The 47,571-nt window shown below is 65.0% G+C and carries 52 protein-coding genes and 1 tRNA gene (1 of these 53 cut by a window edge); 36 read left to right on the plus strand and 17 right to left on the minus strand.

Annotation, left to right across the window (positions count from 1 at the left end; translation table 11 throughout):
• Positions 1-48: the 3' portion of a ligand-binding sensor domain-containing protein gene (locus tag ACXJKJ_RS10525; protein ID WP_457390066.1), read on the plus strand. Its footprint begins 3,183 nt before the window's first position; only the last 48 of its 3,231 coding nucleotides appear in the window; the start codon falls outside the window, past its left edge; its stop codon occupies positions 46-48.
• Here the strand turns inward: ACXJKJ_RS10525 and mog are convergent.
• Positions 45-611 carry a molybdopterin adenylyltransferase gene (gene mog / locus ACXJKJ_RS10530; protein ID WP_056196850.1) on the minus strand — a complete coding sequence of 189 codons (567 nt, stop codon included), beginning with the start codon at positions 609-611 and terminating at the stop codon, positions 45-47. The genes ACXJKJ_RS10525 and mog overlap by 4 nt on opposite strands.
• Positions 604-1,275 carry a ribosome biogenesis factor YjgA gene (gene yjgA, locus ACXJKJ_RS10535; protein ID WP_457390067.1) on the minus strand — a complete coding sequence of 224 codons (672 nt, stop codon included), beginning with the start codon at positions 1,273-1,275 and terminating at the stop codon, positions 604-606. Before yjgA ends, mog begins: the two co-directional genes overlap by 8 nt.
• Between yjgA and pmbA the strand changes: the two genes are divergently transcribed.
• Both pmbA and ACXJKJ_RS10545 read left to right on the plus strand, forming a co-directional pair.
• Positions 1,225-2,592 (plus strand): metalloprotease PmbA, encoded by a 1,368-nt coding sequence (pmbA, locus tag ACXJKJ_RS10540; RefSeq protein ID WP_056196855.1) that lies wholly within the window; start codon positions 1,225-1,227, stop codon positions 2,590-2,592. The genes yjgA and pmbA overlap by 51 nt on opposite strands.
• A gap of 120 nt (positions 2,593-2,712) precedes the next feature.
• Entirely contained in the window at positions 2,713-3,795 is a 1,083-nt protein-coding gene (locus ACXJKJ_RS10545; protein WP_457390092.1) for a TRAP transporter substrate-binding protein, read from the plus strand.
• 65 nt (positions 3,796-3,860) lie between these two features.
• Here ACXJKJ_RS10545 and ACXJKJ_RS10550 read toward each other — a convergent pair whose 3' ends face one another.
• The 6 genes from ACXJKJ_RS10550 to ACXJKJ_RS10575 form a co-directional block, all read right to left on the minus strand.
• Complete coding sequence (locus tag ACXJKJ_RS10550) at positions 3,861-5,420, minus strand: TRAP transporter large permease (protein ID WP_457354121.1); 1,560 nt, start codon at positions 5,418-5,420, stop codon at positions 3,861-3,863.
• The gene (locus tag ACXJKJ_RS10555) at positions 5,420-6,028 is read right to left on the minus strand and encodes a TRAP transporter small permease subunit (protein ID WP_457390068.1); all 609 of its coding nucleotides are present in this window, start codon (positions 6,026-6,028) and stop codon (positions 5,420-5,422) included. The genes ACXJKJ_RS10550 and ACXJKJ_RS10555 overlap by 1 nt, the downstream gene beginning before the upstream one ends.
• Before the next feature lie 99 nt (positions 6,029-6,127).
• Entirely contained in the window at positions 6,128-6,472 is a 345-nt protein-coding gene (locus ACXJKJ_RS10560) for a TIGR01244 family sulfur transferase (protein WP_457354115.1), read from the minus strand.
• A 9-nt stretch (positions 6,473-6,481) separates the two neighbouring features.
• Positions 6,482-6,928, minus strand: coding sequence for a GatB/YqeY domain-containing protein (locus tag ACXJKJ_RS10565; RefSeq protein ID WP_457325265.1), 447 nt, complete (start codon positions 6,926-6,928; stop codon positions 6,482-6,484).
• Between the two features lie 106 nt (positions 6,929-7,034).
• The gene (gene rpsU, locus ACXJKJ_RS10570) at positions 7,035-7,247 is read right to left on the minus strand and encodes a 30S ribosomal protein S21 (RefSeq protein ID WP_056196873.1); all 213 of its coding nucleotides are present in this window, start codon (positions 7,245-7,247) and stop codon (positions 7,035-7,037) included.
• Positions 7,248-7,412: 165 nt separating this feature from the next.
• Entirely contained in the window at positions 7,413-8,630 is a 1,218-nt protein-coding gene (locus ACXJKJ_RS10575; RefSeq protein WP_056196875.1) for a BaiN/RdsA family NAD(P)/FAD-dependent oxidoreductase, read from the minus strand.
• Between the two features lie 214 nt (positions 8,631-8,844).
• Between ACXJKJ_RS10575 and ACXJKJ_RS10580 the strand changes: the two genes are divergently transcribed.
• Complete coding sequence (locus tag ACXJKJ_RS10580; protein WP_157281491.1) at positions 8,845-9,858, plus strand: GGDEF domain-containing protein; 1,014 nt, start codon at positions 8,845-8,847, stop codon at positions 9,856-9,858.
• Here the strand turns inward: ACXJKJ_RS10580 and ACXJKJ_RS10585 are convergent.
• The 8 genes from ACXJKJ_RS10585 to ACXJKJ_RS10620 form a co-directional block, all read right to left on the minus strand.
• Complete coding sequence (locus ACXJKJ_RS10585; protein WP_457390069.1) at positions 9,855-10,667, minus strand: sulfite exporter TauE/SafE family protein; 813 nt, start codon at positions 10,665-10,667, stop codon at positions 9,855-9,857. The two genes, ACXJKJ_RS10580 and ACXJKJ_RS10585, sit on opposite strands and share 4 nt — an antisense overlap.
• Positions 10,664-11,122, minus strand: a complete 459-nt coding sequence (locus tag ACXJKJ_RS10590) for an EVE domain-containing protein (RefSeq protein ID WP_057299632.1) — start codon at positions 11,120-11,122, stop codon at positions 10,664-10,666. Before ACXJKJ_RS10590 ends, ACXJKJ_RS10585 begins: the two co-directional genes overlap by 4 nt.
• A 219-nt stretch (positions 11,123-11,341) precedes the next feature.
• Positions 11,342-11,629 carry a cell division protein ZapA gene (locus tag ACXJKJ_RS10595; RefSeq protein ID WP_457390070.1) on the minus strand — a complete coding sequence of 96 codons (288 nt, stop codon included), beginning with the start codon at positions 11,627-11,629 and terminating at the stop codon, positions 11,342-11,344.
• On the minus strand, positions 11,626-11,835 hold the full coding sequence (locus tag ACXJKJ_RS10600) for a hypothetical protein (protein ID WP_056196883.1): 210 nt from the start codon (positions 11,833-11,835) through the stop codon (positions 11,626-11,628). Before ACXJKJ_RS10600 ends, ACXJKJ_RS10595 begins: the two co-directional genes overlap by 4 nt.
• Before the next feature lie 13 nt (positions 11,836-11,848).
• The gene (gene nth, locus ACXJKJ_RS10605; protein ID WP_457390071.1) at positions 11,849-12,490 is read right to left on the minus strand and encodes an endonuclease III; all 642 of its coding nucleotides are present in this window, start codon (positions 12,488-12,490) and stop codon (positions 11,849-11,851) included.
• 10 nt (positions 12,491-12,500) lie between these two features.
• Positions 12,501-13,145 carry an electron transport complex subunit RsxB gene (gene rsxB, locus ACXJKJ_RS10610; RefSeq protein WP_457390072.1) on the minus strand — a complete coding sequence of 215 codons (645 nt, stop codon included), beginning with the start codon at positions 13,143-13,145 and terminating at the stop codon, positions 12,501-12,503.
• Positions 13,142-14,461: a polyhydroxyalkanoate depolymerase gene (locus ACXJKJ_RS10615; protein WP_457323805.1), complete on the minus strand. Its 1,320-nt coding sequence runs from the start codon at positions 14,459-14,461 to the stop codon at positions 13,142-13,144. Before ACXJKJ_RS10615 ends, rsxB begins: the two co-directional genes overlap by 4 nt.
• Before the next feature lie 131 nt (positions 14,462-14,592).
• Complete coding sequence (locus ACXJKJ_RS10620) at positions 14,593-15,780, minus strand: amino acid aminotransferase (protein WP_457390073.1); 1,188 nt, start codon at positions 15,778-15,780, stop codon at positions 14,593-14,595.
• Between the two features lie 127 nt (positions 15,781-15,907).
• On the opposite strand from ACXJKJ_RS10620, the gene uvrB reads away from it, so the two are divergent.
• The 9 genes from uvrB to tsaD all read left to right on the plus strand — a co-directional run bounded on the left by uvrB (position 15,908) and on the right by tsaD (position 24,630).
• The gene (gene uvrB, locus ACXJKJ_RS10625; protein WP_457390074.1) at positions 15,908-18,037 is read left to right on the plus strand and encodes an excinuclease ABC subunit UvrB; all 2,130 of its coding nucleotides are present in this window, start codon (positions 15,908-15,910) and stop codon (positions 18,035-18,037) included.
• 185 nt (positions 18,038-18,222) lie between these two features.
• On the plus strand, positions 18,223-18,768 hold the full coding sequence (iscR, locus tag ACXJKJ_RS10630) for a Fe-S cluster assembly transcriptional regulator IscR (RefSeq protein WP_056196893.1): 546 nt from the start codon (positions 18,223-18,225) through the stop codon (positions 18,766-18,768).
• A gap of 27 nt (positions 18,769-18,795) precedes the next feature.
• The gene (locus tag ACXJKJ_RS10635) at positions 18,796-20,016 is read left to right on the plus strand and encodes an IscS subfamily cysteine desulfurase (protein WP_457390075.1); all 1,221 of its coding nucleotides are present in this window, start codon (positions 18,796-18,798) and stop codon (positions 20,014-20,016) included.
• An 86-nt stretch (positions 20,017-20,102) separates the two neighbouring features.
• Complete coding sequence (iscU, locus tag ACXJKJ_RS10640; protein ID WP_056196896.1) at positions 20,103-20,489, plus strand: Fe-S cluster assembly scaffold IscU; 387 nt, start codon at positions 20,103-20,105, stop codon at positions 20,487-20,489.
• Between the two features lies 1 nt (position 20,490).
• The gene (gene iscA / locus ACXJKJ_RS10645; RefSeq protein ID WP_056196898.1) at positions 20,491-20,814 is read left to right on the plus strand and encodes an iron-sulfur cluster assembly protein IscA; all 324 of its coding nucleotides are present in this window, start codon (positions 20,491-20,493) and stop codon (positions 20,812-20,814) included.
• A gap of 60 nt (positions 20,815-20,874) precedes the next feature.
• Positions 20,875-21,393 (plus strand): Fe-S protein assembly co-chaperone HscB, encoded by a 519-nt coding sequence (hscB, locus tag ACXJKJ_RS10650; protein ID WP_056196900.1) that lies wholly within the window; start codon positions 20,875-20,877, stop codon positions 21,391-21,393.
• Positions 21,394-21,398: 5 nt separating this feature from the next.
• Positions 21,399-23,243 carry a Fe-S protein assembly chaperone HscA gene (gene hscA / locus ACXJKJ_RS10655; protein ID WP_457390076.1) on the plus strand — a complete coding sequence of 615 codons (1,845 nt, stop codon included), beginning with the start codon at positions 21,399-21,401 and terminating at the stop codon, positions 23,241-23,243.
• An 8-nt stretch (positions 23,244-23,251) separates the two neighbouring features.
• Positions 23,252-23,590, plus strand: coding sequence for an ISC system 2Fe-2S type ferredoxin (fdx, locus tag ACXJKJ_RS10660; protein WP_056196904.1), 339 nt, complete (start codon positions 23,252-23,254; stop codon positions 23,588-23,590).
• 5 nt (positions 23,591-23,595) lie between these two features.
• Positions 23,596-24,630, plus strand: a complete 1,035-nt coding sequence (tsaD, locus tag ACXJKJ_RS10665) for a tRNA (adenosine(37)-N6)-threonylcarbamoyltransferase complex transferase subunit TsaD (RefSeq protein WP_457390093.1) — start codon at positions 23,596-23,598, stop codon at positions 24,628-24,630.
• Here tsaD and ACXJKJ_RS10670 read toward each other — a convergent pair.
• Complete coding sequence (locus ACXJKJ_RS10670; RefSeq protein ID WP_056196906.1) at positions 24,627-25,022, minus strand: Hsp20/alpha crystallin family protein; 396 nt, start codon at positions 25,020-25,022, stop codon at positions 24,627-24,629. The two genes, tsaD and ACXJKJ_RS10670, sit on opposite strands and share 4 nt — an antisense overlap.
• A gap of 391 nt (positions 25,023-25,413) precedes the next feature.
• On the opposite strand from ACXJKJ_RS10670, the gene rpsO reads away from it, so the two are divergent.
• The 23 genes from rpsO to ACXJKJ_RS10785 all read left to right on the plus strand — a co-directional run.
• Positions 25,414-25,680 (plus strand): 30S ribosomal protein S15, encoded by a 267-nt coding sequence (gene rpsO / locus ACXJKJ_RS10675; RefSeq protein WP_057299620.1) that lies wholly within the window; start codon positions 25,414-25,416, stop codon positions 25,678-25,680.
• Between the two features lie 206 nt (positions 25,681-25,886).
• Complete coding sequence (gene pnp / locus ACXJKJ_RS10680) at positions 25,887-28,037, plus strand: polyribonucleotide nucleotidyltransferase (protein ID WP_457390077.1); 2,151 nt, start codon at positions 25,887-25,889, stop codon at positions 28,035-28,037.
• 11 nt (positions 28,038-28,048) lie between these two features.
• Positions 28,049-29,050 carry an NAD(P)H-quinone oxidoreductase gene (locus ACXJKJ_RS10685; protein ID WP_457390078.1) on the plus strand — a complete coding sequence of 334 codons (1,002 nt, stop codon included), beginning with the start codon at positions 28,049-28,051 and terminating at the stop codon, positions 29,048-29,050.
• On the plus strand, positions 29,047-29,790 hold the full coding sequence (gene tpiA / locus ACXJKJ_RS10690; RefSeq protein ID WP_056196912.1) for a triose-phosphate isomerase: 744 nt from the start codon (positions 29,047-29,049) through the stop codon (positions 29,788-29,790). Before ACXJKJ_RS10685 ends, tpiA begins: the two co-directional genes overlap by 4 nt.
• 59 nt (positions 29,791-29,849) lie before the next feature.
• Positions 29,850-30,230: a preprotein translocase subunit SecG gene (gene secG / locus ACXJKJ_RS10695; protein ID WP_056196914.1), complete on the plus strand. Its 381-nt coding sequence runs from the start codon at positions 29,850-29,852 to the stop codon at positions 30,228-30,230.
• 112 nt (positions 30,231-30,342) lie between these two features.
• Positions 30,343-30,427 (plus strand) — tRNA-Leu (locus ACXJKJ_RS10700).
• A gap of 222 nt (positions 30,428-30,649) precedes the next feature.
• Complete coding sequence (locus ACXJKJ_RS10705; protein ID WP_056196915.1) at positions 30,650-31,009, plus strand: NADH-quinone oxidoreductase subunit A; 360 nt, start codon at positions 30,650-30,652, stop codon at positions 31,007-31,009.
• A gap of 30 nt (positions 31,010-31,039) precedes the next feature.
• A complete protein-coding gene (locus ACXJKJ_RS10710; RefSeq protein ID WP_046113908.1) occupies positions 31,040-31,516 on the plus strand; it encodes a NuoB/complex I 20 kDa subunit family protein in 477 nt (158 codons plus the stop codon).
• A gap of 10 nt (positions 31,517-31,526) precedes the next feature.
• Entirely contained in the window at positions 31,527-32,123 is a 597-nt protein-coding gene (locus tag ACXJKJ_RS10715) for an NADH-quinone oxidoreductase subunit C (RefSeq protein WP_457390079.1), read from the plus strand.
• A gap of 5 nt (positions 32,124-32,128) precedes the next feature.
• Positions 32,129-33,382 carry an NADH-quinone oxidoreductase subunit D gene (locus ACXJKJ_RS10720; protein ID WP_457390080.1) on the plus strand — a complete coding sequence of 418 codons (1,254 nt, stop codon included), beginning with the start codon at positions 32,129-32,131 and terminating at the stop codon, positions 33,380-33,382.
• A complete protein-coding gene (locus tag ACXJKJ_RS10725) occupies positions 33,379-33,879 on the plus strand; it encodes an NADH-quinone oxidoreductase subunit NuoE family protein (RefSeq protein ID WP_457390081.1) in 501 nt (166 codons plus the stop codon). The genes ACXJKJ_RS10720 and ACXJKJ_RS10725 overlap by 4 nt, the downstream gene beginning before the upstream one ends.
• Positions 33,880-33,887: 8 nt before the next feature.
• On the plus strand, positions 33,888-35,228 hold the full coding sequence (gene nuoF, locus ACXJKJ_RS10730) for an NADH-quinone oxidoreductase subunit NuoF (RefSeq protein ID WP_457390082.1): 1,341 nt from the start codon (positions 33,888-33,890) through the stop codon (positions 35,226-35,228).
• A 20-nt stretch (positions 35,229-35,248) separates the two neighbouring features.
• The gene (gene nuoG, locus ACXJKJ_RS10735) at positions 35,249-37,555 is read left to right on the plus strand and encodes an NADH-quinone oxidoreductase subunit NuoG (protein WP_457390083.1); all 2,307 of its coding nucleotides are present in this window, start codon (positions 35,249-35,251) and stop codon (positions 37,553-37,555) included.
• 14 nt (positions 37,556-37,569) lie between these two features.
• The gene (nuoH, locus tag ACXJKJ_RS10740) at positions 37,570-38,667 is read left to right on the plus strand and encodes an NADH-quinone oxidoreductase subunit NuoH (RefSeq protein ID WP_457390084.1); all 1,098 of its coding nucleotides are present in this window, start codon (positions 37,570-37,572) and stop codon (positions 38,665-38,667) included.
• A gap of 10 nt (positions 38,668-38,677) precedes the next feature.
• A complete protein-coding gene (gene nuoI, locus ACXJKJ_RS10745) occupies positions 38,678-39,166 on the plus strand; it encodes an NADH-quinone oxidoreductase subunit NuoI (RefSeq protein WP_056196926.1) in 489 nt (162 codons plus the stop codon).
• 53 nt (positions 39,167-39,219) lie between these two features.
• Positions 39,220-39,864 carry an NADH-quinone oxidoreductase subunit J gene (locus tag ACXJKJ_RS10750; protein WP_056196928.1) on the plus strand — a complete coding sequence of 215 codons (645 nt, stop codon included), beginning with the start codon at positions 39,220-39,222 and terminating at the stop codon, positions 39,862-39,864.
• The gene (gene nuoK, locus ACXJKJ_RS10755; protein ID WP_056196929.1) at positions 39,861-40,190 is read left to right on the plus strand and encodes an NADH-quinone oxidoreductase subunit NuoK; all 330 of its coding nucleotides are present in this window, start codon (positions 39,861-39,863) and stop codon (positions 40,188-40,190) included. The genes ACXJKJ_RS10750 and nuoK overlap by 4 nt, the downstream gene beginning before the upstream one ends.
• Positions 40,191-40,197: 7 nt before the next feature.
• Complete coding sequence (nuoL, locus tag ACXJKJ_RS10760) at positions 40,198-42,243, plus strand: NADH-quinone oxidoreductase subunit L (protein ID WP_457390085.1); 2,046 nt, start codon at positions 40,198-40,200, stop codon at positions 42,241-42,243.
• Positions 42,244-42,263: 20 nt separating this feature from the next.
• Entirely contained in the window at positions 42,264-43,742 is a 1,479-nt protein-coding gene (locus ACXJKJ_RS10765; RefSeq protein ID WP_056196933.1) for an NADH-quinone oxidoreductase subunit M, read from the plus strand.
• Between the two features lie 21 nt (positions 43,743-43,763).
• A complete protein-coding gene (nuoN, locus tag ACXJKJ_RS10770) occupies positions 43,764-45,245 on the plus strand; it encodes an NADH-quinone oxidoreductase subunit NuoN (protein WP_056196935.1) in 1,482 nt (493 codons plus the stop codon).
• 8 nt (positions 45,246-45,253) lie between these two features.
• Positions 45,254-45,556 (plus strand): DUF2818 family protein, encoded by a 303-nt coding sequence (locus ACXJKJ_RS10775; protein WP_457390086.1) that lies wholly within the window; start codon positions 45,254-45,256, stop codon positions 45,554-45,556.
• Entirely contained in the window at positions 45,543-46,127 is a 585-nt protein-coding gene (locus tag ACXJKJ_RS10780; RefSeq protein ID WP_457390087.1) for an NUDIX domain-containing protein, read from the plus strand. Before ACXJKJ_RS10775 ends, ACXJKJ_RS10780 begins: the two co-directional genes overlap by 14 nt.
• 296 nt (positions 46,128-46,423) lie before the next feature.
• Positions 46,424-47,571, plus strand: a 1,148-nt coding sequence (locus tag ACXJKJ_RS10785; RefSeq protein WP_457390088.1) for an efflux RND transporter periplasmic adaptor subunit, incomplete at its 3' end; no start/stop codon positions are given.

Here is a 47,571-nt window from a genome sequence, read left to right on the forward strand (position 1 = left end):
GATGACGTGGCCGCCGCGCTGGCCGAGCCAGGAACGGTCGAAGGCTAGACGGGGCGTTGTGCGCTCTTGGGTCTGAAAGCCTTGCAGACCTCGTCGCGGGTCTCGAGGTAGGGCCCGCCGATCAGGTCGATGCAATAAGGCACGGCGGCGAAGATGCCGCTGGCCTTCTCGTGGCCAGCCAGAGTTTCGGCGATGGCCTTGGGCTGGCCGGGCAGGTTGATGATCAGACTCTTGCCGCGGATGACGGCGACCTGGCGCGACAGGATGGCCGTGGGCACGAAATGCAGCGAGATCTGGCGCATCTGCTCGCCAAAGCCCGGCATCACGCGGTCAGCCACGGCCAGCGTCGCCTCGGGCGTGACGTCACGCGGTGCGGGGCCGGTGCCGCCGGTCGTCAGCACCAGGTCGCAGCGTTCGGTGTCGACCAGCTCGGTCAACGCCGCCGAGATGTCGGCCTGCTCGTCAGGAATCAGGCGGGACACGAACTCGATGGGGTTGTGCAGCGCGCCCGTCAGCCAGTCCTTGAGGGCAGGCAGGCCCTTGTCTTCGTAGACACCGGCTGATGCCCGGTCGCTGATGGACACGACACCGATGCGGACCTGCTCACTCATCTTCGGCCGCGGCTTCGGAAGCCTTGATGAACTGGAACAGCTCGCGGAAGGCGCGGCCGCTGCGTTTCTCCGGCTCATTGGCCGCGTCCTTGCGCGCCGCGCGCACGAGGCTGCGCAGCTGCTGGATGTCGACGTCGGCGTGCTCGGCGAGGAACTCCTGCAGCGCGTCGTCGGTCGCCAGCAGGCGTTCGCGCCAGCGCTCGGACTGATGCAGCTTGAGGCTGTCCTGCGCATGACCGAGCTTGAAAGCGGCCACCGCTTCCCGGATCGGCTCGGGATCGATCTTGCGCATCAGCTTGCCGATGTACTGGATCTGTCGGCGCTTGCCCTCGAAATTGGTGATCTTCTTGGCGTGGCGCAGCGCGTCGTAAAGGATTTCGGGCAGCGCCAGCGGCTCCCAACGGCTCTCGGGCAAGACGAGCAATTCTTCGCCGAGCTTCTGCAGCGCGGTCATGTCGCGCTTGAGCTGGCTCTTGCTGGGGCCGTCGAAGTCGTCGTCGTCTTCGAATTCAGGGTTGGGATCGTGCATCGCGGTGCGGGGGGAGGGCGGAGTCTTATCATTGTCCCCCACCCCATTGACACCGGCGCCGGCATCGCCCGGCGCTTTGCTTTCATGCCTCAGCCCCAGAACGGTTTTGCCTACAGTCCCGAGCAGTTCCAGCAATGGATCGAGGATGCGCTCGGCGAAGCGAAAAAGATCGGCGCGACCGATGCCGGTGCGGAAGTGTCTGAGGGCTGCGGCCTGTCGGTATCGGCGCGCCTGGGCCAATTGGAGAACGTCGAGCGCAACCGTGACAAGTCGCTCGGCATCTCGGTCTACCTCGGCCAGCGCCGCGGCAATGCCAGCACGTCGGACTTCTCGCCACAGGCTATCCGCGACACAGTGCGTGCGGCTTACGATATTGCCCGCTTCACGGCCGAGGACGAGTTCGCCGGGTTGCCCGATGCGGCCGACCTGGCGTTGGATGCGACCCAGCGGCCCGAGCTGGATCTCTTCCATCCCTGGGCCGTCGACGCCGCTGCAGCCGCCGAAATTGCGCTGCGCTGCGAGGCCGCTGCCCTTTCCGTGGACAAGCGCATCACCAACAGCGAAGGCGCGGCCGTGTCGGCCCAGCAGTCGCATTTCTGGATGGGCAATACGCGCGGCTTCCGGGGCGGCTATGCCAGCTCGCGGCATTCGCTGTCGGTTGCGCCCATCGCTGGCCGCGGCGCGGGCATGCAGCGCGACGCCTGGTACAGCTCCATGCGCGACGCGGCAGATCTGGCCTCGCCCGAGGCGGTGGGCCGTTACGCGTCGGAGCGTGCTTTGTCGCGGCTGAAGGCACGCAAGGTGGCAACCGCCGAGATCCCGGTGCTGTTCGAGAGCACGGTGGCCATCGGCCTGCTCGGTGCGCTGGTGCAGGCGACCAGTGGCGGTGCGCTCTACCGCCGCACCACCTTCCTGCTCGACAGCTTGGGCAAGCCGGTCATGGCGCCGCATATCGACATCTCCGAAGACCCGCATGTGAAGAAGGGCAAGGGCAGCTCGCCCTTCGACGACGAAGGTGTCGTCACGCGCGCGCGCTCGGTCGTGGAAGGCGGCGTGCTGCAGGGCTACTTCCTGTCCAGCTACTCGGCGCGCAAGCTGGGCATGAAGACCACAGGCCATGCCGGCGGTTCGCACAATCTGCGCATGACGAGCCGTGCCACCGCGCCTGGCGACGACCTGCCGACGATGATCCGCCGCCTCGGCCGCGGCCTGCTCGTCACCGAGCTGATGGGGCAGGGCGTGAACTACGTGACCGGCGACTATTCGCGGGGCGCCAGCGGCTACTGGGTCGAGAACGGCGAGATCGCCTACCCGGTTCATGAGGTCACCATCGCCGGCAACCTCAAGGACATGCTGCACAACATCGTCGGCATTGGCGCCGACGAGTACACGATGGGCACCAAGACCATCGGTTCGGTGCTCGTCACGGGCATGAAACTCGCTGGCAACTGACGCGCATCTGGCGCGTCAGCGCCGGGGTAAATCCGGGCCGGAGGCCGGTGCAGCCTTCCTAGAATCGCTGCCGGCAATTTTCTCTCTTCGCAAATCCGAAAACAGGAGACTTCAATGACCATGGAACGTCGTTCCTTCGTGCGCCACGCCGGCCTGGCTGGCGTGCTGGCGGCAGGTGCCGCCCCGGCCGTCGTGCATGCCCAGGCGCAGGTGCGCTGGCGCCTCGCATCGAGCTTCCCGAAGTCGCTGGACACCATCTTTGGCGCCGCAGACGTGTTCGCGAAGAAGGTCTCCGAGATGACCGGCGGCAAGTTCCAGATCTCCGTGCATGCTGGCGGCGAGATCGTGCCGGCGCTGCAGGTGGTTGACGCGGTGCAGAACGCCACCGTCGAGATCGCGCACACGGCGCCCTACTACTTCTTCGGCAAGGACGAGACCTTCGCGCTGGGCTGCGCCATCCCCTTCGGCCTGAACAGCCGCCAGATGACGGCCTGGATGGTGGAGGGCAACGGCCTGAAGCTGATGCGCGAGTTCTATCGCAACTACAACATCATCAACTTCCTCGGCGGCAACACCGGCGCACAGATGGGCGGCTGGTATCGCAAGGAGATCAAGAGCGTCGCCGACATCAAGGGCCTGAAGATCCGCATCGGCGGCTTCGCTGGCCGCGTGATGGAGCGCATGGGTGCTGTGCCGCAGCAGATCGCCGGTGGCGAGATCTATTCGGCGCTGGAAAAGGGCACCATCGACGCGGCCGAGTGGGTTGGCCCCTATGACGACCAGAAGCTGGGCTTCAACAAGGTCGCGCCCAACTACTACTACCCCGGCTGGTGGGAAGGCGGCCCGCAGCTCGACTTTTTCATCAACACCAAGGCGTACGAGGGTTTGTCGGCCGAGTACAAGGCCGTGGTCGAAGCAGCGTCTGCCATGGCGCATATCGACATGCAGGCCAAGTACGATGCCAAGAACCCTGGCGCGCTGAAGCAGCTGGTGGGCTCGGGCACCAAGCTGTTCCGCTTCCCCAAGGACGTGATGGACGCCGCGTTCAAGGAATCCATGGGCATCTACGCCGAGCTGTCGGCCAAGAACGCCAACTGGAAGAAGGTCTACGAGGACTTTTCCAACTTCCGTCGCGACCAGAACCTCTGGTTCCGCTTCTCGGAAGCCGGCTTTGACGACTTCATGCAGGCGCAGAAGCTGTAAGCCTCGCGCCGCAGCAAAAGCAAAGCCCCGCGATGCGGGGCTTTTTCGTTGGCGGCCCGGAGTGCCTACTTCTTCGCCGCGTCCTCCAGGGCACGCCGCACGGCGTCGCCGTCATCCGCGGGCGCGCTGGCACCTGACGCCGCTGGTTCAGGGGCGAACAGCTTGCTCGCATCGTCCGAGCTCATGTCAGCGGGCTTGTCGTGGCCGCCCATCTGCTGCAACAGCTCCGACGCCTGGTTCAGGTCCACTGCCTTCTCCTTGTCGAGAAAGACGGTCACGGTCTGCGGGAAGAAGATGACGATGGCGACGAGGATGAGCTGCATGAACACCCAGGGTATGGAGCCCATGTAGATGTCGCTGGACAGCACCTTCTTCGGGATCGAGCCGTTCTTGAACAGCGTGTCCGAGATGCCGCGCAGATAGAACAGCGCAAAGCCGAACGGCGGGTGCATGAAGCTGGTCTGCATGTTCACGCACAGCATGACGCCGAACCAGACGAGGTCGATGCCCATCTTCTCGGCCACCGGCCCGAGCAGCGGCAGGATGATGAAGGCGATCTCGAAGAAGTCGAGGAAGAAGGCCAGGAAGAAAATGAACAGGTTGACGACGATCAGGAAGCCGATCTGGCCGCCCGGCAGGTCGCTCAACATGTGCTCGATCCAGCGCCCGCCTTCGACGCCCTGGAACACCAGCGAGAAGGTGCGCGAGCCGATCAGGATGAAGACCACCATGGCGGTGATGCGCATCGTGCCGAGCATGGTCTCCTTGATCAGCGGCCAGTTCAGCCGCTTGTGCAGGCCGGCCAGGATGAAGGCGCCGACCGCACCCATCGCACCGGCCTCGGTCGGCGTGCAGATGGCCGTGTTGATGCCGGGCAGGCCGCCCATGGAGCCGAGCACGGCAAAGATCAGCACGGCCGACGGCACGATGCCGCGCAAACACTTCTTCCACAGTGCCCAGCCTTGCAGCGTGCGCGCTTCCTTGGGAACACCGGGTACGTGGTCCGGCTTCACACGGCTCAGCACGAAGGTGTAGAGCGCAAAGATCAGCACCTGCAGGATGGACGGGCCCCAGGCGCCCTTGTACATGTCGCCCACGGAGCGGCCGAGTTGGTCCGCCAGCACGACCAGTACCAGCGACGGCGGCACCAGCTGCGTGATCGTGCCCGACGCGGCCAGCACGCCGGTCGCGTAGCGCATGTTGTAGCCGTAGCGCATCATGACCGGCAGCGAGATCATCGCCATCGCGATGACCTGGCCCGCGACGGTGCCGGTGATGGCACCCAGGATGAAGCCGACGATGATGACCGAATAGCCCAGGCCGCCGCGCACCGGGCCGAACAGCTGGCCCATGGAGTCGAGCATGTCCTCCGCGAGGCCGCATTTTTCCAGCAGCGAGCCCATCAGCGTGAAGAAGGGAATGGCCAGCAGCAGGTCGTTGGACAGGATGCCGAAGACGTTCTGCGGCAGCGCGCTCATGAACTCCGGCGGGAACCAGCCCTGGCTCACCGCGAAGAAACCGCAGGCCAGGCCGAGTGCTGCCAGCGAGAACGCGACGGGGAAGCCGATCAGCATGATCACGATCAGCCCCGCGAACATCAGCGGCGGGAAGCTCTCCATCGAGATCATTGCAGGGGCCTCTCGTAGTGGATGTCCATGTCGAACTTGTGCGCGAGCCAGGCCACGCGCTTGATGATTTCGGCCACGCCCTGCAGCGCAACGAGCGCGAAGCCCAGGGGCAGCACCAGCACGGCCGGCCAGCGGATCAGGCCGCCGGCATTGCTCGACACCTCGCCCGAGGTCAGCAGCTTGGTGACATAGCCCATGAAGCCGAGGCTGGCGACCGAGTCACTGGCGCTCATGCCGGTGCTGAGCTTGACGACGAACAGGCCCCAGGACAGCCAGGCCATGTAGCAGATGACCGGCATCAGGAAGACGACGAGGCCGAACAGGTCGACATAAACCTTGCCGTGGCCGGTCAGCCGGCTGTAGACCAGGTCCACACGCACATGCTCGTTGAGTCGGAGCACCTGGGCCGCGCCCAGCATGACGCAGGTGGCAAACAGATACCACTGGATCTCGAGGAAGGAGTTGGAGCTGTAGTCCAGCCCGTAGCGGACGACGGCGTTGGCGGCGCTGATGAAGCAGGACAGCAGCACGGCCCAGGCGGCAATCTTGCCGAAGCGGTCGTTCAGGCTGTCGATGCGCCGCGCAAGGGAGAGCAGGGCGTTCATGGGCTGGGCAGGAGAAAAGCGAAGCGGCCGCCAATGTAGCGACCGCTTGGGGGGCGTCGGCTTCATTCAGCCGTCGTTCAGGGTAAGCCCCGAGGGGGTTCAGCCCAGTTGCTGGGCCTGCATGAACAGGCGAGTCGATCGGGCACCGGAGCGGCAGAAGACCAGCAGCGGCCGCGGTAGTTCGGCCAGCAGATCGGCGAAGGCCGCAATCTCCTCGGGCGACTGGTAGCCGCCGGCCACCGGCAGGTGGCGATACGCCAGGCCTGCAGCTTCAGCGGCAGCTTGAATGGCTGCCGAGGTCGGCTGGTCGGGGCCGTGCTCGAAATCGGGCCGGTTGTTGACGACGCTCTTGAAGCCCATCGCCGCCGCTTCCGCCATGGCTTCGGGCGTCAGCTGAGGGGCGGCGCAGATGTCGGGGGCGATGGCTTGCATCGGCAGGCTCATGGCGGCTCCTTACTTGGCCAGCGCGGCCTTGACCGCGGCCGACACTGCACTCATCTCTGCCACGCCGGCGAGTGCGGCCTTGGCAGCCGCCATGACCTTGCCCATGTCGCCCGGGCCGCTCGCGCCCAGCTCAGCCACGATGGCTCCGACCTTCTCAGCCACAGCCTCGGCCGACAGGCGCTCAGGCAGATAAGCCTGCAGCACCGCCAGCTCGGCGGTTTCCTTGGCAACGAGGTCGTCGCGGCCGGCGGCGGCGAACTGACTGATCGAGTCCTTGCGCTGCTTGATCAGCTTGTCGACGATGGCCACCAGGGCCGTGTCGTCCACAACGACGCGCTCGTCCACTTCCTTCTGCTTCACGGCGGCCAGCAGGCCACGGATGGTCAACAGACGATCGGCTTCCTTGGCGCGCATCGCGGCCTTCATGTCTTCGGTGATGCGGTCTTTGAGGCTCATGGCGTAGAGGGTATGAAAAAAACAAAAACCCGCGACAGCGTCCTGTGGCGGGTTTTGGTGTCAACCGGAGCTGCTATGGAAACAGGCTCCGGGTCGCGTCAGACGATCAGAACAGCTTCTTGGGCAGCTGCATGCTGCGCACACGCTTGTAATGGCGCTTGACGGCGGCTGCCTTCTTGCGCTTGCGCTCGGCGGTGGGCTTCTCGTAGAACTCGCGGGCGCGAAGTTCGGTCAGCAGACCCAGCTTTTCGATGGTGCGCTTGAAGCGACGCAGGGCGACGTCGAACGGCTCGTTTTCCTTGACGCGGATGGTGGTCATTTATTTCCTTCAGATTGCGCTCGGTGTTCGCGGCTGGGATCAGCAGCAGGTTCCGGATTACTGCTTCTCTTGAGTCTTCTTCGAGAAGTGCAGCGAATCGACGCGCAGGTTTGCCAGCAAAGCCGGGGATTGTAGCCAGAAAATCAACGACTTGCCAAGATTCGCTCAAGCTGTTGTGGCGGTGTCCGCCATGGCCCGGGCGCAGGCAGCTGCACTGGCCCACGCCCATTGAAAGTTGTAGCCGCCCAGCCAGCCGGTCACGTCCACGACTTCACCGATGAAATACAGGCCCGGGACGCGCTTGCTCTCGAGCGTTTGCGAACTCAGTTCCTTGGTGCTGACGCCACCGCGCATGACTTCGGCCTTGCGCCAACCCTCGTCGCCGCTGGGCATCAACTGCCACTCATGCACGCTGCGGCCCAGGCGCTGCAGGTCGGCGTCGCGGCAGTCGGGCAGCGGTTTGGTGGCATCCAGGTTCGCGCGCTCCAGCCAGGCGGCCGCCAGGCGCTGCGGCAGGCGGGACGCAAATTCGTTGCCGAGTTGGCGGCGTGAGGTGGCCTTGGCCTGGACAAGTTCCTTCTCCAGTTGGAGGTCGGGCGCCAGATTGAGCTGCAGCGCCTGATCATCGGCGCGGTAGCTTGAGATCTGCAGGATGGCAGGGCCGCTGAGACCACGATGTGTGAACAGCAGGTCTTCAAGGAACCGCATGCGCGCTTTGCCACTGCCAACGCTGACTTCCACTGGCAACGACAACCCGGCCAGGGCGGCGAAGGGTGCCCAGGCGTCCGCATCGAAGGTCAGAGGCACCAGCGCCGGGCGCGGCTCCACGATGGCGTGCTCGAAGCGCTTGGCCAGTCGCAGGCCCCAGTCGCTGGCGCCGATCTTGGGCACAGGCAGCCCGCCGGTCGCGACGACGACGCGCGGCGCCAGCACCGGGCCCTGGCTGGTGTCCAACTCGAAGCCACCTTCGGGCAGCCTGCGCACGTCCGCCACCGTGCAGGGCTGCCAGCGCGTCACGCCACCCGCCTCGCATTCCTTGACCAACATCTGGATGATCTGCTCAGCGGAGTCGTCGCAGAACAACTGGCCCTTGTGCTTCTCGTGGAAGGCGATGCCATAGCCCTGCACGAGCTTGATGAAGTCCTGCGGGGTGTAGCGGGCCAGGGCTGAGCGGCAGAAGGCGGGGTTTTCGGACAGGAAATTGGCCGGCCCGGCCTCACGATTCGTGAAATTGCACCGGCCGCCGCCCGAGATACGAATTTTTTCGGCCAGCTTGGGCGAGTGGTCGATCAGCAGCACCTTGAGACCCCGCTGGCCCGCCAGGCCAGCACAGAACAGCCCTGCCGCCCCCGCGCCCACCACCACCGCATCGAATCCCCGCATAGACCTCCCGTGAATGGGGCGGCATTGTCGTGGGTGGGCGCATCGAAACTCGTTAGGATTCACGCCGGGTAGCAAAAGGGTCTTCTAGGGGGGAGGCCCGATTCATGGGGTGGCACGGCCTTGCTGGTGCTGCTTTGGCCCCACTACAGTCCCCCGACACCTTTGGTATTCGCGGCATTGCGCCGCGAATACACGATGGCATCACAACGATCTCATGGACATGACCGCTGACCAGACCGCGATGCAGCCGCCGCCCGGCAGCTTGGCGCATTGGCTGGCAGGCCACGGAGAACTGGGCGGCGAGACACTGGCCGGCCTCATCTCGTTGATCGAGCCCCTGGGCAGCCAGGCGGCGATCAAGGCGATGTCCACCGGCCGATACGTATTTGCGAGCACGGGCCTGGCGCAGATGTTCGAGCGTGAAGCGGTGGTCGGCCACACGGACGCCGAGTTGCTCAAGGCCGACGAGACGACGGCCTTGCGTCGTGTCGAGCAGACGGTCATGGCCCAGCGTCACCCGGTCGTCAGCGAGCACAAGCTGGAAATCAACAGCCGTCGCCGCGAGTTCAGCGTCACCCGGCTGGCCCTGAGTGCCGACTTCCTGCTCTCGGTATGGCATGAGCGCACCGAGGAGCGCCACCGAGAGGCCCATCTGCAGCGCGCCCTGGCCCAGATTGAGCAGCAGCAGTCCTCCATCGAGCAGATCCGCCGCGAGCTGCAGCAGGGTTCGGGCCGCGACGATGTTTCGGGCCTTTACATGCGCGCCCAGTTCGACGACCAGCTGCTGCGCGAAATCGACCTGTCCTCGCGCGAGCATCGCGAGTTCGCCCTCGTCATCATTGCGCTGGATGCCTCGCCGGCCATCACCGGCCTGGGTGATGACGCCCAGCAGCGCCTGCTCGAGGGCATCGGTCGCATGCTGCGCGCCAACACGCGGGCAATGGACTCGGCCTGCCGCATCGGGCCGCAACGCTTTGCGGTGCTGCTGTCCGGCGTGGGCCTGGCGACGGCCCATGCACGCATGGAGCAACTGCGCCGCCAGTGCGCGGCACAGATCGTCGTGTTGAATGGCCAGGACCTGGGCTTGTCCATCTCGATGGGCGTGTCCAGCTTCCCGCATACCGCCTCGCGCCAGGACGAGCTGATGGCCGCCAGCGAAGCGGCCGTCCACGAGGCGCAACGCCGCGGTGGCAACCAGGTCGTGCTGGCGTCCATTGCCTTCGGCTAAAGCTCCGACAGCCCCTTGTAGAGCATGTAGGCCGCGAGCGCGAACAACAGCATCGCGAAGACCCTTTTCAGCTGAGCCACGTCCATGGCATGGGCTGTGCGTGCGCCGAGCGGTGCCATCGTCACGCTGGCCACGGCAATCAACGCCAGCGCTGGCAAATAGAGGTAGCCCACCGATCCCGGCAGGGCCGGCGTCAGCCCCCAACCGCCAATGACGTAGCCAAGCGTGTTCGCGACTGCGATCGGGAAGCCCAGGGCGGCGCTTGTCGCGACGGCGAGGTGCACCGGCACATTGCACCAGACCATGAAGGGCACGCTGACAAAGCCGCCACCAGCCCCCACCATGCCCGAAAGCAGGCCGATTCCCGCGCCCGCACTGAACTGGCCGGTCGTGCCAGGCATCTGCCGGCTGGGCGCCGGGCGCTTGTTGCGCAGCATCTGCCAACCCGAAAAGCTGACGAATGCGGCGAAGACCATGGCCAGCCAGGCGCCTTTGAGAAGGGCGAACAGGCCGGCACCCGCCAGCAGGCCGCCGATGAGGATGCCGGGCGCCAAGCCCTTGACGAGATCCCAGCGCACCGCGCCGCGCTGGTGATGGGCGCGCACGCTGGACAGCGACGTGAACATGATGGTGGCCATGGACGTCGCGATGGCCATCTTGACCGCCAGGCCCGGCTCGACGCCGCGCTGGCTCAGGATGAAGGTCAGGACGGGCACCATCAGCATGCCGCCGCCGATGCCGAGCAATCCCGCGAGGAAGCCAGCCGCGAGGCCGAGTGCGAGCAGTTCCGCGGCGAGGGTGGCTGTCATTTGCCGTGCAGGCGCTTCAACACAGCTTGCCATTCGGCCGGCGTGACCGGCGTGATCGACAGCCGGCTGCCGCGCTCCAGCACGCGCATCGACGCGAGCTCCGGCGCCTCGCGCATTTCCTTCAGGCTCAGCAACCGCGTCGTCTCGCGCCAGCGCACGTCAACATGGACCCAGCGCGGTGCCTCGGGCTTGGACTTGGCGTCGTAGTAATGGCTGCTCGCGTCGAACTGCGTCGCATCCGGATAGGCCGCGCTGCTGACCTCGGCGAGGCCGGCGATGCCCGGCTCGGGGCAGGAGGAGTGATAGAAGAGCACGCCATCGCCCACCTGCATGTCGTCGCGCATGAAGTTGCGCGCCTGGTAGTTGCGAACGCCCGTCCATGGCAAAGTGCCGGCGCGTTGCAGGTCGAGGATCGAAGCCTCGTCGGGCTCTGATTTCATCAGCCAGTAGTTCATCAGCTGATGCTAAGCGGGAAGAAGGTGTCCACCGCAATCCGGGGGGCCGAGATCCTGAACACCCAGGGGTAATCAGGTGGGCGAGGTCAGCCGGACTTCGGGTTCATCTGACGCGAGACGATCACGCCCGTCCGGCATGTTCCAAGCCCTTGCTCATAGAGCATCGGATGAAGGAAATAAAGCCCCGGGGAAAGCGGTGGACGACGTGAATTCTAAGTCTTAGAGCAGCTGCCCGTCGTGACCGAGTGCTTCATCCAGGCGCTTGACGAGGGTATCGATTTCGGGCGATGACACCGGCGTCTCACGCGAGGTGTCGGCGAGCTGGTAGGCCAGGTTCAGCGCGGCCAATACGGCGATGCGTTCGCGTGCCTTGACCTTGCCGGCGTCGCGGATGGCGCTCATCTCGCGGTCCACCTGGGCCACGGCGGAACTCAATGCAGCTTCGCCGCCTTCGGGGCAGCCGAGCAGATAGCTCTGGCCCATGATGGTCACTTCCATCTGCTTCATACGTCTTCCTTGGGCGTCTCGACGGGCAGGCGCTCCAGCAGCGCATCGACGCGCGCTCGCGCCGCATTCAGCCGCGAGCGCAGGCTGTCGCGCTCTTGCGTGAGGGCCGCCACCTGCTCGAGCAGCAGGGTGTTGGTTCGGGTCAACTCGTCGTGGCGCAGCAGCAGGCGTTCGACGCGTTCGGTGAGGTCGCTGAGTTGGGCCATGGCGTGTGAGGGTTCAGGCGGCGGATTTTAGGTTCCGGCCGTAGTCGCATTCGTTGATGACCGCGCAAACATTGCACAGCGGCTTGCGCGCCTGGCAGACATAGCGGCCGTGCAGGATCAGCCAGTGATGGGCGTCAACCAGATAGTCTGTTGGCACGCGGTCCAGCAAGCCCAACTCGACGGCCAGCGGCGTCTTGCCTGGTGCGAGGCCGGTGCGGTTGCTGACGCGGAAGATGTGCGTGTCAACCGCCATCGTCGGCTCGCCAAAAGCAACGTTGAGCACGACGTTGGCCGTCTTGCGGCCGACACCAGGCAAGGCTTCGAGATCGGGGCGTGAGCGTGGCACTTCGCCACCATGCAGGTCGATCAGCATGCGGCAGGTCTGCAGCAGATGCCTTGCCTTGCTGCGGTACAGGCCGATGGTTTTGATGCACGACTCGAGGCCTTCCTGGCCAAGGGCGAGGATCTGCGCGGGTGTGTTGGCAACCGCGAACAGTCGCCTGGTGGCCTTGTTGACACCCACGTCGGTGGCCTGGGCGGACAGCAGCACGGCGGTCAGCAACTCGAAGACGCTGGTGAACTCCAGTTCGGTCTGGGGCGCCGGGTTGGCAGCCTTGAGGATGGCGAAGAAGCGTTCGACTTGGCTCGCGTTCATGCCGCGATTGTCATGTCCGTTTGGCCCTGGCGCGGGCAAGCGCGGCTTCAATGGCCGCGCGCTTGCGGTCGAGCTGCGCGGGGTCGGTGATCGCAGATGCCGCCGGCAGGTCCGCCAGCTTGGCTTCGGCCTTGACAACCAGGCGCGCTGCGTTCTCTTCGGCTTCGCGATGGCGGCGGAACTGGCGAAAGGCGTAGCGCTCGCGCGCCTCGTCGGCCTGCGGCGGGCTCCAGGCCGCCCAGCCGGTGGCAGTGGTGACCTCGGGCATGGAGATGCAGTCGACCGGGCAGGCCGGTACGCACAGTTCGCAGCCGGTGCACTGAGCAGTGACAATCACGTGCATGGCCTTGGGTGCCCCGACGATGCAGTCGGCCGGGCAGGCCTTGATGCAGAGGGTGCAGCCGATGCACCAGGCTTCGTCGATGACGGCGACGCCACGCGTGGCTTCAATGCCGTTGACGGGATTCAATGGCAGGGCAGGGCGCCCGGTGATCGCGGCGAGTCGTGCAATGCCCTCTGCACCGCCAGGAGGGCATTGGTTGATCTCGGCCTCACCCGCGGTGATGGCGTCGGCGTAGCGGCGGCAGTCCGGGTAACCGCAGCGAGTGCATTGGGTCTGCGGCAGTGCGGCGTCGATCAGCTCCGCGAGGTTCACGCTCTGCGCTTGCGGGCCGCCGGCTTGGCTGTGGTCTTGGCCACCGCCACCTTGGCCGTCTTCTTTAGCGGCGCAGCTTCGTATTTGGCGATGAAGTCGCGCACTTCGGGATAGACCTTCTCGCGCCAGCGGCGGCCCGAGAAGATGCCGTAATGGCCGGCGCCAATGGCGTCGTAGTGGTACTGGTGCTGCTTGGCAACACCCGAGCAGATGTCGTGTGCCGCCTTGGTCTGACCGGCGCCGGAGATGTCGTCCAGCTCGCCCTCGACAGTCAGCAGCGCGGTGGTCTTGATGTCCTGCGGGCGCACGAAGTGGCCGTCAACTGCCCAAGTGCCGTTCACCAGCGCGAAGTCCTGGAAGACGGTCTTGATGGTGTCGAGGTAGTACTCGGCCGGCATGTCGAGTACGGCGTTGTACTCGTCATAGAACTTGCGGTGGGCTTCAGCGCTGTCATCGTCGCCGCGCACCAGGTCCAGGAAGTAGTCGTAGTGCGACGACAGGTGGCGGTCCGGATTCATCGCAACGAAGCCAGTGTGCTGCAGGAAGCCCGGGTAGACCTCGCGGCCGGCGCCCGGGAAGTTGGTCGGTACGCGGTAGATGACGTTGTTCTCGAACCAGCTGTAGCTGCGGTTCATGGCCAGGTTGTTGACTGCCGTCGGGCTCTTGCGGGCGTCGATGGGGCCACCCATCATGGTCATGCTGCGCGGCGTGGCTTCACCGGCGCTGGCCATCAGCGAGATGGCAGCCAGCACAGGCACCGTGGGCTGGCAGACGGAGATCACATGGCTGTCGGCGCCGCCGACGTGGCGGATGAACTCCTGCACGTAGTGGATGTAGTCGTCCAGGTGGAAGGGGCCGACTTCGAGCGGCACCATGCGCGCGTCGGTCCAGTCGGTGATGTAGACCTTGTGGTCCTTCAGCAGTTGCTTGACGGTTTCGCGCAGCAGCGTGCTGTGGTGGCCGGACAGCGGCGCCACGACCAGCACCGTGGGCTGGTCCTTCATCTTGGCCAGCACCTTGAGATCGTCGGTGTAACGCTTGAAGCGCAGCAGGCGGCAGAAGGGCTTCTCGAGCGCCACCAGCTCCTGCACCGCGACGTCGACGCCGTCGACCTCCACGGACTTGATGTCGAACTCGGGCTTCTCGTAGTCCTTGGCCAGCCGATGCATCAGGTCCAGGCCGGCAGACAGGCGCTGCGCCATCGGCGTGTGGGTGAACGGTGACAGCGGGTGGCTGTAGAGCTTGGCCGACGCGGCTGCGAACTCAGAGAAGGGACTGAGCAGCGCGCGCTGGGTTTCGAAGAACTGATACAGCATTGGCAAACCTTGAACTAGGGGCCGGGACGCCCCGATGGTGCCAGAAAACGCTTTCGGCCTTGTGCGCTGCAGCATCGGATGGGCGGTCAAACCGCCAATCCTGCGCACTTGGCTGGTGCATTGAAGGGTTTTCAGCCCTTGATGACCGCCGCCATCGCGCTGGCGACGGTGGGCAGATTGCCCTCATTCAGTGCGGCGACACAGATGCGGCCAGAGTCCACGCCATAGACGCCGAACTCGCTGCGCAGACGCTGCATCTGGGTGGCGTTCAAGCCCGAGTAGCTGAACATGCCCAGTTGCTCAGTGACGAAGGACAGATCCTGGGTCACGCCGGCAGCTTTCAGCGCGGCGACCAGCGCGCCGCGCATGGCCTTGATGCGCACACGCATGCCGGCCAGCTCCTCTTCCCAAAGCGCGCGCAGCTTGTCGTCGGACAGCACCTGGGCGACGACCTGGGCACCATGCGTGGGCGGGTTGGAGTAGTTGGTGCGGATCATGATCTTCAGCTGCGACAGCACGCGCACGGCTTCCTCGTCGCTGCTGCAGACCACGCTCAACGCGCCGCAGCGTTCGCCGTACAGCGAGAAGCTCTTGGAGAAGCTGGTGGACACGAAGAAACCGACACCGGCGGCCATGAACTGGCGCACCGCCTCGCCATCTTCCTTCAGGCCGAAGCCGAAGCCCTGGTAGGCCATGTCCAGGAAGGGCGTCAGGCCCTTGGCCTTGACGGCGGCGACGACCTGGGCCCACTGCTCGGCCGTGATGTCATAGCCGGTCGGGTTGTGACAGCAGGCGTGCAGCACGACGACGGTGCCGGCGGGTGCGGCATTCAGCGCGGCCAACATGCCGTCGAAGTTGATGCCCTTCTTGGCCGCGTCGTAGTAGGGGTAGGCCTCGACCGTGAAGCCGGCCTGGGTGAACAGGGCGCGGTGGTTCTCCCAACTCGGGTCGGAGATCAGCACCTTGGAGGCGGGGTTGAGCTGCTTCAGGAAGTCGGCGCCGATCTTCAGCGCGCCGGTGCCGCCCAGGGCCTGCACGGTGGCGACGTTCTTCAGTTCGGAGCCGAAGACCAGCTTCTGAACGGCCTTGTCATAAGCGGCAATGCCATCAATGGGGAGGTAGCCGCGCGGCTTGGGGGCGGCGGCCATGGCGGCCTCGGCTTCGCGGACGCATTTCAGCAGCGGCAACTTGCCGGCTTCGTCGTAGTAGACGCCAACGCCGAGATTGACCTTGCCGGGGCGGGTGTCGGCGTTGAACTGCTCGTTCAGGCCGAGGATGGGGTCACGGGGAGCAAGGGCGACATCGGCGAACAAAGACATGGCGGGTTCCTGAAGGGACGTTGGCAGGAGGGGAGGCTTGAAGAATCAGGGTCTGCGCTAACCTGACCGCTTCTGCATTGCAGCAATGCAGCGCAGCAATTTTGCCGCCGAACCCAGGGAATTCCCCATGCAAGAAGCCTTGAACGTCATGTCCGGTCCAGAAAGTGACTCGGAGGAACGCAAGGGCGAATTCGTCAGCTTCGAAGGCTCGCCGTTCCAGCTGTTCCAGCCTTTCCCGCCGGCGGGGGACCAGCCGACCGCCATCGCCAAGCTCATAGAAGGCATCAACGACGGCCTCAGCTACCAGACCCTGCTGGGCGTCACCGGTTCGGGCAAGACCTTCACGATGGCCAATGTCATCGCCCGCTTGGGGCGCCCGGCCATCGTCTTTGCTCCCAACAAGACGCTGGCGGCCCAGCTCTACAGTGAGTTCCGGGACTTCTTTCCGAACAACGCCGTCGAGTATTTCGTCAGCTATTACGACTATTACCAGCCCGAGGCTTATGTGCCGCAGCGCGACCTTTTCATCGAGAAGGACAGCGCGATCAACGAGCACATCGAGCAACTGCGGCTTTCATGCACCAAGAGCCTGTTGGAGCGGCGCGACGTCATCATCGTGGCGTCCGTATCGGCCATCTACGGTATCGGCAACCCGAGCGACTACCACCAGATGGTGATGACGCTGCGCGTGGGCGACAAGATGGGCCAGCGCGACGTCATCGCCCACCTGATCCGCATGCAGTACACCCGCAACGAAATGGAGTTCGTGCGCGGGCATTTCCGCGTGCGCGGCGACACCATCGATGTATTCCCGGCCGAACACTCGGAGCTGGCCATCCGCATCGAACTCTTCGACGACGAGATCGAGGCGCTGTCGCTGTTTGACCCTCTCACGGGGCAGATCCGCCAGAAGATCCCGCGCTTCACCGTTTACCCGAGCAGCCATTACGTGACGCCGCGCGACCGCGTGCTGGCGGCCACCGACGCGATCAAGGCGGAGCTGCGCGAGCGCGTTGATTTCTTCGTCAAGGAGGGCAAGCTGGTGGAGGCGCAGCGCGTCGAGCAGCGCACGCGCTTCGACCTGGAGATGCTGCAGGAGGTGGGCCACTGCAAAGGCATTGAGAACTACACGCGGCACCTGTCCGGCGCCCAGCCGGGCGACCCGCCGCCGACGCTGGTGGACTACCTGCCCAAGGACGCCCTCATGTTCCTGGACGAGAGCCACGTGCTGATCGGCCAGTTCGGCGGCATGTACAACGGTGACCGGGCGCGCAAGACGACGCTGGTGGAATACGGCTTTCGCCTGCCGTCCGCCTTGGACAACAGGCCGCTGAAGTTTGCCGAGTTCGAACGCAAGATGCGCCAGGCCATCTTTGTGTCGGCCACGCCGGCGCAGTACGAGCAGGACAACGCGGGGCAGGTCGTCGAGCAGGTCGTGCGGCCGACGGGCCTGGTTGACCCCCTCGTCGAGGTCCGGCCGGCCACTCATCAGGTCGACGACGTGCTTCAGGAGATCCGCCTGCGTGTCGAGGTGCATGAGCGCGTGTTGATCACGACCCTGACCAAGCGCATGGCTGAGCAACTGACCGACTACCTCAGCGACAACGGCGTCAAGGTGCGCTATCTGCACTCCGACGTGGACACGGTGGAGCGTGTCGAGATCCTGCGCGACCTGCGACTGGGCGCTTTCGACGTGCTGGTGGGCATCAACCTGCTGCGCGAGGGGCTGGACATCCCCGAGGTGTCGCTTGTCGCCATCCTGGATGCCGACAAGGAAGGCTTCCTGCGCGCCGAGCGCAGCCTGATCCAGACCATCGGCCGGGCCGCGCGCAATCTGAACGGCAAGGCCATCCTGTACGGCGACCGCATCACCGAGTCGATGCGCAAGGCCATTGGCGAGACCGAACGCCGGCGCGCCAGGCAGATCGCCTTCAACGAGGAAAACGGCATCACGCCGCGCAGCGTGCAAAAGCGCATCAAGGATTTGATCGACGGCGTCTATTCGGCCGAATCCGGCCGAGACGATGCCAAATTGCTCGCGGCGGCCAAGGTCGAGGACTTGTCCGAGAAGGATCTGGCCAAACGTATCAGCCAGCTCGAAAAGCAGATGCTCGAACACGCCCGCAACCTGGAGTTCGAACAGGCTGCGCGGATGCGCGATCAACTGGCTCAACTGCGCGAGCAGGCCTTCGGCGCCCGCGTGCACGACAACATCGTGCCCCTGGACAGCGCTCGAAAGGCAGGTTCAGTTCGCTGAAGCTGCTGCGCCGCAGCAAAAAACCTGCCGAAACCTAGGGATACCTGGCGGCCATAGGAAGTGGCCGAGTAGTCGAGTAAAATCATCGGAAATGATTCGCTCGGGTATTGTCTGGGCGTGCCGGGTTAACCCGAAATCATTTGTCCAGGACAAATCCTGGTCGTGCCATTCGCTAAGGAGTTTTTATGCGTCTCACTACCAAAGGCCGGTTTGCAGTCACCGCGATGCTGGACCTGGCGCTGCGCGAGAATACAGGCCCCGTGGCCCTGGCGGCGATCAGCCAACGGCAGCAGATTTCGCTCTCCTACCTGGAGCAGCTCTTCGGCAAGCTGCGTCGCCATGAACTGGTGGAAAGCACCCGTGGCCCGGGTGGCGGTTATTCGCTGGGCCGCAAGGCCGAGAACATCACCGTGGCCGACATCATCGTCGCCGTGGACGAGGCGCTGGACGCCACCGGCTGCGGCGGCAAGGAAAACTGCATGGGCGAGGACAGCGGCCGCTGCATCACCCATGAACTCTGGACCAATCTGAACGCCAAGATGATCGAGTACCTCGATTCCGTCTCCCTGCGCAAGCTCGCCGATGAGCAACTGGCCAAGGGCTTCGAGGTCGAGGCGGCGCCGGTCAAGCGCGCCATCTCCAGCCAGCCGGTGCTCAAGCCCATCCGCGTCACGGCGCCGAACTCGGTCTTTGCCCTGGGTGGCAATCTCGGTGGCGCGTTCAGCAAGTAAGACCAAGAACTCAAAAGAAGTCGCTCCATGGACATGACCCCGCATTTCCCGATCTACCTCGACTACGGCGCGACGACGCCGTGCGATCCCCGCGTGGTGGACGCGATGATTCCCTGGTTGCGCGAGCACTTCGGCAACCCGGCGTCCCGCAGCCACGCCTGGGGCTGGGAAGCGGAAGAGGCGGTCGAGAAGGCGCGCGTGCAGGTTGCCGAGCTGATCGGCGCCGACCCGCGCGAGATCGTCTGGACGTCCGGGGCCACCGAGTCCAACAACCTGGCACTCAAGGGCGCCGCGCAGTTCTACAAGACCCGCGGCAAGCACCTGATCACCGTGAAGACCGAGCACAAGGCCGTGCTCGACACCATGCGTGAGCTGGAGCGCCAGGGCTTCGAGGTGACCTATCTCGACGTGCAGGAAAACGGCCTGCTGGACCTGGAAGTGTTCAAGGCCGCGCTGCGCGCTGACACCATCCTGGCCTCGGTCATGTACGTCAACAACGAGATCGGCGTCATCCAGGACGTGGTCGCGTTGGGCAACCTGTGCCGCGAGCGCGGTGTCATCTTCCACGTCGATGCGGCGCAGGCCACCGGCAAGGTCGCTATCGATATGGCCAAGCTGCCCATCGACCTGATGAGCCTGGCCTCGCACAAGAGCTACGGCCCCAAGGGCATTGGCGCTCTCTACGTGCGCCGCAAGCCGCGCATCCGCCTGGAAGCGCAGATGCACGGCGGTGGCCACGAGCGCGGCATGCGCTCCGGCACGCTGCCCGTGCACCAGATTGTCGGCATGGGCGAGGCCTTCCGTATCGCCCGCGAGGAAATGGGCGCCGAGAGCGAACGCATCCGCGCACTGCACAACAAGCTGATCAAGGGCCTGTCCGGTATCGAGCAGACCTTCATCAACGGTGACCTCGAGCACCGCGTGCCGCACAACCTGAACATCTCGTTCAATTACGTCGAGGGCGAGTCGCTGATCATGGGCGTCAAGGGCCTGGCGGTGTCGTCGGGCTCGGCTTGCACGTCGGCGAGCCTGGAGCCCAGCTATGTGCTGCGCGCACTGGGCCGCAGCGACGAGCTGGCGCACAGTTCGCTGCGCATGACCATCGGCCGTTTCACGACCGAAGAGGAAATCGACTACGCGATCAGCGTGCTGACCGACCGCGTGGCCAAGCTGCGCGAACTGTCCCCGCTTTGGGACATGTACAAGGACGGCATCGACATCTCGACCATCCAGTGGGCTGCCCACTGACGGACGACAGTCCACTGCGGACTGTCGTCCGCGGTGGGCAGGCCAAGGGGCTTGCAAGCCCCTTGGCAACCTAGAAGGAGAACACCATGGCATACAGCGAAAAGGTCGTTGACCACTACGAGAACCCCCGCAACGTCGGCAAGTTCGACAACGGCGATGACGACATCGGCACCGGCATGGTCGGCGCGCCCGCCTGCGGCGACGTGATGAAGCTGCAGATCAAGGTCAACCCGGCGACCGGCCTCATCGAGGACGCCAAGTTCAAGACCTATGGCTGCGGCTCGGCCATCGCCTCCAGCTCGCTCGTGACCGAATGGGTCAAGGGCAAGACGCTGGACCAGGCGCTGACGATCAAGAACACGCACATCGCCGAAGAGCTGGCTCTGCCGCCGGTCAAGATTCACTGCTCCATCCTGGCTGAAGACGCCATCAAGGCAGCGGTGGACGACTACCGCGCCAAGCACGCCAACTGACATGTCAGTCACGCTGACCGAAGCCGCAGCCCGCCACGTCAAGCGCTACATCGCCAAGCGCGGCAAGGGCGTGGGCGTGCGGCTGGGCGTGAAGACGACCGGATGCTCGGGCCTGGCCTACAAGCTGGAATACGCCGACGAGGTGGCGCCCGAGGACGTGATCTTCGAGGGCCATGAGGTCAAGATCCTCATCGACCCCAAGAGCCTGCCCTACCTCGACGGCACCGAGCTGGACTTCGTCCGCGAAGGCCTCAACGAAGGCTTCAAGTTCCGCAATCCGCGCGAGAAAGACAAGTGCGGCTGCGGCGAGTCCTTCCGTGTCTGAAACTCGCTGACTCGACGACAGGCGCGGTGTGAACCGCGCCTTTTGCTTTTCCACTCTGCCATGCGCCTGACCGACAACGATTTCCAGCTCTTCGGCCTGCCTGAGCAGCAGGCCCAGGTGCGCGCCGACATCGATGCGCGCTGGAAGTCGCTGCAGGCCGAGGTCCACCCTGATCGCTTTGCGTCGGAAGGCGCTGCCGCCCAGCGCCTGGCCATGCAGTGGGCCATGCGTGTCAACGAGGCCCACCAGCGTCTGCGCGACCCGCTCAGGCGCGCCGCCTATCTGTGCGAGCTGCGTGGTGCGCCGGTTCAAGCCGAGAACAACACGCAGATGCCCGCGGCCTTCCTGATGCAGCAGATGGAATGGCGCGAATCGCTTGACGACGCCGACGGTGAAGCCGCCCTCCAGGCGCTGGACGACGACGCGGCGCAAGCCGAAACCTCCGCGCTTGCCACCGTGCAGCGCCTGCTCGACGAAGCCGGCGACGCGCCGGCTGCCGCATCCCAGGTCCGCGCGCTGATGTTCATCCAGCGCTTCCGTGCCGATATCGACCAGCGCCTCGCCGCGCTGGATGCCTGAACACCATGGCTCTTCTCCAAATCTCCGAACCCGGCGCGTCGCCCGACCCGCACCAGCGCCGCATCGCCGTGGGCATCGACCTCGGCACGACGCATTCACTCGTCGCCGCCGTTCGCCACGGCGTGGCCGAATGCCTGCCCGACGAGCAGGGCAGGGTCATCCTGCCGTCCGCCGTGCGCTACCTGCCAGAAGGCCGCCGCCAGATCGGCGCTGACGCGCTCGCGGCCCAGGCCGAAGACCCCGAGAACACCATCGTCTCGGTCAAGCGCTTCATGGGCCGCGGCCTGGCCGACGTGGCCAACCGTGAGCAGCTGCCCTACCAGTTCGAGGACCGTCCCGGCATGCTGGCCATTGCCACGCGCGACGGCGTGAAGAGCCCGGTCGAGGTGTCCGCCGAGATTCTGGCTACGCTGCGTTTTCGCGCCGAGGACAGCTTCGTCGACGACCTGTTCGGTGCCGTCATCACGGTGCCGGCCTACTTCGATGACGCCCAGCGCCAGGCTACCAAGGACGCCGCCGAGCTGGCCGGCCTCAAGGTATTGCGCCTCATCAACGAGCCGACCGCTGCTGCCATCGCCTACGGCCTGGACAACGCCAGCGAAGGCTTGTACGCGGTCTACGACCTGGGTGGCGGCACCTTCGACATATCGTTGCTGCGCCTGACGCGTGGCGTGTTCGAGGTCGTCGCGACCGGCGGCGATGCGGCTCTGGGCGGCGATGACTTCGACCGCGTGCTGGCCGACTGGGCGCTCGCGGGTCGCGCCGTCGAATCTGCGCATGACAAGCGCGCCGTCCTCGTCGCCGCACGTGCGGCCAAGGAGGCGCTGTCTGACGCTGACTCGACCGAATTGGTCGCCGCGCTGGACGCGGGTGAACTGCGCGTGATCGTTTCGCGCGAGCAGTTCGAGCAATTGGCCCAACCGCTGATCGCCAAGACGCTTTCGTCCGTGAAACGCGTGCTGCGCGACGCCAAGGTCAAGGCGGCCGATGTGGCGGGCACCGTCATGGTCGGCGGCTCCACGCGCATGCCCATCGTGCGCCATGCGGTGGGCGAGCTGTTCGGCCGCGAAGTGCTGACCAACCTGAATCCCGACGAGGTCGTCGCGCTGGGTGCCGCCATCCAGGCCAACCAGCTCGCCGGGAACGCGGCCGATGGCGAGATCCTGCTGCTGGACGTGATCCCGCTGTCGCTGGGTCTTGAAACCATGGGCGGCCTGACTGAGCGCGTCATCGAGCGCAACTCGACCATCCCCGTCGCCAAGGCCCAGGACTTCACGACCTTCAAGGACGGCCAGACGGCGCTCGCCATTCACGTTGTGCAGGGCGAGCGCGAGTTGGTCAGCGAATGCCGGTCGCTGGCGCGCTTCGAGCTGCGCGGCATCCCGCCCATGGTGGCCGGCGCGGCGCGCATCCGGGTCAGCTTCCAGGTCGATGCCGACGGACTGCTGAACGTATCGGCTGAGGAGCTGACCTCGGGCGTGCAGGCGGCCATCACCGTCAAGCCCAGCTACGGCCTCGGCGACGACGAGATTGCCAACATGCTGAAGGATGGTTTTGCCAGCGCCGAGGGCGACATGGCTGCGCGCAAGCTGCGCGAAGCCAAGGTCGAGGCCGAGCGCATGGTCCTGGCGACGCGCAGCGCGCTGGCTGCCGATGGCGACCTGCTGCCGGCGGCGGAGCGCGACGCTCTGGAGGCGCGGTTGAAGGACCTGGCCAAGATGGACGGCGATGCCGACGCCATCGACGCCGCCGTCAAGGCGCTGGCCGAGGCGACCGAAGGCTTTGCCGCCGAGCGCATGAACCGCTCCATCGCCCGCGCGCTGACCGGCCGTGCCGTCAACCAGATTTGAGAACTGACATGCCCGTCATCAAGATCCTTCCCCACGCCGAGTATTGCCCCGACGGCGCCAGCATCACCGCTACGCCCGGCACGTCGATCTGCGAAGCGCTGCTGGCCAACGACATCCACATCGAGCACGCCTGTGACCAGGTCTGCGCCTGCACGACCTGTCACGTGATCGTGCGTGAGGGCGGCCGTTCGCTGAGCGAGATGGAAGAAGACGAAGAGGACATGCTCGACCGCGCCTGGGGGCTGGAGCCCGACTCGCGCTTGTCCTGCCAGGCGCTGTTGCGCCAGCAGGATGTGACGGTCGAGATTCCCAAGTACTCGATCAACCACGCCAAGGAAGGCAAGTGACCTCCGTGCAGCGCATCCTTGGGTTCGAGTCGTCCTGCGACGAGACCGGGGTTGCGCTTGTCGAGATCGATGGCGATGCGCCGCCGCGGCTGGTGGCGCAGGCGCTGCACAGCCAGATCACGATGCACCAGGCCTACGGCGGCGTCGTGCCCGAGTTGGCCTCGCGAGATCATGTGCGCCGCGTGCTGCCGCTGACGCGCGAGGTTCTGTCCCAGGCCGGCTTGGCGCTGCAGGACGTCGATCTGATCGCCTACACGCAGGGCCCCGGCCTCGCGGGGGCGTTGCTGGTGGGCGCCGGCGTGGCGGTGTCGCTGGCCGCTGCGCTCGATGTGCCGGCGCTGCCCATCCATCACCTGGAAGGGCATCTGCTGTCGCCCTTCCTGTCGACAGACCCGCCGGAGTTTCCCTTTGTCGCGCTGCTGGTCAGCGGCGGCCACACGCAACTGATGCGCGTGGACGGCGTGGGCAGCTACGAGATCCTCGGCGAGACCATCGACGACGCGGCCGGCGAGGCCTTCGACAAGAGTGCCAAGCTGCTCGGCCTGCCTTACCCCGGCGGCCCGCATCTGGCACGCATGGCCGAATTCGGTAACCCGGAGGCTTTCGCGCTACCGCGTCCGCTGCTGCACAGCGGCAAGCCGGATTTCAGCTTTGCCGGCCTGAAGACGGCGGTGTTGACGCAAGTCAAGAAGATTGGCGATTCGCCATGTGACCAGACACGCGCCGACTTGGCCGCCTCCACACAGGCGGCCATCGTCGAGGTGCTGGTGAAGAAGTCGCTGCTGGCCTTGAAGATGACCGGGCTCAAGCGCCTCGTCGTCGCCGGTGGTGTTGGCGCCAACGCCAAGCTGCGCGAGCAATTGAACGCCGCTTGCGCCAAACGAGGCGTGCGCGTGCACTACCCCGAGTTGTCTCTGTGCACCGACAACGGCGCCATGATCGCGATGGCCGCCGCGCTGCGGGTGCAGCGCGGCATGGCCAATCCCAGCCACGATGGCGGCTTTGCAGTCCGCCCGCGCTGGGACCTGACTGCGGCTTAGTTGACCGTCAGCTGGCCGCCGTTTTCGGCAACGCGCTTGACCAGATTTAGCGTCAGCACGCCGTTCTCGAAGCGGGCTTCGGATTGGCCCTGGTCGATCTCGGCCGGCAGCGAGAAGCTGCGGGCATAGCTGGCGGCGCGGCGCTCGCGGTACAGCACGCGGGAACCGTCAGTCGGCGCAGCCGCTTCTTCGGTGGCGGTCTCGATGTTGACGCGGCGGCCTTCGATGCGGACCTTGACGGCATCCTTGGCCACGCCAGGCATGTCGACCGTCACGCGGTAGGCCTTGTCGTCCTCGCTGACGTCGAGGGCCGGGGTGCGAGTGGCATTGGCCTCCGCATCAAACTGGCGCAGGACGCGGGCGACATGGCGGGGGTGGGTCAGATAGAACATGGTGAAACTCCGTGGCGGTTTGACGCTGCTTCGAAGGGTCGGGAGCAGCACCCGATGACCCAGAGATGTGGCGGTGTGAGAGCGCTTCAAGAGCCTTTCATGCGCTGACGAATAGAAGTCACGCATTTGCAGGGCAGGGCGGTTTTGGCTCTTGAAACCAGCATCCACGTCCACATGTCCGCTCGCTTGGCCTGCCGCGGTTTGGGGCTCCCACCGCTTTCGGCTAGAATCCGCAGGTTTTGCGCGTCCAACGTCCTTGTTGGGCTGCAGAACACCAGCACGGCTCGGGGCGGTTTCCCCCTTGTCCGCAAGTCAACCCCGGAAACCGTCTGCGGCAGCGCCAGTAGTTGCGTCTCGCCCGGCCGGACTTCCGAAACCTTTTGGAAAACAAATGTCCATCGCCGAAAAGAAGGCCGAGATCGTCAAGGCCAACGCACGCAGCGCCAATGACACCGGCTCGCCGGAAGTCCAGGTCGCCCTGCTGACCGCCCGCATCAACGACCTGACTCCCCATTTCAAGACCCACGCCAAGGACCACCACGGTCGCCGCGGTCTGCTGAAGATGGTCAACACCCGCAAGAGCCTGCTGGCCTACCTTAAGCGCGTTGATTCCAGCCGTTATGTCGCGCTGATCGCCAAGCTGGGCCTGCGCAAGTAATTCGCCCCATCCGACATGGAGCCTGTCTGGTCCTCAAGCCCAGTACAGGCTCTTTGTCCATCTATCTACCGGAACCGAGCTGACGTGGTGTCGGATCATTCCAAGACGGTTTTTTCGAGCCGCCCTGGAATGGCATCTGGACCAAACCCAGTCTCGTTCCCGGTTCCCCCGGGTGCCCCCGCACCCACCACAACCAGGAGATGAGCATGTCCATTTTCAACAAGGTCACGAAGTCCTTCCAATGGGGCCGCCACAACGTCGTGCTGGAAACGGGTGAAGTCGCCCGCCAGTCCACCGGCGCCGTCCTTGTCAACATCGAAGGCACCGTCGTGCTGGCCACCGTGGTCGCCAAGACCGAAGCCAAGGCCGGCCAGGACTTCTTCCCGCTGACCGTCGACTACCTCGAGAAAACCTATGCCGCCGGCAAGATCCCCGGCAGCTTCTTCAAGCGCGAGGGCCGCCCCTCCGAGCACGAGACGCTGACCAGTCGCCTGATCGACCGCCCGATCCGCCCGCTGTTCCCGGAAGGCTTCTTCAATGAAGTCCAGGTCGTCATCCACGTGGTGAGCCTGAACCCCGAAGTCCAGGCCGACATCGCCGCGCTGATCGGCACGTCCGCTGCGCTGGCCATCTCCGGCATCCCCTTCAATGGCCCGATCGGTGCCGCCCGCGTGGGCTACGTCAACGGCGAATACGTGCTGAACCCCAGCAAGTCCGAACTGGCCAACAGCCAGATGGACCTGGTCGTCGCCGGCACGCAAGCCGCCGTGCTGATGGTCGAGTCTGAAGCCTCGGGCCTGTCTGAAGAAATCATGCTCGGCGCCGTGGTCTACGGCCACGAGCAAGGCAATGTCGCCATCGCCGCCATCAATGACATGGTGCGTGACGCCGGCAAGCCGACCTGGACCTGGACTGCCCCCGCCAAGGACGAGGCCTTCATTGCCAAGGTCAACGGCCTGGCCGAAGGCCCCCTGCGCGAGGCCTACCAGATCCGCTCCAAGCAAGCCCGCACGCAAGCCTGCCGCAGCGTGACGTCCAGCGTCTTTGCCGCGCTCAAGGGCGAAGGCGTCGAGTTCGACAAGGTCGAGGTCGAAGGCCTGCTGTTCGAGATCGAAGCCCGCATCGTGCGCAGCCAGATCCTGGCCGGCGAGCCGCGCATCGATGGTCGCGACACCCGCACTGTGCGCCCCATCGAGATCCGCAACGGTATCCTGCCGCGCGCCCACGGCTCGGCGCTGTTCACGCGTGGTGAAACCCAGGCGCTGGTCATCGCCACGCTGGGTACGGACCGTGACGCACAGCGCATCGACGCGTTGGACGGCGAGTTCGAAGACCGCTTCATGATGCACTACAACATGCCCCCCTTCGCCACCGGCGAGACGGGTCGTGTGGGTTCGCCGAAGCGCCGCGAAATCGGCCACGGCCGTCTGGCCAAGCGCGCGCTGATCGCCGCACTGCCGAGCAAGGAAGACTTCCCCTACTCGCTGCGCGTCGTCTCGGAAATCACCGAGTCCAACGGCTCCTCGTCGATGGCTTCGGTCTGCGGCGGCTGCCTTGCACTGATGGACGCCGGCGTGCCGATGAAGGCCCACGTGGCCGGCATCGCCATGGGCCTGATCAAGGACGCCAACCGGTTCGCCGTGCTGACCGACATCCTGGGTGATGAAGATCACCTCGGCGACATGGACTTCAAGGTGGCCGGCACGACGACCGGCATCACCGCCCTGCAGATGGACATCAAGATCCAGGGCATCACCAAGGAAATCATGCAGGTCGCCCTGGCGCAAGCCAAGGAAGCCCGCCTGCACATCCTGGGCAAGATGGTCGAAGCCATGGGCACGGCCAACACCGAGGTGTCGCAATTCGCGCCCCGCCTGTACACGATGAAGATCAACCCGGAGAAGATCCGTGACGTCATCGGCAAGGGCGGCTCCACGATCCGTGCGCTGACCGAAGAGACCGGCACGACCATCGACATCGGCGAAGACGGCACCATCACGATCGCTTCCACGGACGCCGACAAGGCCGAACTGGCCAAGAAGCGCATCCAGGAAATCACGGCCGAAGTCGAAGTCGGCAAGGTCTACGAAGGCCCGATCACCAAGATCCTGGACTTCGGTGCTCTCGTGAACCTGCTGCCTGGCAAGGATGGTCTTCTGCACATCAGCCAGATCGCCCACCAGCGCGTCGAGAAGGTCACCGACTTCCTGAGCGAAGGCCAGATCGTCAAGGTCAAGGTCCTGGAGACGGACGAGAAGGGCCGTATCAAGCTGTCGATGAAGGCACTGCTGGACCGTCCCGAGCGTGAAGCTGCTCCGATGCCGGCCGCTGACCACACGCCGCCCGCCGCAGAGTAATTGCGAGAGCGATGAAAGCCATCGCGATCACCCGCCCCGGCGGACCCGAGGTGCTGGAGCTGGCCGAACGGCCGGATCCAGTCGCGGGCCCGGGTGAGTGCCTGATCCGCGTCGCAGCTTCGGGCATCAACCGCCCGGATGTGCTGCAGCGCAAGGGTGCCTACCCGCCGCCGCCGGGTGCGAGCGATCTGCCGGGGTTGGAAGTTGCGGGCGAGATCGTCGCTGGTGACTCCGAGGCTCTGGCGGCGCATGGCTTCAAGTTGGGCGACAAGGTCTGCGCGCTGGTCAATGGCGGCGGCTATGCCGAGCTGTGCACGGCGCCGATCGGGCAATGCCTGCCGGTGCCCAAGGGTTGGACGCTGGCTCAGGCCGCGACGCTGCCCGAGACCTGCTTTACCGTCTGGGCCAATGTGTTCGACCGCGCTGCATTGCAGCCGGGCGAGACGCTGTTGATCCACGGCGGCAGCAGCGGCATCGGCGTGACCGCCATCCAGATCGCCAAGGCGCTGGGTGCCCGGGTGCTGGTGACGGTCGGCAGCGCCGACAAGGCCCAAGCCTGCCTCGCGCTGGGTGCTGACGTCGTGATCAACTACCGCGAGCAGGATTTCGTCGTTGAAGCCAAGGCCGCCACCGGCGGCCGCGGTGTTGACGTGATCCTGGACATGGTGGCCGGCGACTACATCGGCCGTGGCGTTCAGGCGCTGGCCGAGGATGGTCGCCTGGCGTTGATCGCTGTGCAGGGCGGCGTGAAGTCGGAGATCGATGCTGGCCTCGTGCTGCGCAAGCGCTTGACGATCACCGGTTCGACACTGCGCCCGCGCTCGGCAGCGTTCAAGGCGGGCCTTGCGCGATCACTGCGCGACAAGGTCTGGCCGCTGATCGAGGCCGGTCGCATCAAGCCCGTCATTGACCGCGAGTTGCCCGCGGCCCAGGCGGCCGAGGCGCACACGCGCATGGAATCCAACCAGCACATCGGCAAGATCGTGCTGACCTGGTCAAGGAGTGAGCCGTGAGAAGAAAACTCGTCGTTGGCAATTGGAAGATGCACGGCAGCCGCGCTGCCAACGCCCAACTGCTGGCCGGCCTCAAGGAGGCAGGCCCCTGGAACGCTGACGTCGCCGTCTGCGTGCCCACCCTCTATATCGCCGAGACGGCGCTCGCGTTGACCGGCACGGCCATCACCTACGGCGCGCAGGACTGCTCCTCGCACGAGCAGGGCGCCTACACCGGTGAGGTCTCGTCGGCCATGCTGGCGGACGTCGGCTGCCGCTACGCCATCGTCGGCCATTCGGAGCGCCGCGCTTATCACGCGGAAAGCGACCAACTGGTCGCCGACAAGGCCAAGGCCGCGCTGGCCCATGGCGTGACGCCCATCGTCTGCGTCGGCGAAACGCGTGCTGAGCGCGAAGCCGGCCAGACCGAAGCCGTCGTCAAGCGGCAACTCGCCGCCGTCATCCACACGCTGGGCCATTGCTGCGGCGAAATGGTCGTTGCCTATGAGCCCGTCTGGGCCATCGGCACCGGCCTGACCGCCTCGCCCGCCGAGGCGCAAGCCGTGCATGCGGTGCTGCGCGCGCAGTTGCACGCCGCGACGGACAAGTCCGGTGTCATGCGCATCCTTTACGGCGGCAGCGTCAAGGCTGACAACGCGGCCGAGTTGTTCTCGCAGCCCGATATCGACGGCGGCCTGATTGGCGGCGCGTCGTTGAAGGTGGCGGATTTCGCCGCCATCTGCCTGGCGGCGACGCACTGAGTTTTTCGGGCGCCTGGCACTGAGGCCGGGCGTCAACAAGTTTTGATGGAGTGTTTGGAATGCAGTTCTTTGCGAATCTGGTGTTGATCGTTCAGTTGCTCTCGGCCCTGGTGATCATCGGTCTGGTGCTTGTGCAGCACGGCAAGGGCGCCGACATGGGCGCGTCCTTCGGCAGCGGTGCCTCGGGCAGCCTGTTCGGTGCCACCGGCAGTGCCAACTTCCTGTCGCGCAGCACGGCCGTCGCCGCCACGCTGTTCTTTGGTTGCACGCTGGGCCTGGCCTTCCTGTCCAACGGCCGCACAGCCGCACCGACTGCCGACAGCGTGCTGGACCGCGCCGCCGTCATCGCCCCCGCCGCGTCGGGCGCTGCCGCCATCCCTGGTGCCGTCGTTGCGCCTGCTGCAACGGCCTCGGCTGCTGCGTCTGCCGCAACCAACTGAAGTCCGACTAAAAACCTCGCTTCCTCACCGGGAGACCCCTAATTCCCGGTATAGAATTCGAGGCTGTCTGGCACGCAAACCCTCACTAGCTGCCAGGCATGTTTGAGTACCTGCCGTCGTGGTGAAATTGGTAGACACGCTATCTTGAGGGGGTAGTGGCGAAAGCTGTGCGAGTTCGAGTCTCGCCGACGGCACCAGAACATCGGCTAGGATTCCCGCGGCACTGATGCGGGAGCCAGCCATAGCGGCCTGTCGCCAAAGTCGCTCAGCCTCAGGCTGGGTTGATTGAGGCTAGGTTCAAGGCGGGCGCGATCCGCGAGCGAGACTTTGGTTTTGCTGGTGACGCGCCCGTTTGCTTTTGTGGCTCGCGTATGCGGGCCACGTTGACGAAGACGTTTAGTCGACCCGAGAAAGCCCAGATGAATCTCGATCAATACCTGCCCGTCATCCTCTTCATTTTGGTCGGCGCAGTGGTCGGGATTGCACCCCAGGTGCTCGGCGCGCTGCTCGGCCCCAATCGGCCCGACGCGGCCAAGAACTCCCCCTACGAATGCGGCTTTGAGGCCTTTGAAGACGCGCGCATGAAATTCGATGTGCGCTACTACCTCGTCGCCATTCTGTTCATTCTTTTCGACCTGGAAATTGCCTTCCTGTTCCCTTGGGCCGTGGCGCTCAAGGAAATCGGTGCGACGGGCTTCTGGGCGATGATGATCTTCCTCGGCATTCTGGTCGTCGGCTTCGCCTACGAGTGGAAAAAAGGCGCCCTCGATTGGGAATAAACGTCCGCCGACACAAGCTGGGAATTCCAAATGGGTATTGAAGGCGTCCTGAAAGAGGGCTTTGTCACCACCTCGGTCGACAAGCTCATCAACTGGTCCAAGACCGGCTCACTCTGGCCGATGACGTTCGGTTTGGCCTGCTGTGCCGTCGAGATGATGCACGCGGGTGCCGCGCGCTACGACATCGACCGCTTCGGCATGCTGTTTCGCCCGAGCCCGCGCCAGTCCGACCTGATGATCGTGGCCGGCACGCTGTGCAACAAGATGGCGCCGGCGCTGCGCAAGGTCTACGACCAGATGGCCGAGCCGCGCTGGGTGCTGTCGATGGGCTCCTGCGCCAATGGCGGCGGCTATTACCACTACAGCTATTCCGTCGTGCGCGGCTGCGACCGCATCGTGCCGGTGGACGTCTACGTGCCCGGCTGCCCGCCGACGGCCGAGGCGCTGCTCTACGGCATCCTGCAACTGCAGGCCAAGATCCGCCGCGAAAACACCATTGCACGCTGAGCGCCAAGGTATGAGCCTGAATCTCGAAACCCTGGCCCAGCAAGTTGGCGCCGTCCTCGGTGAGCGCGTCGTTGCGCTGAAGAACGCCCTGGGCGAACTGACGCTGACCGTGCGCGCGGCCGACTACCTCGAGGTCGCGACGACGCTGCGTGACCACCCCGAGCTGAAGTTTGAGCAGTTGATCGACCTCTGCGGTGTCGACTACAGCAGCTTCGGCGATGGTGCCTACGAAGGCGCCCGCTACGCCGCAGTCAGCCACCTGCTGTCGATCAGCAAGAACTGGCGCCTGCGCCTGAAGGTCTTCGCCACCGACGACGACTTCCCCTGCGTGGCCTCGGTCACCGGCGTGTGGAGTTCGGCCAACTGGTTTGAGCGCGAAGCCTTCGACATGTATGGCGTCATCTTCGACGGCCACAACGACCTGCGCCGCATCCTGACCGACTACGGCTTCATCGGCCACCCGATGCGCAAGGACTTCCCGGTGTCGGGTCATGTCGAGATGCGCTACGACGCCGAGCAGAAGCGAGTCATCTACCAGCCGGTGACCATCGAGCCGCGTGAGATCACGCCTCGCATCATTCGCGAAGACAAGTACGGCGGGCTCTGAACACCATGGCCGAAATCAAGAACTACACCCTCAACTTCGGTCCGCAGCATCCGGCCGCCCACGGCGTGCTGCGCCTGGTGCTCGAACTGGACGGCGAAGTCATCCAGCGCGCCGACCCGCACATCGGCCTGCTGCACCGCGCGACCGAGAAACTTGCCGAGAGCAAGACCTACATCCAGTCGCTGCCCTATATGGACCGCCTCGACTATGTGTCGATGATGGCGAATGAGCAGGCCTACTGCCTGGCCATTGAAAAGATGATGGGCATCGAGGTGCCGATCCGCGCGCAATACATCCGCGTGATGTTTGCCGAGATCACGCGCTTGCTGAACCACCTGATGTGGCTGGGTGCGCACGGCTTGGATTGCGGTGCGATGAACGTGCTCATCTACTGCTTCCGCGAGCGCGAAGACCTGTTCGACATGTACGAGGCGGTCTCGGGCGCGCGTATGCACGCGGCCTACTTTCGGCCGGGCGGCGTCTACCGCGACCTGCCGGACACGATGCCGAAGCACCAGGCCAGCAAGATCCGCAATGCCAAGGCCATCGACAGGCTCAACGAGAACCGCCAAGGCTCTCTGCTGGACTTCATTGATGACTTCACCGCGCGCTTCCCGAAGAACGTCGACGACTACGAAACGCTGCTGACCGACAACCGGATCTGGAAACAGCGCACGGTCGGCATCGGCGTCGTGTCGCCAGAGCGCGCGCTGAACCTGGGCTTCACCGGCCCCATGCTGCGCGGCTCCGGCATCGCCTGGGACTTGCGCAAGAAGCAACCCTACGACGTCTACGACAAGCTGGACTTCGACATCCCCATCGGCACCAACGGCGACACCTACGACCGCTATGTCGTGCGCGTGGAAGAGATGCGCCAGTCCAACCGCATCATCCAGCAGTGCTCGGCCTGGCTGCGCGCCAACCCCGGCCCGGTCATCACCGACAACCACAAGGTGGCGCCGCCTTCGCGCGTGGACATGAAGTCCAACATGGAAGAGCTGATCCACCACTTCAAGCTCTTCACCGAGGGCTTCCACGTGCCCGAGGGCGAGGCCTATGCGGCTGTCGAGCACCCCAAGGGCGAGTTCGGCATCTACATGATCAGCGACGGCGCCAACAAGCCCTACCGCCTGAAGATTCGCCCGCCGGGCTTTGCCCATCTGGCGGCGCTGGACGAGATGGGTCGCGGCCACATGATTGCGGACGCCGTCGCCATCATCGGCACCATGGACATCGTGTTCGGCGAGATTGATCGATGAGCTACCAACTCTCTGACGCCACCCGCGCGCGCTTCGACCGCGAGGTCGCCAAGTACCCCTACGAGATGCGCCAGTCTGCCGTCATGGCCTGCCTGGCCATCGTGCAGCAGGAAGAGGGCTTCGTGCCCCGCGCCGCGGAAGACGTGATCGCCGCCCATCTCGGCATGGCGCCCATCGCCGTGTACGAGGTGACGACCTTCTACAACATGTTCAACCAGCGCCCGACGGGCAAGTTCAAGCTGAACGTCTGCGCCAACCTGCCTTGCCAGTTGCGTGACGGCCAGAAGGCGTTGGACCACCTGTGCAGCAAGCTCGGCATCGAGCAAGGCGGCACGACGGCCGACGGCCTCTTTACCGTGCAGAAGAGCGAGTGCCTGGGTGCCTGCGCCGACTCGCCGGTGATGCTGGTCAATGACCGTCAGATGTTGAGCTTCATGACGACCGAGCGCCTGGACGAGCTCGTCGACGTGCTGCGGTCTGAAGCAGCCAAGGCCTGAGGACGACGATGCTGGACCTTTCCAAATTCCAAGCCACCGGCGCCGAGACCTGTTTCCACGGCCGCCACATCAGCCCGCAGATCTATGCGGACCTGGACGGCAAGAACTGGTCGATCAAGGACTACGAAGCCCGTGGCGGCTATGCGGCCCTGCGCAAGATCCTGGGCAAGGACGGTGGCGAAGGCCTGACAGCCGATCAAGTCATTGCCGAAGTGAAGACCTCGGCCCTGCGCGGCCGTGGCGGCGCAGGCTTCCCGACCGGCCTGAAGTGGAGCTTCATGCCCCGCCAGTTCCCGGGCCAGAAATACCTCGTCTGCAATTCCGACGAAGGCGAGCCGGGCACCTGCAAGGACCGCGACCTGCTGATGTTCAACCCGCATCAGGTCATCGAGGGCATGGCCATCGCCGCCTACGCGATGGGCATCAAGGTCGGCTACAACTACATCCACGGCGAGATCTTCGAGGTCTACGAGCGCTTCGAGGCGGCCCTGGAAGAGGCCCGCGCCGCTGGTTACCTCGGCGACAAGATCATGGGCTCGGACTACAGCTTCCAGTTGCACGGCCACCATGGTTTCGGCGCCTACATCTGCGGCGAAGAGACTGCGCTGCTGGAATCGCTGGAAGGCAAGAAGGGCCAACCGCGCTTCAAGCCGCCGTTCCCGGCCAGCTTCGGCCTGTACGGCAAGCCCACCACCATCAACAACACCGAGACGTTTGCCGCGGTGCCCTGGATCATCCGCAACGGCGGCCAGGCCTACCTCGAGATCGGCAAGCCCAACAACGGCGGCACCAAGCTGTTCTCGGTGTCGGGTGACGTCGAGAAGCCCGGCAACTTCGAGGTTCCGTTGGGCACGTCCTTCGAGAAGCTGCTCGAGCTTGCCGGTGGCGTGCGCAAGGGCCGCAAGCTCAAGGCCGTCATTCCTGGCGGCTCGTCCGCGCCGGTGCTGCCGGCCGACGTGATGATGCAGTGCACGATGGACTATGACTCCATCGCCAAGGCCGGCTCCATGCTGGGTTCGGGCGCCGTCATCGTCCTCGACGACTCGCGCTGCATGGTGCAGAGCCTGCTGCGCCTGTCCTATTTCTACGCCCACGAGTCCTGCGGCCAGTGCACGCCCTGCCGCGAAGGCACGGGCTGGATGCACCGCGTGCTGGAACGCATTTACCACGGCGAGGGCAGGGCAGAGGACATCGACCTGCTGAACTCGGTAGCCGACAACATCCAGGGCCGCACGATCTGCGCGCTGGGCGACGCTGCCGCGATGCCCGTGCGCGCCATGATCAAGCACTTCAAGCACGAGTTCGTGCACCTGATTGAACACAAGAAGCCCCTGGTGGCTCCGACCTGAGCGCCTAGAGAAACACCACCATGGTTGAAATCGAACTCGACGGTCAGAAGGTCTCGGTCCTGGAAGGCAGCATGGTCATGCATGCCGCCGAGAAGGCCGGCACCTACATCCCGCACTTCTGCTATCACAAGAAGCTCAGCATCGCGGCCAACTGCCGCATGTGCCTGGTGGACGTGGAGAAGGCGCCCAAGCCCATGCCGGCCTGCGCGACGCCCGTCACGCAGGGCATGATCGTCCGCACCAAGAGCGACAAGGCGATCAAGGCCCAGCAGGGCGTCATGGAATTCCTGCTGATCAACCATCCGCTGGATTGCCCCATCTGCGACCAGGGCGGCGAGTGCCAGCTGCAGGATCTGGCCGTCGGCTACGGTGCTGGCAAGAGCCGCTACACCGAAGAGAAGCGCGTCGTCTTCCACAAGAACGTCGGCCCGCTGATCTCGATGGAAGAGATGAGCCGCTGCATCCACTGCACCCGCTGCGTGCGCTTCGGCCAGGAGATCGCCGGCCAGATGGAGCTGGGCATGGCCCATCGCGGCGAGCACAGCGAGATCCAGACCTTCGTCGGCCGCACGGTGGACTCCGAGCTGTCGGGCAACATGATCGACATCTGCCCGGTCGGTGCGCTCACGAGCAAGCCGTTCCGCTACAGCGCCCGCACCTGGGAACTGTCGCGCCGCAAGAGCGTCAGCCCACACGATTCGACCGGTGCCAACCTGATCGTCCAGGTCAAGAACCACCAGGTCCTGCGCGTCGTTCCGCTGGAGAATGAAGACGTCAACGAATGCTGGATCGCCGACCGCGACCGCTTCAGCTATGAAGCGCTGAACAGTGACCAGCGCCTGACCGCGCCCATGATCAAGCAGGGCGGTGCCTGGAAGCAGGTCGACTGGACCACGGCGCTGGAATACATCGCCAACGGCCTCAAGACCATCAAGGCCGACCATGGCGCGGCCGCCATCGGCGCGTTGGGCTCGGCCCACAGCACGGTGGAAGAGCTGCACCTGCTCGCACAGCTTGTGCGCGGCCTGGGCAGCGACAACATCGACCACCGCCTGCGCCACAGCGACTTCGGCAATGTCGCGTCAGCCGGCCAGGCGCACTGGCTGGGCACCAGCATCGCGAGCCTGTCCGAGCTCGACCGCGCCCTCGTCGTCGGCTCCAACCTGCGCAAGGATCACCCGCTGTTCGCCGCCCGCCTGCGCCACGCCGCGCGCCGTGGTGCCGCCGTGCATCGTGTCGGCCTGAGCAGCGATGACTGGCTGATGCCGCTCGCCGGCTCGACCTCCGTCGCGCCCTCGGGCTGGGTGCAAGCCCTGGCCGATGTGGCTGCCGCCATTGGTGCTGGTGCACCGCTCGCCGGCACGGCCACCGACGAAGCCAAGGCCATCGCCGCCAGCCTGCAGTCCGGTAAAGCCAAGGCCATCCTGCTGGGCAACGCTGCCGCCGAGCACTCGCAAGCCGCCAGCCTGCTGGCGCTGGCGCAGTGGATTGGCCAGCAGACCGGCGCGAGCGTCGGCTACCTGACCGCCGCCGCCAACACGGTTGGCGCGCAGCTCGTGAAGGCCCAGCCGCAGATCGACGGCCTGAATGCCGGCCAGATGCTGAACGGCACCTCGCTGAAGGCCGCACTGCTGCTGAACACCGACCCGGTGCTGGACTCCGCCAATGCCGCCGCCGCCGCCAAGGCGCTGGACGCGGCCGAGATGGTCGTCGTGCTGAGCCCGTTCAAGAGCGGTCTCGAATACGCCGACGTGCTGCTGCCGATCGCGCCCTTCACCGAAACCTCCGGCAGCTTCGTCAACGCCGAGGGCCGACTGCAGAGCTTCGTCGGCGTCGTGCGCCCGCTGGCCGAGACGCGTCCGGCCTGGAAGGTGCTGCGTGTGCTGGGCAATCTGCTGGGCCTGCCGGGCTTCGACCAGGACAGCTCCGAGCAGGTGCGCGAACAAGCCCTGGGTGGCGACATCGCCGCCCGTCTCAGCAACGCCACCACCTCTGCGCCGCAAGCCGCGGTCAAGGCTGAGGGCGTCGAGCGCTTCGGCAATCTGCCCATCTACGCGACCGATGCGCTGGTGCGCAACTCGACCTCGCTGCAGCTGACCACCGACGGCCGTGAAGCCGCCACGGTCGGCCTGCCCAGCAGCCTGTGGCAACAGCTTGGCTTGGCTGAGGGCGATCAGGTCCGCGTCGTGCAGGACGGCGGTGCCGCCCAACTGCCCGCACGCCTTGAAGCCGGCCTGCCGCAAGGCGTGGCCCGCGTGCCCGCTGGCCTGGCACAAACCGCCGCGTTGGGTGCTGCCTTCGGCACGCTCAACATCAGCAAGGTCTGAGGGAGCTGACAAGAATGATCGACACCCTCTACCAACACGGCGCCTCGCTGCTGGGGGCCCTGTGGCCCCTGGTGTGGAGCCTGATGAAGATCATCGCGGTCGTTGCACCGCTGATGATCTGCGTCGCCTACCTGACGCTGTGGGAGCGCAAGGCCATCGGCTGGTCGCAGATCCGCCCGGGCCCGAACCGCGTCGGCCCCTACGGCCTGCTGACGCCCATCGCCGATGCGGTCAAGCTGATCTTCAAGGAGATCATCAAGCCCGCAGCCGCGAGCAAGGGCCTGTTCTTCCTCGGCCCCGTCATGACCATCATGCCGGCGCTGGCCGCCTGGGCCGTCGTGCCCTTCGGCCCGGATGCCGCCGCCGCCAACGTCAATGCCGGCCTGCTGTACCTGATGGCCATCACCTCGCTCGAGGTCTACGGCGTCATCATTGCCGGTTGGGCTTCGAACTCGAAGTACGCCTTCCTCGGCGCGCTGCGCGCCTCGGCGCAGATGGTCTCCTACGAGATCGCGATGGGCTTTGCGCTGGTCGTCGTGCTGATGGTGACGGGCAGCCTGAACATGACCGAGGTCGTGCAGGTGCAGGAACGCGGCTGGTTTGCATCCCACGGCGTGCCGCTGCTGTCGTGGAACTGGCTGCCGCTCTTCCCGATCTTCATCGTCTACTTCATCTCGGGCCTGGCCGAAACCAACCGCCATCCGTTCGACGTCGTCGAAGGCGAATCGGAAATCGTTGCCGGCCACATGATCGAGTACTCGGGCATGTCGTTCGCGATGTTCTTCCTGGCCGAGTACGCCAACATGATCCTGGTGTCGGCCCTGGCCGTCCTCATGTTCCTGGGCGGCTGGAGCGCGCCGATCTCCTGGAGCCTGTTCGGCATGGAAACGCCGACCTTCATCCAGCACACGATGGCGTTCTGGAATTGGGCCTGGCTGTTCGGCAAGACCTTCTTCGTCGTCACGACGTTCCTGTGGGTGCGCGCCACGTTCCCGCGCTTCCGCTACGACCAGATCATGCGTCTGGGCTGGAAGATCTTCATTCCCATCACGCTGATCTGGCTGGTCGTTGTCGGTGCCTGGATGCAGACACCGTTCAACATCTGGAAGTGAGGCGGCGCCCATGACTGCAATCACGAATTTCGCGAAGACCTTCTTCCTCTGGGAACTGCTCAAGGGGATGAAGCTCACCGGGAGGCATTTCCTCTCGCGCAACATCACCATCCAGTTCCCCGAAGAGAAGACGCCGCTGTCCCCGCGTTTCCGCGGCCTGCACGCGCTGCGCCGCTACGAGAACGGTGAAGAGCGTTGCATCGCCTGCAAGCTCTGCGAGGCTGTCTGCCCCGCGATGGCTATCACCATCGAGAGCGACGTGCGCGCCGACGGCAGCCGCCGCACGACGCGCTACGACATCGACCTGACCAAGTGCATCTTCTGCGGCTTCTGCGAGGAAAGCTGCCCGGTGGACTCCATCGTCGAGACCAGCATCTTCGAATACCACGGCGAAAAGCGCGGCGACCTGTACTTCACCAAGGACATGCTGCTGGCCGTCGGTGACAAGTACGAAGCCGAAATCGCGGCCCAAAAGGAGGCTGATGCCAAGTACCGCTGATCGCTGACCGGCCTTGCGGCCGCAGCGGTCCAGCTCAGCTGGCCTGGATACGTATGGACATCACGACCATCCTCTTCTACGTCTTCTCCGGCATCCTGCTGGTGAGTTCGTTCCGCGTCATCACGGCGCGCAGCACCGTGCATGCGGCGCTGTTCCTGATCCTGTCCTTCTTCACGGCGTCCTGCATCTGGATGCTGCTGAAGGCCGAGTTCCTGGCGATTGCGCTGGTGCTCGTCTACATCGGTGCCGTCATGGTGCTGTTCTTGTTCGTCGTCATGATGCTGGACCTGAACACCGACAGCCTGCGTGAGGGCTTCTGGAAGCATCTGCCGCTGGCGGCCGTTGTCGGCGCTCTGATCGCCTTCGAGATGGGCATCGTGCTGATGGGCGGCTTCCAACTGTCTGACGTGCCGGTGGCCACCGCCGAGCAGCTGAAGATGGGTAATACCAAGCTGCTCGGCATCGAGATCTACACCGCTTACCTGTACCCGCTGCAGATCGCCGCCGTGCTGCTGCTCGTGGCCATCGTCGCGGCCATCGCCCTGACGCTGCGCCGCCGCAAGGACTCGCGTGCCATGGACGCATCCGAACAGGTCAAGGTCACCAAGGCCCAGCGCCTGAAGATCGTCAAGATGGCGCCCACCGTCGCCACGCCGCCGGCCCCGCCCGCCGCACCCACCGAAGGAGGCCAGGCATGACCGCCATTACCGGGCTGAGCGGCCTGACCCTGGGCCACTTTCTGACGCTGGGCGCGATGCTGTTCGCGCTGTCGGTGATCGGCATCTTCCTGAATCGCAAGAACCTGATCGTGCTGCTGATGGCCATCGAGCTGATGCTGCTGGCGGTCAACATGAACTTCGTCGCCTTCTCGCACTACCTGGGCGACATGGGCGGCCAGGTCTTCGTGTTCTTCATCCTGACCGTCGCGGCGGCCGAGTCGGCCATCGGCCTGGCCATCCTGGTCGTGCTGTTCCGCAACCGAGCCAGCATCAACGTCGAAGAGCTCGACGCGCTGAAGGGTTGAGAAAAAGATGTCTGCACAACTCTCCCAGAACCTGCTGCTGACGGTGCCGCTGGCGCCGCTCGTGGGCGCCATCGTGGCCGGTTTCTTCGGCAAGACGGTGGGCCGCCGCGGCTCGCACATGGTCACCATCCTCGGCGTGCTGATCGCCTTCATCCTGTCGGCGATGACGCTGTACAGCGTGGCCGTCGACGGCGCGCGCTTCAACGCCACCATCTACGAATGGATGAACCTCGGCGCGCTGAAGATGGAAGTCGGCTTCCTCATCGACGGCCTGACGGCCATGATGATGGTGGTCGTGACCTTCGTGTCGCTGATGGTGCACATCTACACCATCGGCTACATGGAAGAGGACGACGGCTACCAGCGCTTCTTCTCCTACATCTCGCTGTTCACGTTCAGCATGCTGATGCTCGTCATGAGCAACAACATGCTGCAGCTGTTCTTCGGGTGGGAAGCGGTGGGCCTGGTGTCGTATCTGCTGATCGGCTTCTGGTACAAGAAACCGACGGCCATCTTCGCCAACATGAAGGCTTTCCTGGTGAACCGGGTCGGCGACTTCGGCTTCATCCTGGGCATCGGCCTGCTGGTGGCCTTCGGGGGTTCGCTGAACTACGCCGAGACCTTCGCCAAGTCCGAGATCCTGTCGCAGATGATCTTCCCCGGCACCGATTGGTCGCTGATGACGGTCACCTGCATCTGCCTCTTCATCGGTGCGATGGGCAAGTCGGCGCAGTTCCCGCTGCACGTCTGGCTGCCGGACTCGATGGAAGGTCCGACGCCCATCTCCGCGCTGATCCATGCCGCCACGATGGTGACGGCCGGCATCTTCATGGTGGCGCGCATGTCGCCGCTGTTCGAGCTGAGCGACACGGCGCTGAACTTCGTCATGGTGATCGGTGCGATCACGGCGTTGTTCATGGGGTTCCTCGGCATCATCCAGAACGACATCAAGCGCGTCGTGGCGTACTCGACGCTGTCCCAGCTGGGTTACATGACCGTCGCCCTGGGCGCCTCGGCCTACTCGGTGGCCGTCTTCCACCTGATGACGCACGCCTTCTTCAAGGCGCTGCTGTTCCTGGGCGCGGGCTCCGTCATCATCGGCATGCACCATGACCAGGACATCCGCAACATGGGCGGCCTGCGCAAGTACATGCCCATCACCTGGATCACGTCGCTGCTGGGTTCGCTCGCGCTGATCGGCACGCCGCTGTTCTCGGGCTTCTACTCCAAGGACTCGATCATTGAGGCCGTGCACGCCAGCCATCTGCCGGGTGCGCACTTCGCCTACTTCGCCGTCATCGTCGGCGTGTTCGTGACGGCCTTCTATTCGTTCCGGATGTACTTCCTCGTCTTCCATGGCAAGGAGAACTTCCACCACAAGCCCTTCCCGGGCGAGCATGATCATCACGACGATGACCATGGTGACCACGGCCACGCCCACGTGCCGCACGAGTCGCCCTGGGTTGTCACCGCGCCGCTGGTGCTGCTGGCCATCCCGTCGGTCGTCATCGGCTTCATGACCATCCAGCCGATGCTGTTCGGCGACTTCTTCAAGGACGCCATCTTCGTCAACCTGCACGCCCACCCGGCGATGGAGGAACTGGCCGAGGAGTTCCATGGCGCCGCCGCAATGGCCCTGCACGGCTTGACCTCGCTGCCGTTCTGGCTCGCGCTGGCCGGTGTCGTGACGGCCTACGTGTTCTACATGGTCGCCCCGAGCATTCCGGCCACGCTGGCCAAGGTGCTGCGCCCGCTGATCATCGTCCTGGAGAACAAGTACTTCATGGACTGGATCAACGAGAACATCCTCGCCCGCGCCGCACGCCTCATCGGCATGGGCCTGTGGAAGGGTGGCGATGCCGGGCTGATCGACGGACTCATCATCAATGGCTCGGCGCGTGGCGTCGGTGGCATCGCGGGCCTGGTGCGCCGCCTGCAGAGCGGCTACCTGTACTGGTACGCCCTCGTCATGATCCTTGGCGTCACCGGCCTGATGACCTGGCAGCTCTGGCCCTATATCAAGCCCCAGTTCAGCGCCCTGTTCGGGTTCTGAGCGAGAGGCGGAGAACAAGAATGTTGCTGAGTCTTGCGATTTTTCTGCCCATCGTCTGCGGCGCCTTGCTGCTGGCGCTCGGGCGCGACGAGCAGGCGCACGCCGTGCGCTGGCTGGCCCTGGTCGCTGCCGTGGCGAGCTTTCTCGCCACCATCCCGCTGATCACCGGCTTTGACACATCGACGGCTGCCATGCAGTTCGTCGAGAACCAACCCTGGATCGACCGCTTCAACATCAGCTACCACCTGGGCGTGGACGGCATCTCGATGTGGTTCGTGCCGCTGACGGCCTTCATCACCATCATCGTGGTGATCTCGGCCTGGGAGGTCATCGAGACCCGCGTCAACCAGTACATGGGCGCCTTCCTGATCCTGTCGGGCCTGATGGTGGGCGTGTTCAGCGCGCTGGACGGCATGCTGTTCTACGTCTTCTTCGAGGCCACACTGATCCCGATGTACATCATCATCGGCGTCTGGGGCGGCCCGAACCGCGTCTATGCGGCCTTCAAGTTCTTCCTCTATACGTTGGCCGGCTCGCTCTTGATGCTGATCGCGCTGCTCTACCTGTACTCCCAGGTTCCCGGCGGCAGCTTCGACATCCAGACCTGGCACAAGTTGCCGCTGACCGGTGGCGCCCAGACCTGGCTGTTCTTCGCCTTCCTGGCTGCCTTCTCGGTCAAGGTGCCGATGTGGCCGGTGCACACCTGGCTGCCCGACGCCCACGTCGAGGCACCCACCGGCGGCTCCGTCGTGCTGGCGGCCATCATGCTGAAGCTGGGTTGCTATGGCTTCCTGCGTTTCTCGCTGCCGATCGCGCCGGACGCCGCCCGCCACTGGTCCTGGCTGATCATTGCGCTGTCGCTGATCGCCGTCGTCTACATCGGCCTGGTGGCCCTGGTGCAGAAGGACATGAAGAAGCTGGTGGCCTACTCGTCCATCGCCCACATGGGCTTCGTGACGCTGGGCTTCTTCATCTTCAACGAACTGGGCGTCTCTGGCGGCCTGGTACAGATGATCTCGCACGGCTTCGTGTCGGGTGCGATGTTCCTGTGCATCGGCGTGCTCTACGACCGCGTGCACTCGCGTGAGATCGCTTCCTATGGTGGTGTCGTCAACACCATGCCCAAGTTCGCTGCCTTTGCCGTCTTCTTCGGCATGGCCAACTGCGGCCTGCCCGCCACGGCCGGCTTCGTCGGCGAGTGGATGGTCATCCTCGGCACCGTCAAGGCCAACTTCTGGCTGGGCGGCATCGCCGCGACGGCCCTGGTCTTTGGCGCGGCCTACACGCTGTGGATGATCAAGCGCGTCTACTTTGGCGATATTGCCAACGACGACGTGCGCGCGCTGACCGACATCAATACCCGCGAATTCCTCATGCTCGCTCTGCTGGCCGTGGCGACGCTGTACATGGGCCTCTATCCCAAGCCCTTCACCGACGTGATGCACAACTCGGTCACCGAGCTGCTCAGGCATGTCGCGCTCAGCAAGATCCCGGCCTGATTTCGAGCAGAGGCAAGAACAATGAACGACATGAACTGGCTCGCGATCTACCCCGAAATCCTGCTGCTGGCGATGGGCTGCGTGGTTGCCCTGGTGGACCTGTGGGTCACCGACGAGCAGCGCCGCCCGACCTACTGGCTGACCCAGCTGACCCTCATCGTCGTGGGTGGCCTGCACTTCAGCTACTTCAACGCCGGCCTGACCACCTATGCCATGCAGGACATGGTGGTCGCCGACCCCATGGGCCACCTGCTGGCCGGCTTCGCCTGCGTCGCGACGCTGATCACGCTGGTCTATGCACGCCCCTATGCCGCTTTCCGCGAGATGCTCAAGGGCGAGCTCTTCATCCTCAGCCTGTTCGCGCTGCTGGGCATCAACGTGATGCTGTCGGCAAACAACTTCCTGGTCGTCTACCTCGGCCTGGAGCTGATGAGCCTGTCGCTGTACGCGCTGGTGGCCCTGCGCCGCGACCATGCGGTGTCGACCGAGGCGGCGATGAAGTATTTCGTCCTCGGCGCCCTCGCCAGCGGCTTCCTGCTGTACGGCCTGTCGATGATGTACGGCGCCACCGGTTCGCTGACCATCCCCGAAGTCTTTGGCGTCATCTCCCAGGGCATCCCGAACAAGAGCGTGCTGATCTTCGGCACCGTCTTCGTCGTCGCCGGCCTGGCCTTCAAGCTCGGCGCCGCGCCCTTCCACATGTGGGTGCCTGATGTTTACCAGGGCGCACCGACGGCCGTCACGCTGCTGATCGGCGGCGCGCCCAAGCTGGCCGCGTTCGCGATCACCGTGCGCCTGCTGGTCGAAGGCATGAGCGGCCTGGCCGTGGACTGGCAGCAGATGCTGGTCGTGCTGTCCGTCATGTCGCTGCTGATCGGCAACCTCGCCGCCATCGCCCAGAGCAATCTGAAGCGCATGCTGGCCTACTCGACCATCGCCAACATGGGCTTCATGCTCTTGGGCATGACTGCCGGCGTCGTCAATGACAGCACGACCTGGGGCACCAACGCCTACAGCTCGGCCATGTTCTACGTCGTCACCTATGTGCTGACGACACTGGGTACCTTCGGCATGGTCATCTTGCTGTCGCGCCAGGGCCATGAGGCTGAGGAGATCAAGGACCTGGCGGGCCTGGGCAAGCGCAGCCCTTGGTTCGCCCTGGTCATGACGCTGTTCATGTTCTCGCTGGCTGGCGTGCCGCCCACCGTGGGTTTCTACGCCAAGCTGGCCGTGCTGCAGGCTCTGGTGGCCACGCAGATGCCGTTCTACCTGTGGCTGGCCGGCTTCGCCGTCGTCGTGTCGCTGGTTGGCGCCTTCTATTACCTGCGCATCGTCAAGGTCATGTTCTTCGACGCCCCGACCGATACGGCCCCGCTGGCCGCGCCGGCCGACGTGCGCTTCGTCATGACGCTCAACGGCGCCGCCGTGCTGGTCTTCGGCCTGCTGCCGGGTGGCCTGTTGGAGCTGTGCAAGGTCGCCATCCGCCAGGCCCTCGCCACCTGAACGCATCCATGGACCAGTCCGCCGCTGTCTGGCTGGTTCTCGTCGCGGCCGTCATCGCGGCGAACCTGCCTTATTTCAACGAGAGGCTGCTGCTCGTCGGCCCACGCCAAGCGCCTAAATCGGCGTGGTGGCGGTTGCTGGAGTTGCTGCTGATGGCCATGTTGACCTTCGGCCTCGGCTCGCTGCTGGAGGCCCGCATCGGCCAGCGCCATGCGCAAGGCTGGGAGTTCTATGCCGCGGCGACCTGTCTCTTCATCACGCTGGGGTTTCCCGGCTTTGTCTGGAGATATCTGCGCCGTGGCCACCTCTGACAGCGAAGACCCCCATCTCGTCGAGCGCCTGCTCGAAAGCACGCAGGTCTACGCCGGCCACTTCCTCGACGTGCGCCGCGATCGTGTCGCGCTGCCGGACGGCACTGCCGCGCACCGCGAATACATCCGCCACCCCGGCGCCGTCATGGTCGTACCGCTGCTGGACGACGGCCGGTTGTTGATGGAGCGCCAATACCGCTACCCCATGGGCCGCGTGATGCTGGAGTTCCCGGCTGGCAAGCTCGACGCCGGCGAAGACCCGCTGGTCTGCGGTCGCCGTGAGCTGCTGGAGGAGACCGGCTACAGCGCCACCGAATGGGCCTATGCCGGTGTGCTGCACAACGCCATCGCCTACTCGGACGAAGGCATCCACATCTACTTCGCGCGCGGCCTGAACAAGGGCGAGCAGAAGTTGGACGAGGGCGAGTTTCTCGAGCTTGTCACACACACGGTCGACGATCTCGACCGCCTCGCCGCCCAAGGCGAGCTGACCGATGCCAAGACCCTGATCGGCCTGCTGTGGCTGCAGCGCTGGCAGCAGGGTGCCTGGGCGCTGGACTGGCTAAAGTAGCGCCCCTCGTCCAAGGCATACCTTGGCCGGTTCCAGGGAGACGGCGACGCATGCAGCGTCAAGCCGCATGCACATCGCCAGGCGGGCCGGCCAGGTGAACTGGAGTCGGACACAAGAAGTCCCTGCGGACTGCTTGTGCCTACGGAAGGCCATGGGCCTCTGGCCCACGGCAGGCCCGGCGCTCGGCCCGAAAGTTCTTCCGTTTCGTACATGACCTCTGGCGCCGTGTTGCCAGACCGTTAAGCTCCGGCGTTTGAGCCGTCCGACCTTTGCCCTTTCGAAGAAAGCTTGTCTCCATGACGCGTGCATCGCTGACCCTGACCGCATTGACATTGGCCCTGGCCCTTACCGCTTGCGGCAAGGGTGGCAAGCCCGATGAGGCCAAGGGCGCCGCGGCCAAGACGTCTGCGCCGCTGCTGCTCGCGCCCGAGGATCTGCGTCAGGTTGGCCAGAGCGGCCTGATCGGCGCGCCCGTCATCACGGGCGCCATCCAGCCGGCCCGCCGTGCCGACCTGCGTGCCGAAGTGGCCGCCGTCGTGCTGCAGGTGGCCAAGGACAACGGCGAGCGTGTGCGCGCGGGTGATCTCATCATCCGACTGGACCCCACCTCCATCCGCGACGGCCTGACCTCGGCCGATGAGGCGCTGCGCGCCGCCCAACAGAGCTTCGAGCAGACCGAGCGCGTTCTGGCCCGCCAGCGCACGCTGAACCAGCAGGGCATGATTTCCATGCAAGGCCTGGAAGACGCCGAGGTGCGCCGCAACGCCGCCCAGAGCGAGTTGGCCGCAGCCAAGGCGCGCGCCGTCACGGCCCGCCAGCAGGTTTCGCGCACCGAGATCCGCGCGCCGTTCGATGGCGTCGTCAGCGAGCGAAAGATCTCCGTCGGCGACACCGTGCAGATCGGCCGCGAACTCATCAAGGTCATCGACCCGGCGTCGATGCGCTTCGAAGGCCAGGTCTCGGCCGATCGCCTGGGCGAGCTCAAGCTGGGCCAACCGGTGTCCTTCCGCATCAACGGCTTTGGCGACGCGGAGTTCCGCGGCAAGCTGGCCCGCATCGATGCCGCTGCCAATGCGACGACGCGTCAGGTCGAGCTCATCGCTGAATTCAACGATCGCAGCAAGGCCCCTCAGGTCTCCGGCCTCTATGCCGAAGGCCGCGTCGAGAGCGCCGAGCGCAAGGCGCTGGTGCTGGCCGAGGGCTCGGTGCAGCGCCAGGGCGATAGCGCCTATGTCTGGAAGGTCGATGGCAATCAGCTCAAGAAGGTCAACGTGATCTTGGGCGAGCGTGACGACCGCCGCGGCGAGGTCGTCATCGCTTCAGGCCTGGCTTTGGGAGACCAGGTGCTGCGCGCACCCACCGGCAACCTGACCGATGGTGCGCCGCTGCAGCGCGTCACGGCCGGGGCCGGCGCGGCCTCAGCCGTCGCGGGCACGGCGTCACC

Source organism: Roseateles sp. P5_E1 (assembly GCF_054049335.1).

Excerpts from the sequence above, each read along its gene's own strand:
- uvrB (WP_457390074.1), top strand. The coding sequence starts at position 15,908 with ATGCAAGAAGCCTTGAACGTCATGTCCGGTCCAGAAAGTGACTCGGAG.
- ACXJKJ_RS10725 (WP_457390081.1), top strand. The coding sequence starts at position 33,379 with ATGAGCTACCAACTCTCTGACGCCACCCGCGCGCGCTTCGACCGCGAG.
- nuoI (WP_056196926.1), top strand. The coding sequence starts at position 38,678 with ATGACTGCAATCACGAATTTCGCGAAGACCTTCTTCCTCTGGGAACTG.
- ACXJKJ_RS10765 (WP_056196933.1), top strand. The coding sequence starts at position 42,264 with ATGTTGCTGAGTCTTGCGATTTTTCTGCCCATCGTCTGCGGCGCCTTG.
- nuoF (WP_457390082.1), top strand. The coding sequence starts at position 33,888 with ATGCTGGACCTTTCCAAATTCCAAGCCACCGGCGCCGAGACCTGTTTC.
- iscA (WP_056196898.1), top strand. The coding sequence starts at position 20,491 with ATGTCAGTCACGCTGACCGAAGCCGCAGCCCGCCACGTCAAGCGCTAC.
- ACXJKJ_RS10615 (WP_457323805.1), bottom strand. The coding sequence starts at position 14,461 with ATGCTGTATCAGTTCTTCGAAACCCAGCGCGCGCTGCTCAGTCCCTTC.
- pnp (WP_457390077.1), top strand. The coding sequence starts at position 25,887 with ATGTCCATTTTCAACAAGGTCACGAAGTCCTTCCAATGGGGCCGCCAC.
- secG (WP_056196914.1), top strand. The coding sequence starts at position 29,850 with ATGCAGTTCTTTGCGAATCTGGTGTTGATCGTTCAGTTGCTCTCGGCC.
- fdx (WP_056196904.1), top strand. The coding sequence starts at position 23,252 with ATGCCCGTCATCAAGATCCTTCCCCACGCCGAGTATTGCCCCGACGGC.
- nuoL (WP_457390085.1), top strand. The coding sequence starts at position 40,198 with ATGTCTGCACAACTCTCCCAGAACCTGCTGCTGACGGTGCCGCTGGCG.
- ACXJKJ_RS10715 (WP_457390079.1), top strand. The coding sequence starts at position 31,527 with ATGAGCCTGAATCTCGAAACCCTGGCCCAGCAAGTTGGCGCCGTCCTC.
- iscR (WP_056196893.1), top strand. The coding sequence starts at position 18,223 with ATGCGTCTCACTACCAAAGGCCGGTTTGCAGTCACCGCGATGCTGGAC.
- ACXJKJ_RS10575 (WP_056196875.1), bottom strand. The coding sequence starts at position 8,630 with ATGCGGGGATTCGATGCGGTGGTGGTGGGCGCGGGGGCGGCAGGGCTG.
- ACXJKJ_RS10775 (WP_457390086.1), top strand. The coding sequence starts at position 45,254 with ATGGACCAGTCCGCCGCTGTCTGGCTGGTTCTCGTCGCGGCCGTCATC.
- nuoK (WP_056196929.1), top strand. The coding sequence starts at position 39,861 with ATGACCGCCATTACCGGGCTGAGCGGCCTGACCCTGGGCCACTTTCTG.
- nuoG (WP_457390083.1), top strand. The coding sequence starts at position 35,249 with ATGGTTGAAATCGAACTCGACGGTCAGAAGGTCTCGGTCCTGGAAGGC.
- ACXJKJ_RS10580 (WP_157281491.1), top strand. The coding sequence starts at position 8,845 with ATGGACATGACCGCTGACCAGACCGCGATGCAGCCGCCGCCCGGCAGC.
- ACXJKJ_RS10685 (WP_457390078.1), top strand. The coding sequence starts at position 28,049 with ATGAAAGCCATCGCGATCACCCGCCCCGGCGGACCCGAGGTGCTGGAG.
- ACXJKJ_RS10595 (WP_457390070.1), bottom strand. The coding sequence starts at position 11,629 with ATGAAGCAGATGGAAGTGACCATCATGGGCCAGAGCTATCTGCTCGGC.
- hscA (WP_457390076.1), top strand. The coding sequence starts at position 21,399 with ATGGCTCTTCTCCAAATCTCCGAACCCGGCGCGTCGCCCGACCCGCAC.
- ACXJKJ_RS10705 (WP_056196915.1), top strand. The coding sequence starts at position 30,650 with ATGAATCTCGATCAATACCTGCCCGTCATCCTCTTCATTTTGGTCGGC.
- ACXJKJ_RS10555 (WP_457390068.1), bottom strand. The coding sequence starts at position 6,028 with ATGAACGCCCTGCTCTCCCTTGCGCGGCGCATCGACAGCCTGAACGAC.
- ACXJKJ_RS10560 (WP_457354115.1), bottom strand. The coding sequence starts at position 6,472 with ATGAGCCTGCCGATGCAAGCCATCGCCCCCGACATCTGCGCCGCCCCT.
- rpsU (WP_056196873.1), bottom strand. The coding sequence starts at position 7,247 with ATGACCACCATCCGCGTCAAGGAAAACGAGCCGTTCGACGTCGCCCTG.
- rpsO (WP_057299620.1), top strand. The coding sequence starts at position 25,414 with ATGTCCATCGCCGAAAAGAAGGCCGAGATCGTCAAGGCCAACGCACGC.
- mog (WP_056196850.1), bottom strand. The coding sequence starts at position 611 with ATGAGTGAGCAGGTCCGCATCGGTGTCGTGTCCATCAGCGACCGGGCA.
- ACXJKJ_RS10750 (WP_056196928.1), top strand. The coding sequence starts at position 39,220 with ATGGACATCACGACCATCCTCTTCTACGTCTTCTCCGGCATCCTGCTG.
- ACXJKJ_RS10670 (WP_056196906.1), bottom strand. The coding sequence starts at position 25,022 with ATGTTCTATCTGACCCACCCCCGCCATGTCGCCCGCGTCCTGCGCCAG.
- ACXJKJ_RS10545 (WP_457390092.1), top strand. The coding sequence starts at position 2,713 with ATGGAACGTCGTTCCTTCGTGCGCCACGCCGGCCTGGCTGGCGTGCTG.
- hscB (WP_056196900.1), top strand. The coding sequence starts at position 20,875 with ATGCGCCTGACCGACAACGATTTCCAGCTCTTCGGCCTGCCTGAGCAG.
- ACXJKJ_RS10600 (WP_056196883.1), bottom strand. The coding sequence starts at position 11,835 with ATGGCCCAACTCAGCGACCTCACCGAACGCGTCGAACGCCTGCTGCTG.
- ACXJKJ_RS10635 (WP_457390075.1), top strand. The coding sequence starts at position 18,796 with ATGGACATGACCCCGCATTTCCCGATCTACCTCGACTACGGCGCGACG.
- nuoH (WP_457390084.1), top strand. The coding sequence starts at position 37,570 with ATGATCGACACCCTCTACCAACACGGCGCCTCGCTGCTGGGGGCCCTG.
- pmbA (WP_056196855.1), top strand. The coding sequence starts at position 1,225 with ATGCCTCAGCCCCAGAACGGTTTTGCCTACAGTCCCGAGCAGTTCCAG.
- iscU (WP_056196896.1), top strand. The coding sequence starts at position 20,103 with ATGGCATACAGCGAAAAGGTCGTTGACCACTACGAGAACCCCCGCAAC.
- ACXJKJ_RS10620 (WP_457390073.1), bottom strand. The coding sequence starts at position 15,780 with ATGTCTTTGTTCGCCGATGTCGCCCTTGCTCCCCGTGACCCCATCCTC.
- ACXJKJ_RS10585 (WP_457390069.1), bottom strand. The coding sequence starts at position 10,667 with ATGACAGCCACCCTCGCCGCGGAACTGCTCGCACTCGGCCTCGCGGCT.
- ACXJKJ_RS10720 (WP_457390080.1), top strand. The coding sequence starts at position 32,129 with ATGGCCGAAATCAAGAACTACACCCTCAACTTCGGTCCGCAGCATCCG.
- nuoN (WP_056196935.1), top strand. The coding sequence starts at position 43,764 with ATGAACGACATGAACTGGCTCGCGATCTACCCCGAAATCCTGCTGCTG.
- ACXJKJ_RS10565 (WP_457325265.1), bottom strand. The coding sequence starts at position 6,928 with ATGAGCCTCAAAGACCGCATCACCGAAGACATGAAGGCCGCGATGCGC.
- nth (WP_457390071.1), bottom strand. The coding sequence starts at position 12,490 with ATGAACGCGAGCCAAGTCGAACGCTTCTTCGCCATCCTCAAGGCTGCC.
- ACXJKJ_RS10710 (WP_046113908.1), top strand. The coding sequence starts at position 31,040 with ATGGGTATTGAAGGCGTCCTGAAAGAGGGCTTTGTCACCACCTCGGTC.
- ACXJKJ_RS10590 (WP_057299632.1), bottom strand. The coding sequence starts at position 11,122 with ATGAACTACTGGCTGATGAAATCAGAGCCCGACGAGGCTTCGATCCTC.